Raw genomic sequence first — 57,671 nt, 5'->3', positions numbered from 1 at the left:
TTTGCATGTTAGTCTGAAAGCTGTATCAAAGCCTCCGCTTAAATCAATCGGTCTCGGCTGTGACGATCCAACAGTGTAAAGAAATTTTATATACCCTTTACTGTCCTTGAGTCTTTCCGGTAGTTCCGGGTCCATGTTTTCAGTCACATGCGTGTACAGTCTGCCCTCGGACCAAGCATCGCCCTCTTCGAGTTCATCCGCGAGAAAATAGCAATCCGCTGGTTTCCCCCGGTTTACCAGTATATGTTTTGTTTCATATGCTTCTAGGTAAACCTCTGTTTCGTTGCTAATACTGCCCCCATTGCCGCCGCCTCTAAATGAACTGCGGAATGATCTAATCCCGGATTTGACTTTAACCTTGACCGGCCATCCATTCGGATTGCGGATTTCATTTACAACTAACCAGTAATCCGGATCGGCACCCGGTATTAAAAAGCCTTTTGTTGTCCCGGGCCAGGTCGCAGAACCATAGGTTGACTGAACTAATTCACCCGTCTGTTCGCGATAGTCAAAACTGTAGTCAGTGTATTTTACATCCGTAAACACATTGGGAGCTGCCATTTTTATTGTCACCGGGTTGATTTTCTTTACAGTATTAAAGTCCTCACCATACTTGATGTTATAACCCACTATAACGTCCCTCTTGCCCACTTCGAAACCAGGAACATAAGCATCACCGGTTTCTTCTCCGGTACTTGGGTCGCAGACCACAAACACTTGATCTGTGTCGTCTGCATTTAAGTAATAACCGAATACCTGTGTAGCTACCTCATTACCGCTGGCATCTACACTTGTCGTTATAGTAATCCACTCTTTTTGCTGTTCAGCGGATACCACGCTCAACATGGATAAAATCAAAACCATACAGACAATAAGCACTCGCATAAATCTTCGCAAGCGAAATCCACCTCCATTTTAATAATGCATTTCATAACCATTCTTCTTACAACCCAAATGCTGTCATGGTTTGCGTCGTTGAATTTCCTGCTTCGTCTTTTACGTTTACAGTGATCGTGTGTGCTCCGCTTGTAAGCGTTACAAGAATAGCATTAGGGAGATTTACCCAACTCCCATATGAACCATTATCAACTTTAGCCTGGGCCTGGAGTATTCCCGTAGAATTATCAGAAGCAGACACAACAACATAAAACGTACCGCTTGTAGTGCAGGTAGCCCCATTTAAACCTGAAAGGCTTGTTATCATCGGTGCGGTACTGTCGTTGCTGATGTTGTTTACAATGGTTTCAAGGTTGCTGATATTGGTGTTTATGTTTGGTATTAGTGTATCTGCGATATAACTGGATTCTTGAGAAGCAAGGTAAGCCAGGTATGCCGCAGTGTTTCCACTGTAAGAAGTATTATCCGCTGCCTGTAAAGCCCTGGTTGCTGCCGTGTTTGCTATGTCATAGGTTTTATATAAACCCTTAGTTGAGTTGTTGAGTATATTGTAATTATTCAAAGCCCTGGATGCCGCTGTATTAGCCGCAGTCACGGCTGTTTGAAGTGAACTTTCTTGAGCGGTTATTAATTCAAAAGTATAAGTAAAGTCGACATCCACTTCATAGCTGTAAATTCTATGGTAAACTTTAAAATTGGTATATCCATAACCTGCAGGAATTGATACTGTTTCGGCTTGTCCGTAGTTTGAGTAGCTCCATGCGCCATTGTCTACGCTTAGACTTAGGGGCCGAGGCGTATATGAATTAAAACGTGAGTTGACTGGAAATGTTATTTGTTTAAGCCTTTGCCCAGCAGGGATAATTACTTCGTAAGTATCACCATTGTCCATAAAAGCATTTACAGTATAACTTGCCTCTATTACTGCCGCTTCTGATTGAAAAGGGAAAAATGTAAAAACTATTGTCAGCAGGAAAAGTAAACATAGGGTATTCTTAATACCCTTTTGCCGATTTTGAATAGGGATCTTAAAACTCATAACCACCAGACCTTTCAAAAATATCTTATAAATAAAAGGGGTGCGTAATTTACGCATCCCTTTTATTCGGGTATTACCAAGCGCACTTTAACAATGTATTCGGTATCATCCTTGATGTATATAGCTTTCTTCCAGCCTATGACGGGCTGCTGCTCGATGATGGGCTCCTCGATGTATTTTACAGGGTGATAGTACAGGGGATACCCATAGTTTTCGGTTGAGGGTGGTTCTTTTATTGTCTCTGTACCTGTGGCTCCCCTTTGGCAGACGTTGTTCTCGTAGGTTATCTCTTCCTCGGTGCCGTTGAATTTTTCGTCCTCCCAGGCCGAACCTGCCCAACGTCGGTCAATGGATGACATTATGACTACTTCTTCCGTGGTGCCGTTCCAATCCCATGTCCTTTGGAAAGTGCTTTCTGCTTCAATAAACACATTTTCAGTTTCCCTTATATCCATCCAGCCGGCCTCTCGCTTGATGTAGAACCTCACCTTAGCGTAGCCAGAGGTCTTGAATGTTGAACTGAATGTAGCCCTTACCTTGTACTTCTTATTTACTTCTACGCTTCCCGAAACGGGATTCCCGTTAGAGTCCAGTATCTCCAGGTTGGTTGCGATAAGGTCGTTCGCACCGGTGCCTCCAGGCGGGGTAATAGGCCCTACGACTGCTGTAACTATCAATACCGCAGAACCAGACAGGTCATAGCCATCCTTGGTGTATTTTGCGGTAACTCCTGTCTGTCCTACGTTTTTACCAAGCGCCCTTCCTCGGCTTCTGTCAATAGTGCCGATGTTTGTATCCGCTGTACTCCAAACGCAGTCAGTGGTTACTTCCGGATCGAACTGATCTCGCCCGTCACCGGCATAATCGAGGTAGGCTTTATAGTCTGTGGTTTCTCCAACAGCCACGGTTGCGGTGGGCGGTTCTACGATTAATCTTGCGTTTAATCCTATATCTTCAGGGAATTGTACTTGGTGCGTCTCATAGCAGGGATATCCGTCATACCAGTGCCACTCCCGTATACTGCCCTCTAAAACCCCGCTGCTGGTTGGCCAAAACTGTATTGACCAATACATATCTACTGCGCTGTAATCTGTCATATGTGGAGGATAACCGAGCTCCTCAAGCTGTGTTTTTACATCATTCCATTGGTATTCTGACGGCTTCCATGTATTTCGCGGGCATCCTATTGACGGATTATTCCATGGTTTTTCCACGTAATCTCGAACCATCCGGTCTACACTATCGGCTATGTCATTGGGGTAATTCTTATTACTGAAAGGAAATCCGCTTTCGGTAAAACCATAATAGCGCCATTCACCTGTGGCGCTATCGTAGCTCTGAGCCGGTTCCGCATCGTAATCATATACGTCCTGGGGGGTGCCGTACACTAATAAACCCTGATCGATATCGGTAAATTGCACGTCTAAATATAGCTGTCTTACTTCACCGTTCTTCATAATTACATAAATAAAAGGATTATAGGCTAATGCGTTTAATGGAAGTATTGTCACACAGAGTGCCAGTAAAATCACCAGAGAGATAATCTTTTTCAACTTAAACACTTAATCACTCCTCTTAATTAGAATATAAACCGTACCGCCGTAATTACTCCAGGTCCTGATGTATATACTGTTGCCTGTCTCTGATGTGTATCTGTAGGTTTCAGCTCCGTCGGTAAAATCACCCGACTTCACCGCATCGCAACTATCCTTAACCGCTTTGATGGCTTCACTCCTTTCGCTTGAAGGTGAATACCTTTTAACGATCTTTTCGATCTCTTCAAGGTTGTCGAGTTTATTCGGATAGATGTTGATACCAATCACCTTGCCATCAACCCCTACATCCATCGCTTCGTTGCCTGTCAATTCGCCCTCTATTACAGGTTTGTTGAAAATGCCAGAAAGAAACCTGTAGTCGTCTACAGGTTTCTTTGTAAATATCAGCCCCGCTATAATGATAATTCCCACCAGGACTAATATGACTACTATTGTTTTTTTGAACAACAATTACCAATCCCTCCTTCACGTAAAGGTGTATTTTTAAGTGTTATTTAGGATAATTATACTTACTTGTATATCTGGGGGTAGAGTGCCGGAAGGAAATATTATGATCCTGTACCCGTTGCTCGTACTGTCGTATATCGACGTGCCCCACGGATGGCGTGTCTCTTTTTGCCTCTTATTCAAAATTTGTTGCCATTCATTCCACTCGCCAGTTTTTTTGTAGTCATCAAAAACATTTACGCCCAATTGAAGAAGAGAGTTGATTTCGTCTGCTTTATCAGGAACATAAACAGAAACAATTTTTTGAATTAAAGGCATATCCACTTCCTTATGTGTTGTCCCGTCATAGAATGCGGTTATGCGTGTTTCAGTCGAAGAATTTTTAAATTCAACTGGCATGATCGAAGAGTCCTCTCCTGCTGCAACGGTACTCCAAAAGTCTAAACCATCATTATATCTCAATGGAACCCCACCCAAATCCTCCAAGAGCAACACATCCATCGGCTTTGAAGTGTCCAGTGTCTTTGTCGTAACCATGACCGCTTTAGCGTTTTGCACCCAGTAGACTTTATAGCCGAAGGCCTCCGCCACATACCTGGCAGGAAGCATCACCCTTCCGCCGGTTAGCTCCGGAACGGTATCCATCTGCTTTATCTGCCCGTCGGCAACATAGCTGAAACTGTCAACCATAAACTCAAGGGTTTTGCCTCCCTGCTTCAGCGTCGCGGTTTGGCTGCCGCTGTCCCAGGTAATATTGTCATCTGACACACCCAGAGCGTTCCCTAAAAACCTTAAGGGCACCATGGTGCGGTTAGCGGAATTAACATATGGAGCTACATCCACATCGGTCCTGCTGCTCCCCACCTCGTAGTAACTCCTGTCCAGGTAAAACTTTATGCTTTCACCCTCCGCAGCATCTGCATGCAACCAAGGAATACTAATTACCATCATGGCCACTACGAACATAAATAGCATCAACTTCTTAATAATTATCTCCTCCTTTTGGTTATTATTTTATTAATCGGTACTAATCTGTTATTTATTTAACTTCGTCCGGTCTTAAGGCCCGGTGGATCGCTAAGGCTTGATCTTCCTTAACCAGTAAGTCAATGTTTTCGCCTGCTTTGAAATATTTTGTTAAGTCTGTTTTCTGGCCTTTGGCGCTTACCATTGTCATGCCGACCTGGACCGTGGTGTATTGGTTTGTTCTCAGGCTGATTACATCGCTGCCGGTATTGACCTTAATTGTATCAGCAGTTATTTCCTCGGCAATTCCCTGCCTTACCATGCTGTCCAATTCTTTCTGTTGCTCCTGTGCAATCATTTTGGCATTCCGAACCGGGATTACCTCTCTAGCGAGATACAACCCGCAAGCCCCAATTAGAACGCCAACTACAAAAATCAGTATGCTTGTAATAATCGTTTTTTTCATGCTTTACCTCCTATTCAATGGGTTGGTCAATATACGCTTCTGCTGTCCCGTTTGTGTAGACCTCTATCCCGTCATTCCCTATAAATTTAAGGAGGCCAGGAGCAAGCCTCGTTCTGGTTTCGGTGTAATACTCGGTCTCACCTGAAACCTGTCCAGCCCAGCCCGTTTCATTTGAGTCAAGGTACTGGCCATTTTTATGCACCACATATTTACCCATCACTTTTGACCAGAAATCCGATACCCCGCCGTTGGCCTGTTCAGCTTTTCTGGCAGCTTTGTGTGCCTCTTCGGGATTAATCTTTATCTTGGTCTCACCGGGAATTTCCTTTATTACTATTACTCCGTCCTTGGTTTCGGTTTGATACTCGACTGTTCTTTCCACATCTGCAGTCATGGCGCCGGCCAGGGCAGATGAATCATCAATCAACTGCATCTTTGATTGGACCATGTGAGCCCTTCCGATATCCAGCACCAGAGCTGAGCAGGATATTAATATCAGAAATAAAAACGGGTAAGCAAGGGCGATCCCACGGCGGTCATTGATTAACCTTTTAATCACCAGGTACCGCCTCCTTGATAAACCTCGCTGTTGAACTTACGGGCATGTATTTCCCGAGTGTGGTATTAACGCCGATTAACCGCATCATAGCTGGTACGGCTACCGGCACCCTGTAAGTTACTGTTGCTGTTGCAAAGTCCCCATCCTCTGTGAGGACAATATCGGTTTCAGGGTTGAACTGATTTTCGTTAACTGAAAATGTTTTTTCTACTATTGTCCTTGCAGACTCCCTTGCCATATCAGCGTCATGTTTTACAGCGTATGTCCTGGCGGCCTCCCTGGATGCAGTAATCACTGTTGACTTTGCATATTCGCCAATGCCGTAGGTCAGTGTAAAATTCAGAATGAATAGAATAATGGGCAGAATAATTGCCACAAACACCAATACATCGCCCTTCTGGTCTTTTACGAGTCTCACTAATAAAGCCCCCCTTTAAAAAGATATACCAGCACCGCCGGAAGGACATACGCTGCAAACGGGATGGTCTTCTTAAACATCTCCTGTTTGTCAGTCGGTACCTCCATTTTCACCGAGTTAAATGTTCTTATTGAGAATATGCTGTCCCTGATAAAATCCCCGATCTCTCTGTTCAAGAGCTTCCTGACGGCGATAAACACAAGTGCAAGCGCTGAGGAGTATAACAAGACGCAAACGCCTCCTGAGAAGCCAAGAACCGCCCCCAAGCTGGCTATCAGTTTTACATCGCCGCCTCCTATACCTCCCATAATATACAGTGGCACCAACATTACAAAGCATCCAACTAATCCTATAACTGCATTAGAAGGACTCTGGAAGATGCCAACCAGCAGAAATACAACAAGCACCGTGTTGGGTATAATCCTCTCGCTGATGTCCGTATATGCCGCCCAGATAAGCATGGGGATCGTTATAGACCATGCCAGCGGTAATATTTTAAGACTGGTAAATAAGGCCGTTGCCGCAAATACTGAAATAAAGATTAAAATTTCTTTTCTTGTAACTTGTTGTCCGTATAAGATCAAATAAAACACCTCCTAATAAAAAAGCCCCCGCTTTTTTGCGAGGGCTTTCCGATGCTGATTTTCTTTTACTGTTCACCAGAGGTTGTTAAGATTTCCGCCTGTTTGCCGGCGGACTCTTGAAATGCCGGGCGGAGTGTGCTTGTCCATACATAATAGAAACCGCCAAGCAAAAATGCCCAGATTACCGCTTTTTCAAGCGGGCCGCCACGCCTGTCATTCCATAATTTTTTAAGTGCTTCGAACACCTACATCCCCTCCTTTTGGAATTGTTTGGGTTAAAAGTCCTTGGATATCATCATGTCGAGCACACCCATGTTTTCAGCCACGAGAGGCCCGATCATAAGGGTAATAGCTGCAACCATGACCATCGCGGTCATAATCCCTTCCAGCGTTGGTTTAAGTTTAACTACCTGGATTTCAGCGTCCCTTTCCCTTCTATCTCTCATGTCGCGGGCTAACTCAACCAAGACCTGGGCTATATTCAAGCCCTGTATTTCAGCCTGCTTAAGGCTTACCGCGACATCTCTGGCTTCAGGCACACCATAGTCTTCAGCAATTTTATTAAAGACCGCGTATGCCATTTTCCCCATCGAGATTTCTTTATTGGCTGTTTTTAAGATTGCAGCCAGCATCCCTTCGCCTTCGGCAGCCCATTCAAGCACCCTTGTCGGGCTAAGCCCGGCTGATACGCCTAGTTCCATTTTTGAAACCAGTTCTATGACTTCCGTACTCAGTTTCTCTCTGCCTTCATCAGACGAGTTGGTAACAACCAGGTGAGGAAGCATAACTGCAAACAGGGTTACAAGCACAGCCACGAAGGGCGGGACTGCTCCTGTGAAGCATAATACGACGGCAATTATCATAACTACCGCCACCATGATAACCCATGCCCCTATAAACTCCTGGGCAAACAGGTTAAGAGGTCTTTTTGCAAGAAAGAGCTTTTTGTCTATCTGTTCAAAGTCAGTAGACCAGCCAACTTTCTTCAATAGTTTCTCAACAGACTCCCCTACGGCACTGAACACAGCCGGTTTTTCAGCTTTTGAGCTTTTTGATACCGCGGCCATTTTTTCCAGTATTCGATTTCGCGTTCTAAGTTGATAAATTCCGGCGAAAAACGCCGCCATACTGCAGAGGATCATAGCGCCGATTAATACATCGAGCCTGATAATATACCACCTCCTATATTCCGTATATAAACGCCTTGTAAATAACCGCACCCCATACCAGTGACCCGAGTATAATCTTCGGGTCCTGATATGCTGTGACAACATAAAATACCATCGCGAAAGCCTCGCAGATAGTTGAAACAAAGACTCCGTTTTTCTTTCCCATGAAAGAGAACAGCCAAGCCCTGAATGTAAACCTGGCTGTCAGCACGCACAGTACCGTAAAAACCAGGCCAACTAAGAAATAATCAGTAATTTGCTGATAGGCTTCCATCTGCCTGGAGGCTTCACCGATACTACTAAGAAAGGCGCTCTCCATGGGATCACCTTCTTACATATAGCTTTTATTCTTAAAATCTTGGATTTTCTTCAACGAGAAATACCAGCCGGCGCCTATTGCTGCGAAACCAACCATAACAATCCCTACGTGGTTTTTAACGCTGTCCCAGCCTTCTGTGCCGGGGCCAGAGGTTATAATGAAATAACCGACCACGATAGCCGTCGCCAGGCCAATCTCCTTAACGATTCCGCCTACAGCAGCGTCAACCTTACCACGGAACCTTTCAAGGAACCGTATGTGGTCGGCCGCTGAATTTAATACCTCTGCCGATCTTTCACCGCCGCCCAGCTCTTCGATAATACGGACAGCGTCGCTTAGTTTATCAAGGCCCGGGTATTGATATTGCTTATGGGCTTCCATTACTGCTGTGTGAAGTTTTGAGCCGTTTTCCACTGCTTCAGCGATATATCCAAAAACCTCAGATACAGGCGGGCGGTGTTCTTTTGCCACTACCTTAAATCCATCCAGCATGGTCTGGGTTCTTGCAACTGCCGCTACTTCCGCTATAGCATGAGGGAAGCTCTTAAAAAAGGAACGCTTCCTCGTGTTTTCCTCAAGAGTGTTTACCGCTCTGGGGGCTATAACAAAAGCTATGACCGCGAATATTAACGAAGCCTGTGGAGCAAACATAAGCCCTGCAATAAACGCTACAGCAGAAGCTATCAGCCCCTGCTGTAATGATTTGCTTCTCATTTGAGGTTTTATGTCCCACAGGGAGTCAAGAAAATACACTTTTATTTCTGGTTTATCTTCACGATTATCTCTGTTGAGCAATTCAACCAGTGGAGAACTCTTTGATTTTTTTATAATGCCAATAGCAAGCAGCATTACGAACCCGAATAACGAAAGGGCGAATACAATTAGCATATTATCAGCTCCTAACTGGAAGGAGTTCGCACCAAACAGTCTGGGTTGTTGCTCTGGCCTGTGCTATTCTCTCTGCCTCAGCCGGAGTAAGGGCTAACAGCACCGCTGTCACACCTGTTTCTTTGTTGGGTACATCAAGCACCTCTGCCTTGGGTGACAGAGTTTCCTTTGCACCCGCACGGGAAGCACTCTTGACAGTTACCTTGTCCCCTCGTTTCAAAGAGCCTCCAACGCTGGTGTCTGTTGATTCAGGGACAGCCACGGCTACTAGATTGCCGTCGAGGGTTCCCAATCTTGCCGCGACACCTGCTCCGGCGTTAGCCATGAACATAGACTTACGCAGAGGTGTGCCGGCCGGAATATATCCTTTTGCAACCATTCCTTTTAAATCGCTCATATTCCGTATGGAATCCTCCTTGAGCGAACCGGCGGGTTCTTTGCCAATGGTTATATTCTTATCACTTGCTATTTCGTCTGCCATGATGTCTTTCGATGCAACTGCGACTGTTGCCATCTTAGCGACTGTATTATAGCCGTACACCCCAACCAGGGCCGCCATCACAGCGCAGAAGACGGCAGCAATAAAAAATGTTTTGTAGTTTTTCAAACCCTATTGCCCTCCTTTTAAATTGTAGTGAACTTTTTTCTTATTCATTTTCTTCAGTATTCTTTCGGGAACATATCCCGTTGGTACCATTTCCCTGTTCCGCCTAACAAAGATATCTTTTACCTGAACAGCATCCCCCTGAGAGTGCTGGACTTCAGATATATGGGTGCATACCCTGATCTCTTTGCCGTTCTCGTCGCATTCCTTTGCCATTTGAACCACCAGGTCAATGGCAGAGCTGATAATCAGGTTCCTTGTTGCCTGATCCATAGCTGACGCCTCGGGAGCCTGCCCCATCAGCATTGGTATCTGTACCCGAACCGCATCCTGGGGTGACTCAGCGTGGAGTGTCCCCATTCCTGACTGGCCGGTAGCCATAGCCCGGAGCATATAAAATATCGCCCCGTCCCTGACCTCCGCCACCAGTATCCTATTGCCGCGTGTCTGAAGGGCGTGTTTCAGGATGTAATCAAATTTGATTTCTCCTTTGCCCTCAATGTTCGGCGGCCTTGCGACATATTTACGAAGGTTCTGGTGATCCAGCGGGCATTCCTCAACTTCTTCTACCAGAAGGGGTAGGTCCATAGGGGCAAACTCATGCCCAAGGACGGCAATCATGGTAGTCTTGCCGGTTCCCATTGAGCCAACAAAGACCATGTTTACCATGGCCCTTGTAGCAGCCTTCAAGAACTCTGCCCCTTCCTTAGAAAATGTCACTGGTACCATGCCGTCTATTGACCCGCAGTAAATGAATTTCCTTATTGCCAGGTAACTGCCGCCAGATAAAGGCGGAATTGATATTGCCACCCTGTATCCTTCGGGGAGTTTGAGTGAAATAGTCGGACTTGACTCGTCCACTTTTCTTTTACCGCGGTGGCACAGCCTTTCAATAAATAACCGCAGGTGTGATTCACTCCAGAACCCTGCGGTTGCAAGTTTTATTTCTCCGTTTTGCTCGTAGACGATTCTGTCCGGCTTAATGACGACAATGTCGGTTATCGTATTGTCGTCCATGAGATCCTGAACGGGGCCGTAGCCCTTGATGTCGTCTTTAATGATTTTTACAGCTTCATTTTTCTCAGCAAAACTCAACTCCGGGTATTTCCTCTGAAGAAACGAGTTTAACTCGCTATCAAGGACATCGTCTACATCCTGTCCCTTTTGAAAGAGGGACAGGACATGCTTCCGGCATGTATCTACGATTTGCTCCATCTGGTTGAAGATTCTCGTGTTACTGTTTTTCCGTCTCGCTTGCAGGATCTCGGAAGTTCCTGATAATCCTTTGATACTCAGTGCCGTTCACCCCCTAAGCCGAAGCTTTCCTGAACTTCTTCAGGAATCCACTAAGGAAGTTCCGCTTGGGTTCGGGCGCGTTGGTTAAGTTGGCCATTGGAAACAGACTGCTTAGTAGTCTTTGTATTCCCCTGGTATACGGGATGTCGTTGGCTCCAATGTAAGGAACATAGCTGTTATTTACCATCTTCCTTAACTCTTCATCTCTGGGAAGTATACCTTGAACAACGAAACCTGTTATTTTATTAATGTCCGACGGGACACTGCTGTCTAAATCATCCAGTTCGTTGACGATAATACCAGTAGTGGGCGAACCTTCAATCCGATTTATGGTACTGAATACAAAGTCTGAAAGACTATCGATGATTGTCATGCTCGCCGTAGTCATCAACAGCAGATTGTCGCTCATTTCAATTGCGCCAATAGTGGCGTCTGTCAAGGTATTACTTCCATCAACAAGAACCACCTGGAAGTGTCTCTTTAACACATCGATGGTTTTCTGTACCAACTCAATGGTGATATTTTTTTCATCCATCATTGACCTCATTGGAGGCAGGTAGTACAGATTGTTGCTGAATTTCACCAAGGATTCCTCAACTACTTCCCGGTTGTGGCGAAGTTCCCATGGGAAGCGACTCCAGCCAAGTAATGTCTTTTCACTTGGCAGAGCCAGACCCTTAAATCGTTCAGCCGGCTTAAGATCAACTGTTTTGTCTTTTTCGCCGCCCACAACCCCGAAGTAACGCATGACATCTCCGTAATCCCTGTTAAACTCCAGGTCAAGTATCGCAACCCGGAGGTTTGCCAATGCAACTAGGCTCTTTGCCATCGAAATAACAGTGACGGATTTGCCGATCCCTCCTTTGGGACCGTAAACCACTATCACTTTCTTCTCAAATACACTATGGCTACCTACGCCTTTATTCTTGACCATCTCGATCCTGGTTGCGCTGTCGTCCTGTTCTTCCTGGTCATATACGACTTGAGGAGATGTCTTATTTCTTATGAGCTCAGGGCGTTCTTTAAAGAACTCAAGGATGGAATCGATCTCCCTGTTTCTTTTTGCGGCCTTAATCTTGTATTTTGCCCACTTCAAAAAGACTTTGGAAGGATCATCGGTGGAAACAAAGATGACCGATTTCATCTTGTTCCGAATCGCCACATCAGCGAGAAGTTCTATCTCCCTGTCATCGTAACCCAACAAGAACACATCTGCGTTCAACTTCGGGTTTTCGATGCTTTCCATTGTGTACACTGGCTCGTTGGTGACATTTATCAGCGTGATTTCTTTTGCTTCCCGCTGCAGTCGCCTTTGCAGGTATTCCGTAAAATCCTGCGGACCTGCTATAGCTAGTTTGATCATATTATCCCCCCTACCCGATTCTGGCAGCCAGTTGGCCGATACCCTGAGCTACTGCTTCGCTGTAAACATAGGCCGGCTTGTTATCGGAAAGAGCCGCGTTGCATCCTTCGATATCCATTTTTATGACAATCGGCTCGATGTCTCCCAGGATGCTGGCCGCTAACAACTGGGATACTTCCGGTACGGCCTTGTTGTAGACGAATATGCCGCCTTGCACAGCAGCCGCAGGCTTTGCTGACAAGATCATGTCGTAGTCGAACACCACCACCAGGCAGTCAAGATTTATAGCTTCCATATGCTGATGCCTTGGCTCCGGCGGCAGGTCGATAATTACACGCCTGTATTGTAGATTCAATTCTGACACGATCTTCTGAAGGTTATCAGATGGATAATCCCAGACGCCCGTCTCGGGGACATATATGTCCACATCGCCTTTTAGGACTACCATCCCATCCCTTGTTTCATCCGCGGCCTCAATCCCAAAGTGCATATTGACCACGGGCGGAGAGCCGAGATCGATTACGGCTACCTTTTCACCTATTCCTTTAAAGTAATCCGCCAGCGAAGCGGCCACGGTGCTCCTTCCGACTCCTCCGCGTAACCCAGCCACTGCGATTGTTTTTGCCCTAGTTTCATTAACAGTGTCGGTTGACCATGAGATGTCTTCGGTTCCACCATCGGCTTCCATCAGGCGGGAGATCACTTCGACGAGTTCCTTTAATTTGACCGGCATGAAGAATATTTGTTCTTCTCCCAGACCAGCTTTTTCAGCTTCTTCAGCAAAAGCCCAGCCCTCTTCATCGTTTTTTCCGGCGATAACAACTGTTTTCTTGGGGTTGGTTATATACGGCGTTGGGGTTTCGATTCCCCCCTGGCTGCTTTTAACGATGACCGTAAATGCCGGTTCACCGTCTTTTTCAGACTTAACGGGAATATTTAATCTTGCGGCCAGTTTTTCGTTTACCTCAGCGTTGAGCATGCTGTGAATATACAAAAAACCATCTCCTTTCTAAGCTCTTTTCAGCTTTGCGAATAGTTTTGAAAAAATACTTGGGGCTTTACGGTTGACCACAACCTCGCCCGCTGGAATATTAAAAGGCGTGATCGCTGCGGCATATGACCGTATTGCTTCCCCCGCCGGAGTACCGGGTACTTGTACGACAAGTTTTCTCAGTCGCTTTGCGGCGATAACTCCAGCCTCGTCCAAGGGGACGCTGTAATACTTATCGAATCCCATTTTCTTGGCGACTTCTCTTGGCTCGTAATAAGCTGTTGATGTGCGTTTATTGAACACCAACTGCATCTTACTGTTTATGCCGCCCTCCTGATTGAGGAAGTGGGACATTTTAGCGATTGTTTTCGTATCCTGCCCTGCAACAATCATTATGGCATTTGCCATCCTCAGGGCAACTTTTGCCTGGCTTGAGAAGCCGTCAACACCAAGGTCAACCACAACCAGCTCAAAGTTTTCTACGAGCCTTTCGAGTAGGTCTTCAATTTCAGGTTCTGGCAGTGGGCCGCCAGCATACGGATATGAAGGCATTGTATAAAGCCCTGAATTGTGACGTAGGATATTCGCCTTCAGGTTAACCGCAAATTTCCTCCAGTCTGTAACTGTTGCCCATCCGTTCGGTGGGACAAAAGCCTTTTTATCCATTACTTTTAACCTATCTACTTCGTCAACCAGCCCAGCAGCAACTTCAATGTCGCCAAATCCCAAGTCAAGGTCAACCAGGCAGGTACTTACTCCTGTCATGGCGCATAAGGCCCCGAGGTTTGTTGCCATAAATGTTTTCCCTTCCCCGCCGACAGCCGAATAAGAAGGAATAATCAAACCCTTCATCGTGCGGGGCGTTAAGATTTCTTTGCGGTATGATTTTTTCTGAGTAGGGCGCTCAGCCGGTTCCTCCTTAATAGACTCTCTCTGAACTGCTTCAACCCTTGGCTCTTTTTTCATAGGGAACCTTGTGACCACTTGGGGGATTTCGGCTTTCTTTACTTCTGCATTGGGGAGCTGCTTAACCCCTTGAGCGATTTCAGGCTTCCTTACCTCCGCCCGCACCGGTTCCCTTACGGGCAATCTCCTTACGGGTTCTCGCGCTGCCTGGGGTTCCTTAATGGGTTGTTCAGGCTCACGCACAACCTCAGGTTTTCTTGCGGACCGCTCGGGCTTTCTCTGTTCTAAAGGCGCAACAGGTTTTTCTGGTTCAGAATCGATAATGATGTCATCATCGTCATCAATAAAATCTTCTGATACCTTCTCTGTGGTTTTCAAGATTTTTTTAACTTCCTCAGAGACTTCCTTATCGCTGACCTGTTTCAAGCCCCTCACGGCCTTTGCATCACCAAAGGACATCATCCCGCTTACCACTATCAGGACAGGCAGTCCAGCCGGCAGCGATTCAATCTCCTTCGCGTTACCCGGCATCTTGATTACAGCACACCGGGCGTTTTCAGGTTTATCAGTCAACTCTAAATCGCTGAGTTTTGCTGTCAGCCACTCCGGGCCAACTACATAGATCATACTTAACTCGCCTCCTCAATTTTTTGTTTTAATGCTTTGATTATTTTTGTGTCAGTGCAATAAAGCATGACTCTCATATCCTGGGCGACTGAAGCATCTATTATATCCTTCATAGCCCTGATGTCTCTTTCGTCAATATCCTGCTCTGGCATGATGCTGAAAAGAGATACCTTTTTACCGATCTTGAATGGCTTTGCCAGCAGCCCGATCCGCCAATCGCTTTCCCAGGTATTCGGATCTAGTCCGTAGTAACTTGACAGGCTGGCTTCAAGCGGGTCAGCGTCTATTAGAACGCAAGCCTGCTTCAGGCTCTTTATCTCCTGTTCTATATAGGCAACATCACCTGTGGATGTAACTCCTTTATAGAATTCAGCCTGCCCGGTACGCACATGTGGTACGTTTTTAATGGCCGGCTTTTTATTTTCCTTAACTACTGGTTTATCACTTTTCTTTGCAAACCTCTGCAAGAAGCCGTTCTTTTTTTTGGCGCCAGATTGTTCTTTTTCGTCGAAGGCCTTATCAATCTGATTCCTCATGTTTTTGTCTGAAGTTGCTTTTTTTATGCCATCGACGATACTCCCGGGGGTTCCGGGATTATAAATCCTTTCAATGATTTTCTTTGCTGTTACCAAATCGTAGACATAGCAGTAAACACCAAGATCATAGAGTTTTTTCACCCATTCTCTTGTATCCGGCATGTCTACCGCACCAGGTAGAAACACAATTCTTGTCCCAACCTTCCACAGCGGTATGATCACTGTTTGAAACAAGTCCCCGTCACCGTCCAGGTTGGGACCGAGGACAATCACTTCCGCGTCTCTCTTTTCCGCCACCTCCAACACAGTAGTGCGGTGGTAGCATCGCCAGCAGTTGTGTCCCCTCTTCTTGAGTTCAACTTCAGTTTCTTTCTCTGTCTGACTGAGCCCTGTGGCAAGAAGTATGTTGTTCGCCGGTTTGTTCAATAGGTTTTCACCACCTTAGTTTTAAAATATTAAGGTGGTTAACGTCTGTTAACCACCCTGTCTTTAATATGCAATACCATTCTTTTTATCTACCTAATATCAACAGCGGGTCAATCGCTTCAGAGCTGTCAAGAGGATAAACACTAAAGTGCAGGTGACACCCTTTTGATGCCCCCGTGTCTCCCACCTTCCCAACTTCCTGACCTGGTACTACCTGCTGCCCACTTACAACTGTCTGCTCAGAAAGGTGTAAGTACCAATATTCATATGTGCCGTCTTTGACGACAACGTAGTTCCCGCTCCCACTACTGTTACCTGTGTATGCCATTCCACCTGAGATTGAAACAACTGGTTCACCGCAGTCGGCAGGAATATCAATTCCTTCATGGAACTTATACTCCCCGGTTATAGGGTGGCTTCTCCAGCCGAATGGACTTGAAATTTCTGTGCAGGTTGGAGCTGGCCATCCAACCTTTGCGTTTTTGAATTGATCGGCATATGCCCATATAACCGAAGCATATTTATCTCTGCATTCTTCCTTGGCGCCTTTTCCCCTGAACCCTCCATAGAAAGTAAGCACATCCAAAGTTTGCTCTTTCCATTTGGGCGAATCCCAATCCACACCCTTTAAACCCTGCTCGTAAAGCATGAAAGCCCCTACCATAATCTGTGCCTCAGGGTTATCTTTGTCTGCTACGACATCGTAACCTAATTCTGGCGCATATTTTTTCCAGTTATCCGGTGACACCTGCATTAGACCATAGCAGCCAGTTGTAGTATTTTCAGCAGTTACATTAAACGAAGATTCCATTAAGGCTATAGCCTCTAAGAACCAAACAGGTATGCCGTATTTATCAGCCGCCTTTTCAAAGAATGGTACAAGTTCGGCGGGAACCATCGCTCCTGATATCCATGAGTAGGTATAACCCCCTGAACTACTTAACCAATCCATCCATTCTTTTTTGTTATAAAAACCCTGTGCTGCTTCCCATACACCTGTTCTAGCCAGTGCAATATCTTCTACATTGTCTGTGACTTTATATTCCTTGACCATCCAGTCCTCAAGCCGCTGCCATTTATTCGGAAGGATTTGTTTGGTGCTAACCAATTCTTCGAATGTTGTACTTTCCCCTTCGTTGCCATATTTTGTAGTCCATTGGTAGTGATACTGAAAATGGCCTTCTATCGTATACGCTTCAACCAGCAAATAAACCTCGCTGGTTTCACACCCTTCCTTCCCACAAGCCACAACTACAGACTTTTTATAGTAATAGTATGGGTGGAGGTCTTTAGCAGTTTTATCCATTACTTTAGGTTCAATTTTAACTTCACCTAATGAGTATGCCCTATATAAATCCGCTGCGTGAACTTGTGACCAGAGAAGTTTTAATTTTTGGTCACTACCATACCTGTCAGCAAATCTATTAAGGTTAACTACTCCCGTTCCGGGATAAAACGGACTAACTAAACTGCTTTCTTCACACCCATCGCATCCGGGGGTGTTAGCCAATTCGTTAACAACCCAGGTGTCTTCAACGTTGTATTTATTAACCAACTCTTTATATTCCTTATACATTTCCTCGTCCTGGGATGAAATATTGGCATCTGCGAGTATACCTACCTGCCGATTAGAACCTTCTGTATTGGGCAGAGCCGAATACACAGCTCCTATAAGCCCAACTATGAGCAATATAACAAAAAGCACAAAACCAATAACCGGCAGATAGGGTGCTAAAATCTTAAGGAGATATTTACCTCCTTTTTTTGCTAAAGCAGCGCCTAATCTTTTGAATTTCTCCATTAAATCATTTTCGTTCATCAAATCACCTCATAAAAAAACCCCCTATAAAGGGAGTTCAACTTAGGGATTTACGAAAACAAGTAAATTTTTGACCGACTCTCTTCAAGCGGAGGCAACAAGTAAAGACCACACTGAAGGATAAAACCCTTGGTATGGTCTTTGGTTTGTCAACATATAAGCATTGTACCCAACTATTGGATATGATACAATATTTTATTAAACAATAGGAACATTTCTGTATGGAAGGGAGCCGTGGTCGTGTGCCGCTAATCAATCAACCTTTTAACGGGCAGCTTGGCGAAATACTGATTACGAAGCTGCAAGAGAATTATAACCGCTTGACAATCTTGGCCGCGTTTGCAAAAAACAGTGGTGTTTTGCGTATGAAACCCGCGCTTGAACGCTTTAAGGCAAGGGGCGGAAATATTCAAATATTCGTCGGCGTGGATATCCAAGGGACAACCTATGAGGCACTGCAGAACCTGTTGCCGCTTTGCGACGCCTTGTATGTAGTTCATTCAGAGGACAGCGCGACGACGTTCCACCCAAAAGTTTACTTATTGGAGAATGACACGGACATCTGGATGGCGGTCGGGTCAAACAACCTCACCGGCGGCGGGCTGTGGACGAACTTTGAAAGTTGCCAATGCAAAGACTGTACCGTCGGAACTCCCGAGTATGACGAACTGCATACGCCCTTTGCCGCTCTGCTTGTGAACTATACGAACCCCGATAATGAATGCTCACGCCGAATAGAGAACGAGGGCGACATCATCGAGCTTGAACGCGCAGGATATGTAATTCGTGAGGTCAGGCAGCGCATCGAACAGAATGAGGAAAGGGCAAGACGCGCTCAGGCGGGACGGGATACTTTGTTCGGTCGTCAAAGGAGAGCGGGTCTGCCCAGAATACAGGGCGGCGAACCCGCGCCGTGTCCCGCAGGCAGACGGGTACAGGTCAGAAGGGGCGAAACCGTCCAAGCCGCTCACGTTATTGAGGCTACAAACGCAAGTGAACGTATATGGTTTGAAACGAGAAGACTGACGGGTGGCTCCCGAAACATTCTCGACCTTTCAAAGTTAGGAAACATCGTCAGCGGGAGCGGCGTCGGCAGCCGTTATGAAACGGACAACCCAAACATTATCCTTGGCGGAGTAGCCTTTTTTGATATCCAACCGGAAGATACGACGGTCGTCAAAGACATTACCGTAAACTATTACGGCATCGATTACTTGACGTGTACAATAAAGTTCGCTACCAATAACGGCTCCTGGCGCATTCAGCTTAAAGGCGAAAGCGCGGGTGGGGTTAAAATCCACTCGATTAACGGAATCGGCTGGCTCGTCAGCAAAATCCTTATCTTTGAGAAAATACGCACCGACTATTACAGCCTCTCTGTTCTTGAACCCGAAGACCTCCCGACCTGCCGAGCCGCAAGCTACGTTGTAGCCCATAACGGTTCGGGGCGCGATTCCAAGGAATACGGATTGCTGTAAAGGCATCGTCTACTTTTTGAAGGCGTTTTGTATTTCCCTGCTTTCAGGAGCCGAAAAGCCGTAGGCAATGAAAAACAAGTCATCCAACTCTTTTTCAAGGGTTGGTTTTGGCTTTTTTTGTACATTCTCGGACGGCGGCTCTGCGCCCTTAAGCATTGATGACAACATCGGCTCACGGGACAGGATTGCCGTTACACGTTCAAGGATATGCCGCTCAAGTGGAAGTTCAACATTTGAAAACTGAATGAGCCGCCGATAGGTGTCCCTGCTTGGCACAGGAATTTGCCTGACAACGCTTTGCGTCAAATCTATTCCGGGCATTTTCAGCCTCACAAGAAAGTCAAAGGGCTTTGAATTAAGAAGAGCGAGCATCATCATCAAATCCGTAACGCTGTCCGTTTGCAGGAACTGTATTGATTGGCAGGTCGGCATTGTCGGCAAAAGCATAGCGAGCGTGGTTCTCGCGTTTGTCGGGGACGTAAGGCTTCGCCAACAAAGCATATACTGCTCGGCGTAGTTTACGCTGAGTTTTTCCCAGAATTCCTTTTGGATAAAATACCGGCATTCGGACAGAGGTTTTTCCCCGTCCGCCGATACGTTCTTTTTAGCGTGTGCTTTCGCCGAGTATTTCTGAGCGTCAGGCATATCGGCAAAGGTGGCAAACCTCGCGTCATACCGTTCTATGAACTTGCCCTCGTAAATAGGCACATTGTTGTCTGTCGATACGGTGTCGATATAATGCGCGTGGGACGTGAGATGAACAAGTCGCCCGTAGTGGCACTCGGGATAAACGGCATCGAACAGCGGCAGCCTCTTGTGCGCGGTCAGCAGGATCTGAACGTCGGCGTTCTTAGATATGTTCGGGAGCATCTGAGTGTACGGATTGATAACGCTCATATCTTTTGCGGTCAAAGAAAGCCGTTCCGCGGAATGAAGTTCCTCTACTTTAGTTGCTCCGGCAATAAGCTCAAATGACGGGTTGGCTTTCTGGGCGCAGGTGATTACGCAAAACCGCTCCCTTGAATCAATATCGAAAATGCGGAGCGAATTATTGAAAAGGCAGATAGACGCAAGGTTCTTCTGCTTGGTTATTTGTGTGAAAAACGGTTTGTTTGCCGGTGAGGTTGCTATCGCGCTCTTTACAAGCAAGGTCAAGACGCCGTTCTCGTCGATGATATTAAGTGACAGTTCGGTGAACAGAACGTAGGTGTTGAGTTCCCCGTTTAGAGACCTGCTTATAGACGGGTGTTTTTTTGCCTCGTTTCTGAAATTGGTGTAGTCGTCGGACACCTGCCTATACCACTCATAGCAGAGGGGAGCCTCAACTTTCAATTTCTCAATAGCGGAGTGCCGTTTGTTTTTCTGTGAAATAGCCGAAATCTCCGGCAGTATCGGCTTAAAGAATTTACGCTCCTCTAACCTGACTTTTTCCCAAGGCGGGTTACCGACCACTATGTCAATACAGGCGTCGGCAAACAGGTGTTTAATGTTAATGCCCATATCGGAATTGTAGAAACGTCCGGTCGCAAACAGGCGGGTCTTTAAGGCATAATCCTTTTCTTCGTGTTGGTCTATCAGTGGATTGCCTAATACAAAATGGCTTATAATCTCACGCCAATTGTCTTGAGGCGCGAGCTCCAATAAATCGCATATCGTAATCTGCAAAGCGATAGGGTCGATATCTATTCCATAAAGATTAAGGCAGACCCTTTCGAGTTTTATATTATACCGTTCAAGCAACTCTGTCCTAACGGCTTTTATAAACTCTCCGCAGCCGCATGACAGGTCAGCGAATTTAGTCTTTGCCAATAACCGAGCCACGTCCGTTTCATTGCGGGTGCCGTTTGTGTTTAGGTATTTCTTAATAGCCTCGCGCACGACTTCAAGCGCAAGACCGCCCGGCGTGTAATATGAGCCCGTATTATCACGCGAGACCTTGTCCGCCGAAAACCAGACGTTCTTTTCTGAGATGTTCAATTCGCGGCTTAATAGCCCCTCGTGAATAAGGTGAGCGTTTCTCCAATCGGAGACCGCGTCAAATTGCAGTTCGCTTTCAATGAGCTTTCTGTGTTCGTTATAAAAGAGCGGAATGTCAGCTGACAGTAATCCGAGTTCAGCCATCTTATTAAGAACCGTCAAGCAATCACTTTCCAGCAGCCTCAGCCGTTTGGCGTTAAGGAGCGATATAAGTACGCTCTCCGTATAGTGGCAGTAAAGCCGAACCTTCGGGACATCCGTATAGTCTCCGTTGAAAATGCCTTTTAGTGTGTTTGTAATAAAGCTGACCGCATTGTCTGTTTGCCCCATACCTGTCCCCTTGGTAATTCCACGGCGTTATGCTCCGCGGAGTAATAAATTAGCGGTGTGTTAAGAAACGCCGCTTTATGAAATGCCGTGAGGCTGCTTTGAACCCATTCAGTAATTACGTCAAGCTCGCTTGTCAGGTTCGGAAACCTTAGCGAGATTTCCTCCAACAACTTACTCTCAGGAAGTTCCCTCGGGAGCGCTTCAGTGGAGTACCCCAAAGCGGAAAGCACCACGCTGTGTATGTACGCGTCTTTGTACTTTGCAAGTGTTTTTTTAAAGCCCAAAACATTCTTTGATACCGTTCGGTAAATCTTGTTTGGAGAAACAGAGTTTTTATGAGCAAGGAACTCCAACACTCCGTCACAGCCGAGATGGTTTTTATCCGACCGTGTCCTGTTCAACATACAATTGGCGGACAGCAGGTCGCTGATGGCTCCGTCAAGCTCATTAATAGACAGCGATTTGCTGCCGCCGATGTCGAGCGCGTGGCATCCTACCTGAGCGTTGAGGTTCTCTCTGTCGGTATCGGTAAGATCAAAGGCATCAAGTATAAGTCTGTCAATTTCCTTTTCAGCGCGTAGTTGCAGCCATTCGTCCTCTATATCTTTAAGGAACCAACGCCGAGCCTGTTTATCCAACGTGGTTGGTTCGCCGATGTCGGTAAGCGGTTTGTACTCAAGGTAAATCGGTCGTTTGGACAGCCTGTCCCTTTTCAGTTCAATGCAGGTTCTTGCGAACTCGGCTAATGTTCCTGATGAAAGCAATTCATCAAGGACGGGTATCTTTGCGATGTACCCTGCGGCGATTGTTAGTTTCGGCGAAAGCAGACGGATAAAGTATGAGGCGAAACGGGAGTTCAGGAAAGCGATGTGCGACAAATAGTCGCCCTGCGCAACCCGTATACCGGGGCCTGACGCTATAAAGATCTGCCCTTCTCTTAAGAGTCTGACGTTTAAACCCGCCGTTCCCGTGTCGCTGAATACCAATTGTGTCTCATTAAAGTATTTGGCGTTTCTGATTGCGGAGCCTTGCGTTTCCTTTATGAACTCGCCGTCCTTGCCCCACTTAACGGAGTAGCTGTTAAGACCGAGCCATCGTGAATAGCCGCCGCCCTTGCTGACAGGACGCCAATCAGCGTCCCCGATATGTTCCCAAAAGTAGCCGACAAGGGTTTTCGAGTCGCCCGTTGACGTTCCCTGCATAGGAATCGCATACTCGCCATAAGCGGGACAGCTGCTTTGCAAAAACTGAGTTCGGCTTGTACCTAACATTCCGAACCGGGCGCCGGGTTGTTTCAGTACCTCGAGTTGGCAAAGGAAAACCCTGTGGCCGCCCACTCCGTTACCCGAGGACAGCAGACGCTCCGTCTCGGCTTGGGCGAGGTGCTTTAATGAATAGGTCGCAATGGACGTTTCAGAATTCGGGCGTGTATTTTGAGCTATAAGCAAAGCGACATTGGCCTTTTCGCCGCTGAGGTCATAAAAGGCATTTGAGCCAAGCTCTATAATGGACTTCATTGAGTACCGCTTTAGCAACGATACGCGCAACTGCTCAAAGCTGTCAAGGTACATCCAACTGTTCTGCGTAACCATTCCGCATATGCCGTCGTCCGCCAAGGCGCTGAGAACGAACTCAATAAAGGCGTTGCACATATCGCATTTCGCGTTGGGGAAATTGTCCTTTAAGAACGCCTTTTGCTTTCCATCCATTCCTTTAACGGTTTGGAACGGAGGATTGGTGAATATGTATTCAGCTGAGCTCAAGACGGATGCTAAAGTGTCTGTTTGCTCCGTACCCGCTTTTTTAACAAGGTGAGAGCTTGGCTCGATATCAAGAGCGCCCTCGATATTGTCCTTTACGGAACAGTAAATGTCGGGGATTTTTGAAAAAAACTCCTCAGCGGTAACGGCATAGCCGTGTTCTTTTATAATCGACAGAGCCTTGACGCGTAAATTCACGCTTGCGATAAACGCCAAGGTCGGGTCGAGTTCATATCCGTAAAGCCGTTTTATTTGTGTATGGACGTAGTCGGGCAAAGCGGTCTCCGTCGGCAGCCTTGAACTGTCGCAAAGGTAGTCCAAAGCGTACAGCAGGAAGTTCCCGCCGCCACAGGCAGGGTCAAGTATTTTGCCTGTGCCGTTCTCAATATGGCATCGGTCTACCAAGGCGGTTATCATATACTTTTCGGTAAAGAACTGCGTGGCTTCCAAGCCCATGTCTTTACTGAGTTTATTTAAATACTGATATGCCCACGACAATGCGTCGTCAAAACAGAAAGGATGCTCGTGAAGAAAATTGCTGAACAGCTTTCTGACATTTGCCGAGACCGGCGGCGGTAACTGTGCGTTAACCCCGAAAAGGGCGTGTATTCTCTCTACCATATTTTCTGACGGCGTTTCCAAAACGTGTTCAATCAGTTCAGACGCAAACAAAGCCATAACAGCTTTTTTCGCATCGGACGGAGGCGTTCCGTCCATCCGTGCTGCCCGGTAAGCCGTTGAGGAAATAGCCCGCAGTGCTTTTCGGGCCTTCTTTATAGGACTAGTGGGTTTTCGCGTAGTCGCCGAAACCTTAATCCTGGCGTCAGCGGGTTTCTGGGCGTTCTCGGGGATAACCCACATATTACCAATACGAACCGCGTCGGGTATTCTTTGACCAGCACATAAAATTTGTACACGTCTTTTTGAAATACCCCACTTGTCCGCAGCTTGCTGTGCTGATATGAAATTCACAAATAAATCACCCTTTCTTCTATTATATTCCTGATCGGGAATAAAATCAAGATTTTTTCTCATCTCATCAGGATAATTTTAGGGGCGGTCAAATCTCTGGCACCTTTCTCGAAAGAAAAACAATCCGATTTGTCACAGGATTAGACTTCAACCGCATTTTAAAATTCATAATCGCTTCGATGAGTTTATCTTCGTACAGCGTGTCAAAATCGTTTGGAACTGCATTGGTGAGTTTGACCCACCGGTTTCTAAATCCACTTCATAACAAGAAAAATCGACATAGCCGGTAATACATACCAAACTATGCCGATATTTTTCCGGGATTAAAAATCCCTAAGACGCACCCTCTAAAAGGGGGTTAGTTTCTGAGCTTATTAACTAGATCATTTGCTTTCTTCACGCCTTTACCTGCTGTATTTCCTACCCATTGGCTGGTTGGGCTACCAAGCGAGGAGCCAAGTATTGAACCTATAATTCGGGCGTTGGCTTCGCTTACGCTGCCTGCGCCTGTGAGGTTTTTAACTGAGTTCCCCATGGCACTTGTGAGACCTTCTCCTTGCCTCATGGCCTGCCTAGTATTTGTGTACAAATTCTTTGCTATATGACCAGCCGCTAATGTCGGACCTGCGGCCATTTTACCTGTGGCACCCAACATAGCAGCTACGGCCGGACCAGCTACTGGTGCAAGGGCGCCGGCAAACGCTGCTCCTTTTGCCACTTTCGTGCTTTGATCGCCCGCCCTTTCGGTAAGACTGCTTAACTGCGGCTGGATTTGAGGGGGTTCGCTTTCTGCTCCTTCTCTCTGTTTTAATGGCGGGATCGGGGTCATTCTGTATCCGTCTTCGTAGTCTCCGTATGGGCTTCCACTTGAGGCACCACTTGCTTCTGATCCGTACATACCGCCAGAGATATATTCCTCTCCGCCGCTTTCACCCATACTAGATAGGCCAAGCCCAGGACTTCCAGCATCAGAATCGGCAATTCCCGCTCCGCTAACTCCCGCTCCGCCAACTCCCAAACCGCCAAGTCCTGTATCTGGTTCCGGGGCGTCTGTGCCCAATGCGTCACTTACTATCCTCGCGGTTTCTCTATCGCCGCCTTCGTAGCCACCCATATCAGCAGCAAATGCGCCTACACCGCTGGAGCCAGCCATACCAGCACCCATTCCGGCGGTTGTTCCAGCTAAACCAATACCGGCTCTTCCTAAGCCACCTCCGCTGCCTCCGCCGCCCTGGTTTCCCGTGACACCGTTTGCGACATTGGATGCGGCTTTATTTATCTTATTACTGCTTCCGCGGGCAGTTCCATATAATGCTCCACCAATGGCGGCAAGAGATGCCATGCCGCCAAAAGCAAGCCTTTCCTCGTCTACCGTTCCGGCGCGAGCCACCAGGCTCATAAACACAGAAGACATGGCTTTTGAGACAGGAGGTATGACCATAAACATAAAGAATACGTTCCATGCTGAAAGTGTAGCCATTCTCTGTCCCCCTTTCTAATACCACTTACCACTGGTAAGTTGAAAAATATAACCGGCTATCAACATCGCCGATCCCAGTATGCCGAGTCCAACCATTGCTTTACCGAAACCACTCTTGGCCTCAGCGATATCATTATCGCCCGTGGCTGTCACAATCTTGAACCCCAGCTTGACCATTATGAGGGTGCAAATAGCTCCCCCCAAACCGGCTACCCACATGGCTACATGTATCAAGCCCTGGTTTATCTGGGTAGCATCTACAATAGCGGTTTCTCTTCCAAATAACACCATGATAAACACTCCCATTGTAAGGGCATGGGCTGACTGTACAAATATGGTCTGGATTATTTCCGCTAGAGGAATTTCATAAATACGCTTGTTTCCCGAAAATCCCCACAGTCCTGCAAATATTGGAATCGCAACAAAAAACGCTATAACAACGTACTTTCTAATTGTATATAGGGCGTTAAAATAAACCATGAACCCGACCATCGCAAGGTTTAATATAGAGTCAGTAAATACGTTGCCGGTTTGAAAATTCGTGGTAGACTTCAGGAGTTCAACCTGCCCATTGAAGATAAGCGTGTCTACAGAGTTAAGTCCAAGAACATATTTAAAAAGGTTAGTGATGCCCTGGAATATTAACGCAATAATCTTTTCAAACATACCGGCAGGGGATAAACTGCTTTTATTTTCTAAAACCGCTTCTGCCGTAGATGCGTTAACAATATGGGCAAAGAAACTTACAAAACTGTCGTTTACTCCGATTAATATTTTTATAAACAATGGAGCCAGCGCAATTATTGTCATGGCGATAACACATCTTTGAAGGTCTTCACTGAATGACGCTTTTATTCCGGGATTCGCAGAGGCTGCCATATACCGATAGCCTGATATAACTATCGTTATAACCAACAGGCCAGCAACAACTCCCGATATGCTGTTGTAAATAAACATCATAAGGGGCCATCTTTCTTCAGGGAAAATCGTGTAGTAATCCTTTTCCCTTTCGACTGGCTCCATTTGCTGCTGGTTCTCTGCCTGCCCCGCTGCGCATGCAACCCCAGAACCTGAATGAACAATATCCGCCGCCAGTGGAGCCGTGTAAAGCATTGCTAAAAACAGCAGCAAGAAGATAGCATATTTTCTTTTCATATCTTCTTAACGCACCAGGACCGCTTCGGGGTTTGAGTTCAAGAAGTGTTCTTCAAATTCAAACCCTCTGAAGTTGACTACTGCGCTCTCCTTTCCGCTTTGCAGAAGGCCCTGCCCTCTCGTAAACTTTGATACCTGATCAACCACGTTTTGCGGAAGACCAAAAAGCCTACCAAGGGCATCGGCTTCTTCTTTTTTTAATCTTAAGATAAACTTTGTATCGCACTGATTTAGCAATACACGGCCTTCGTCGCTGGCAAATTCCGAAAAGGATTGCGATGCGACCAAAAGCGATGTGTTATATTTAGCACCCCGGCGTGCCATATTTGACAAGAATTCAGCGGTCTCCCTGTTCCGCATAAACCTCCACGCTTCGTCAATCATAACACTTTTTCTTGTTTGGCGGTTTTTCTTTACAAATTTCTCCCATATCCATGAAACCATAACATAAGAGGCATACAGTTTGGCGAATGTTGACTCCAGGGCTGAGATATCGAACACTACAAGCGGTGAGTCGTAAAATTTCTCTTTTGTCTGACCGTCAAAATATCCTTGTGGCCCGCCCTTTTGGAAAGGAACGAGTATCCTTGCAAGTTTAGCAGCGTCCATAGTGTGGAGCCTTTCAGCCAGGCTTGTAATAGTGGGCATTTCTTTATGATATTTACCCACCTTAGCTCCTTCTTCGGTTTCGACCCCGCCCATTTCGTAAATACTGTCGGGATCGCTGGTTACGCCTCTCGCCTTGTATTCTTCGCTTACTGCGTGCATAAGGACAGCCCTGTCCTCCGCTGAGAGCTTTCCATCGCCTTGTATTTCAACCATGGCGGAGATAAGCGAGGCAATTTCATCCTGCTTGTTGGCCAGGTCATTATAATGTTTTTTCAACTGCGAGTCATAGTCAGGCTCCACATCAAAGATGTTAAACATGCACTCCATGCCAGGATGGAACCTGATATATGTCCCGTCAAGAGCTTCCGCCAGTGATTTATACTCTCCTTCAGGGTCTAATACAACCGTCCGTATACCGTGTACCATCGTCCTTGAGATAATACCCTTGCAAGTGTAACTTTTCCCTGAACGGGTCATACCCACAACAAACATATGCGGGCCAAACAATCTGGGCTGCCCGATAAATGTGTCCAAGAAGACAGGTGAGCCTGTACGGTTGCTTCCAAAGAATATTCCTGAGGGGTGGCTGAAATTTTCGCTAATAAGCGGCGAAAGGCAGGCAGCATTGGCGATGGTAGCATCATGGTATTCAGGTAGAATACCTCTTGCCATCGGCAGGATTGATTTAAGCCCGTCTATCTGCCTTTTATACAGCGTAATAGCTTTAGTGCCGCCGAGGATGTCCACCACCCTGCGGTACCTGTAGTGCATCTCCTTATAACTTTCTCCAGTGATCATTATCGTTACAATCACTGCGGATATATTGCTTCTATGAAGACTGATTGAAGTCAGCAGCTGCTGGAAGAATTGATATTTTTCACTGAGAACACCAAGGCGCCTCGTGCTTCCTTTTTTCTGCTCCGTTAACAACTCGGCCCCGACCATAGTCATTTGTTTACCCACTCTTCTGGAGGCTTCCTCGTAAGAGTAAGGGTTAATATAGACTGAGAGGGCTACACCCGGGATGTTTGTGATTCTGCCGAACCAGTTGAATACTATCTGCTCCGGCATAACCTCAACGACCATCATCCTGCAATAGGAATCGTTAATCCTTATATGATCTTCCATCTCTTTTATGCGATCCGGGAGATAGGCTGTAGCTATATTGCCACAAGGATTGACCTCAGTTTTTTGCTCCTGTTTCTTCTTAAACTTTTTCAGCATATTTACCCACCTCCGAGGCGGTTTTATATTCTGATACCGGATCTGTAACAAAAACAGGCATATCACCCAAGGCTCTTTGGCTGGCAAAGCTCGTACCGTGACGTATCATGCCTTTCTTAGGCAGCATATTCTGTTTTAGTCCTTTGGTTTTCAATATATTGACATACCTCTCTTTCTGAAAGATGAATGGGCTGTATACCTTGCAGGTATTTAGATGACTTGACAAGGCTTTTGTTATCCAGGATTTGCCCAAAAACATCCATAGCTTCTTCGGTGGACTGCAGTGGGGTGAACACAATACCTGCGTTTAACTGCAACGCAGAACCTATGGCATTGACCTTTTCTTTTAACCTTAATACCGGTTCGCCGTCAGAGCCATCATCGGTTAAAACTAGCCATGAGCTTTGACTGGTGATCTTTCTTGTTTTGTGCATATCGTCAAGAGCAGCCGCATAAAGCACTGAATAGCATCGCAAATTACCTTCCGGCATTTTCTGGGCTTCTTTGGCGATCTCCTGAGCCGCCCGGCCTGTGTTTGGGACAACGCTGGTAGTAACGAACTGGACAGGGAAATCGATCTCATTCAAGATATCTATAAAGATGGACTCCCTGATGTCCTGGTCATGATCAGACATAACTGAAAAGTTGGTCCCCTCGATCTTTCCCATCGCGCAGTAGAGGCCGCCCACTGAATATATACCGTCTTCAATGAATTCTATCGGAAGCAAATCTTCTATATGTGCGGTCTTTCCGCTCTCTTCTTCCTTCACTTCTACAGATTTATCTTCCTGTTTTGCCACCCTGTCGAATTTTTTTGGTTTACTTAAAATCGATAGCGTTACGCCTCCTGCTATAAGCAGAAGCATAAAAAACAATGCAAAACCTAATATCAAATCATAACACCTCCTATTTCCTATACATGATATAGTTACGAACCCTGTGTTTGAATTTAAAATTGTTTATTACGCTTTCGTCGTACTTTGCGTAATTATCAAATTGCTTTACATTTTTAAAGGCCACAATCGCACTTGCTGCAAGGGGCGGAATTCCCAGTGGGATAAAATATAAAATTCTTGGCATTGTGACCCCAAAGAGCGTTGGGATACTAATTGCCACTACAGCAAGGATGCACCCAAGCCCAAGGCACATACATTCTCTTAAGCCGAGGTTAAAAACCAATCTTTCTTCTCCCTTTGTGGAGAAAGGAACTTTATAAGCCTGCAACAAATATCACCTCCTAAAAATAGAAAAAGCCGGGAAACCCGGCTTAAGTTGATCCTGCGCCTGAAATTGTCTGGCATATAAATCCCACTAAGGTCACGGCCAGGCCAGCAACCGCTACGCCTATAATGACCTGTATAAAGTGCCCTTTTGCTTCTGCTTTTGCTTGCTCGGTAGTCGCTGTCGCCAGCCTGAAGCCTGAATATACAAGCATCCCAACCGCCACGGCTCCGATTAATGCACCAAAGCCTGTGGCGATGCCGACAATTTTGGAGCCAAGGGCTTCACTGTCAACTGTTTCCAAGCCTGCGTTGATACCATTTTCAGCGGCAAAGGCCATCACCGGGAATATCAGAGTGAAATACAGCGTGGTCAGAAGACTTACGAAATTCTTTTTCATTTGACATTCTCCTTTCTTAAGAATTTGTAATACTGATTACAAAGCCCACAATCGTCGGCGCCCATAAGACAACAATCAATCCTAATAGAGCAAACCCAACCATTACTCGGGCTCCCTTAAAGAAAATGCCGGCGATGACGCCGATCACCAAAGCAATAACAGTTACCGCGGCTATGGCACTTCTGGCAGTGCCGTAAAGCGCATCCGACATTCTATTGATTTTACCAGAGAACTCTTCTGGAGTAACTTCAGGGACTCCTGACGATATGGTCGCGCCATCTGAAGTGGTTGTCGTAGTAGTTGTGCTGGTTGTGTTGGTTGTGTCTGTTTCCGCAAAGGCCAGCGGACTGAATACCGAGACTAATATTGTCATCATTATTAAGATTTTAAATAAACGCATTTTTAACCCCCCTTTCTAAAATCAATCCGGTTTCCCGTGCGAGAATAGATAATCATTCTCACCCCCTTAAATAAATTTAAAATTCTTCGACGGCTTTCCAGCCGCGTTTTATATACGACTTTTCCAACTCGCCGCTTGCTTTCGTTCCGGCGATTATCCATACTACAATCATGCCGTACCCAAGAGTCAGGACGCCCACTATGAAAGAAATAAACGTCCAATATAACCCTCTCAGGTAGAGTCCATTAAAAAGATACCAGAATGGCCCCAGCCAGATTACAAAAATATTAAAACCCTTTCTAATAGTCTTCTTTTTACCATTGGCGGGGTTTTCATAGGTCATAAATCGAGCCAAAACGCACCTCCTTTTATTGCTGGTTTACTTCGCCCTGGTACACGCCCTTCTTTACGCTGTTAAGCCATGCCATCAATACGGGCCTGGCTGTCAGCGGTAGGGCGTATGTATTATCACCGCTGGACACAGCCCTCTGTATTGAGGCGGTAAACTGTGACTGTACATCGAGTCTGTTTGGCAATATTACCGTCAACCTGTCTCCTTCTTTAACACCAACATCTATGCCGGGGAACACCCCCTTGGGGAAAGTGTTGCTGTAGGGGCTGCCTGTCAATCTTGACCTTTTCAGCAGTTCATAATAAGCTGACCAGCTACCAAACTCTCCCAGTAACTTAAACAGGTTTTCGAGTGCCAGTTTCATAAGGCTGTCCCGAGGGACTCTCTCCTTCAAGATGTATCTGGAGAGGTCAAGGTTGTTTATGGAGATAGCGAGTTTCAGTCCAGAGATATTTTTCAGAACATACTTGACCAGGTGCGCCGCAGTAATACAGGCCAAGCACTCAGCCATTCTTGACGATACATGTCCGTAGCTGATCTGAAACTCTTTATACGTGGTTCCTTTAATTAACACATGGGCTGAACCTGAATTACCCGAGTATACCCTGATTCTTACCAGGTTCTTTTCGTTGTCCTGACCCGTTCTCTTAAAGTCAAATTTGACCTCACCGCCGGCAATCATCAGTGCAGCACTAAATGTTTTCTGTTTCCTCTTTGAAACAAATCCATCCAGAACCTTTGTCCGTCTATTGGTTACCAGTTCGTGGACAATTTCAGGGGTTATCTTTTTCCCGAGAAGTTCCTTTGGGATTACGACACAGTCGCATGAATACGACTTGTCGGACATCGTTACATTCCTTCCGCATGTCGGGCATCTCACATAAAACACTCCTTACCTAAATAATGAGATTGTCTCGTAGGCTGCCGGCCCATACCAAGATAAGAACCGCCATAAAACGAAATCTATCAAGCCTTTTCTCAGGCCTGTAAATCCTACTATTTCGCTTACCAGGGCATCTGGCGACTCGTAACCGAGATAATCGGTCAGCCTTACAAGGTGGACATCTGGTTTTACCACATCCATTCCGCAATTTCTAGCAAGATGATATTTCGTAACCGAACCAATAAAGGGATATGTCTCCAAGTATGAAAGGACTTCATTTTCACTCAAAGAAGCAAGTCTCTCACCAATGGGGCGATCATTTATTATTTTGCCTGCTGAAGCAATTACTGCTTTTGCCTTGCCCTTGTGGTTAATTACCATCAGGGCGTTTTGTAGAACATTCGGATCGCTGGCTACAGCATCTGGATCGAATTCGTGGTAAGCAGCTTTCAGGTAAGGCCACTTGGAGCGGATCACTCTTTCTGACATCCCTCCGTTATAAACGCACCATGCAAGTTCAGAATAAAAATCTGTGTCTGATGTTTCCCCGGGACCAGGGAGGTCTCGCCAGTAATCAATGCTTACATTGTTGGCGCCATCGTTGCTGACACACTTGTAAATAAACGCCCACATCTTTTGAAGGTCCATATTTCCTCCTGAAAATCTAAACATTCTTGGTTATAAAGTCAGAATTTCCTCCCTTGCCCGGAATTGATACTCTCTAAGGCGGTTTGATGCCACCTTATCACTACGGTTCTCCTTTCAGCCCGGCGATGGCGATCTGGCAGGCGATGTGTTCCGGCGGCCATTCAAGGTTATATCCTGCATTAGCTAGTGTAAGTGTTACATTTACCCCCAGTGCCTCCGGGCAAGCTGTAATATGAAATCCGCGATGTTCTCTGTGGAAATCGCGGATTTTAGTGAGTAGTTGTTTTCTCGCTGTCGGCTGCCAGTAAAGAAGGTTCCTTAGCTGTCGCTGTGTCCAGCCGGGGTGCTTTAACCTCATTTCCAGCACATGTTTTCTCAAGTTATACCGGTTTATTATGGCGTAAAAAAAGCCGTCCATATTAAATATCTCCTCAAACTTAGGGGCCTTCGGCGGGCAGCCTTCTTTCTTGTTATAGTTTGGACAACCGTATTTATGGCCTGGGTAAGGAGTTGTACAGAGTGTCCTTACATTATAGTCGATTACCGGTGTTACCTTCAGTATCATAGATTCACCGCCTGCCTCTCTGGAGTGAATAATGCGAGGACTTCTCTTGCCATTCCTCTATTACCGCAACTGATATATCTTCTTACATCAAAAGTTTGAATATCAGCACCGCGGTACAAGTTTAAAACGAATTCGGTAGCATGATTACTTATCAACACCGGCATGCCTTTTTCTGCAAGCTGTCTTGCAAGCCGAACCAAGTCTACCTGATCTTTTTTACTGAAACCGCCTACGGCGTAATTCGTGAAGTTTGCCGTTGATGATATAGGATCATATGGCGGATCAGCGTAAATTACGCATCCTTCTCCTGCCCTGCTCATTACATCCCTGAAGTCGGCACTTTCAAACCTGGCGCTTCCGGACTTCCTGTAGAAGTTTCTCATTTCCTCCTCGGGGAAATACGGCTTTAGCCTCCCAAACGGAGAGTTGAATATTCCCTTCGAGTTATACCGGCACAGTCCGTTATAACAGTAACGGTTTAAATAAAGAAACAAGGCTGCTTTCATACGCATGTCTGAAGTAGTATTAAATTCTTTCCTTAGCTGGTTAAAACGCTCCCTATTCTTATTTTCCTCGATAAAATATGTCTTGCAGTATTGAATGAAAGGCTCTCCCTCTGCCTGTAGTGTCTGGTAGAGGTTAATTAAATCTTTGTTTATGTCAGACAAAAAATATCGTCTATAATTAGTGCCGAGAAATACCGCACAAGAGCCAGCAAACGGCTCTATCAGTGTATGGCCGGCAGGGAGAGCTGCTTTAATTCGCTCTATAATATGCTGTTTACTTCCAGCCCACTTTAAAAATGGTTTCATATATGCCTCCTTTGAAATAAAAAACTGGCTTTTTACAGCCAGCTCCTTAAATAATTTTTACGGATTAGTAATCGTTGGGGTCCCAGAAATCATTGTTCATATCCGTATGATCTGGGAATGTATCTTGATCTATTTGGTTTTGGAAATCATTGTGCATATCAATATGATCTTGAAACATGTCTTGATCTATTTGATTTTGAAACATTTCGCATTGCCCCTGGAACATATTTACAGAGGTTTGGTGTATTTCTTGGGAAGTATTCATATGTTCCTGTGCTGTATCCACAGCGTATTGAGCGTCTCTCTCGGCCTGCTCATTAAACAACCGATCCTGCTCCATTAATATGGTGTTCATAGTCATAAACAGTTGATCTTGTCTTTGAGTTGAATCTATATAGATATTTTCGCCGCCATAAATATAGTTGTTATATGTATTTCGGGCTAGACCACATAAGCCTGATATTGCATTTATAAACATATCAAAAATCTTCACTTTACTAAATCTCCTTTTATCTTCCGGCAGCCTTAAAGAAACTGCCGAAACCAGAGTTCTGTTCTTTCTTTCTGCGCCGGTAATCTTCATTTCTGGCGATCTGTCCATCTATTATTTTTAGAACATGTTGGACGTCTGCAGCATTCATTACGACTTCTTTCCCGGTTATGTAATCAACGAGCCTGTCTGAATAAGCCCAGTTGAAATCGATGTTCTGAGTGCCTTCCACAGGGAATATCCTGTTTCTATCCTCCCTTGTCACCGCTACTGCCACAATGTCACATATCGGACATTCTTTACCTAAAATACTAAGTAGTACATTTCTGTGCCTGCGAAGCTGGGTTCTGGGATATTCAAGTTTATCTATTGTGCCGTTTAATCTCTCTCTCAGCCAGTTGCCGGCAGAGTCTACTATGATTTTGCCACTGTAGTGTTTTGTTTCAATAGCAAATACTCCGGTTGGCCCTACGACAAGGTGGTCTATCTCAGCAGAATTTTCTCCGTCATATATTCTAATTCCATTTCTAATAACATACTCTCTTTCATCAAGACCTGTCCTTAACTGAAAGGCAACTTCCTCTTCGCCCTTCTTGCCGTAATCAATTGCATCTTGAGAACTGTTTATTTTTGATCTGTCATTGTAATAATTTCTTCTGTAGCTTCTTTTACGAGTGTTATGAGCGTGAACTCCTTTTTCACCCAGAATAGCAAAAATCAGTCCAAATATTAAAAGTGGTAATGCAAAAATTATAAATCCACTATCAATAAACATAGAATTTATTGCGAAAAAAGCAAACGCTACCCCAAAGGCTCTAACTAAAAGCTCCCTAGAAATCCCATGTCCCAATTCTCCTTTATTGGCTATTTTGCGTTTTCAAATATGGCTTTAACACATTCGCCGCATATCGTTTTTTTCTGAAATAACCTAATGTCCTTAGTGCCTCTGCAAAAAATACAGACAGGTCGATACTTTTTAATAACTATATAGTCATCTTTAATAACTACCTCTACGATGTCCTCATAGTTAATATTTAAGCCACGTCTTAACTCAGCGGGCAAAACTATCTTTCCATCTCTATTGAGCTTTCTGACATAGCCCGTTGCTTTCAACTTCACTCCTCCCTTTATAAACTTTATTTAATATGAACATTTTTATTTATAAGATCACGGAGAGCATCGTAGCCTCTGATCTCCCTGAGTACAGATAATACTGTACCGTCAGTGAACCTTATCCGAAGCCCTTTCCTGTGCTCTTTGACGCTTTCAAAATCAGACCAGACATAATTCTTACCGTGGCCATTGAAGGCTACCCTCATGTAATTTGTAAAGATGTCGAGAGAGAAACCCTCATAGCATTTGCCCAGGTGACTCAACAACCCCGACAGCGACAAAGCAAACATACCGATACCCGCCCCAATTAGTGTAACGGGTTTTGTAAAGAAAAGACTTGCGTAAACGATGAAGCAGGCAATCAGGGCAATGATTGTGGCTTCCTTAACGTAAAGGTCCCGGTATTTGTAATCGAATGTCATATTTGCCTCCTATTGTATTTTATCGGTTCATTCAATTTTAAACTGAAGAAATGTCCCTCTATAAAAAGGAAAAACCCGGCTGTGCCGGGTTCCGTGTTAATTAGATTGCCGTTCCAACGGCTGCCTGGACGTTTTTTACGAAATCCTGATAATTTGAAAGGTTTTTAAAAACCGGCACATCCCTGTTTGCAAAGGAAATCATTAGCGTGTTTTTGTCTTCCTGCATCCTGATCATGTCTTTCCAGTTATACGAGCTGACAAGCGGCCCCCTTTTGTTCTGTATAGTTACGGTGAGCTGGTCTCTTGTGACAGCGTAGGTGTACCTCTGGATGCTTTCCGTCATAAACAGCAGAACCAGATAACCGATCAGTGCCATAGCAACAATTGCCAGCCCGGTTGTCATAAGGGACGGCAGTAAGGCTAGTGCCGCGCCGATTCCGCCTACCAGGGCGATGATTAACTTCTCCTTCTTGTAGATGTTTTCGTAACGATACTCCATGTTATTCCTCCTTGTTTTTTATTAATAAACCCATATCGGGTTCATTTTTAGTTTCTAAAAAATACCCTCTATATATATTAGGTTCTTAACATACCCCCATACCAGCGGCCCTGAAAGCCACATAAACAAAAACAACATCGCCGGGAAAGCAATCAGTCTTTCAGCGAAACTGCCGGTGCTAAATAAAGGCACTCTCAAATGAAAGGGCAGGGGATACAATAAGGGGCATCCGCTGTTTGTCAGCGAGTCGATCAGGATGTGGGACACATACCCGACCAGTACCAACGGGAGAAGCACCCAAAAACTTTGGTCATACCATATCCTTATAAGGATCGTCGCCAGCAGCGACATCGCCAGGGCGCCTACCAGTGAGTGCAGCAACCCTCTGTGTCCAACTGTTATTGAAAGCATTCTGGGGATTACAGGCACGAGCCTGCCCAGTTTTGATTGGGGACTGTCGATATCGGGTAGCAGAGCCGCAAGCCCCGCGATACTCGCCGACGCGACTGCGGTTTCAACATTGGTCTGTCCTGCCAGTAAAAGCCCGGCTGAAGCACCGGTCACGATATGTGTTCTCCAGAGCATTTATAGCCCTCCTTATTTTAAAAGGTACCCGTGTTTCCACGGGCTATTAAGGGGTATATTTTTCCGTATCCGCTACAGATTTCACTTAAAGCCTCAACGACCTTTTTCAAGCTACGCCCTCCTCCAGTATTTTCATTAAATACTGAACGTTGACTTTATTCTTTGGAATACGGGGAAGTTCCCCTTCCTTAAACAGCCTGCAGTCCCGCACGCTTGAGACAATGTTTATCAATCCGTTTGACGAAGGGGACAGCCTAGTATCAAACTTCGTGATGAAACTGTCATCGTTTTCCCCGATCCAGGGGCAGAGCAGAGCTGTTGCCCTCGAACATTTTACACATATCGGCGGTTCGAGTCCGCTGCAATCTCGAACCGTTTTTTCCTGTTGAATGACTGATATTTTTATCACCTACTTTTTAAGCCGTCAATTCAGTGATGCCTCTTTTGAGGTATATAACTCTGATGTTGAATTTTTTGGCTTCTTTTTTAACATGGTACATCAGACCGTGGTTAACAAACTGGGTTAACACTATAATCAAACCAACTGAGGCAGGTATGGTTTTGAATTTCTTTTCCCTGCCGGCCCAGTGGGTCAGTGAACGCATACCAAACCTTTTAATGATCGTCTGTTCCTTTGTCCCGATTCGGTCTGCTCCAACAAGCAAACAGTCCAGGTTACCCCTCCTCTCTATTTAACCCTTCTTAGGTGGTTTGTTTTTTTCTTACTCTTGAATTTGCAATCTGTGTTGTCTATGCAAATTTCTATCATATCGTCGTTGAACTCTTCGTAGGGCATAATCATTAAATCGCCTGACAGCTTTGAATAAAGCAGTCGCTCGTTTGCGGCATCTCTTATCAGCCTCGTCACCGCAGGGATATCGTAGAAATTTTCTCTCATGTAAGCCCTGCAGAAATCCATTTCGGTTTTGGGGCCAATCAATAAGACTGGTAACATAGCTATATTAATCGATAACCCTTCCTCTATGGACAGGTCAAATTCAGGGATTACAAAGCGCATTGTATCTCCCTCTTCAAAGTCAAGCAGCACACCCATGTTGGGCTCCACTGCCTCCTTGACATCCAGGGGTACAAGACGGTTATAGGGGCAGACATGAATGCCTTCGCAGCGGTATCTTGATAACTTAGAAAACTTCTTCATTCCGGGGAAGAAATTCACCAATTCACTTGCGATGTTGGTAACCAGATCATCGGAGAATTCCGAGTACAGCGATTTTAACTCACTGTCATCCATTACACTTACAGGGGCTACCCCCAATAAAGTGATCCCGCTGATAAGCTCGCCCAGCGGCGGCTCCGGGACCAGTACATATTCTTTTTTCTTGGATATTTTCACAGCTTTGTCCAAAGCCCACGCAGTCCTTGCCTCGGGTCCTTCTTCCCAGTATTTATTTCTAGCCAGCCACTTACTGTAGTCAGTTTTGCTAAAGGGCACCTTGACGACTCTAACGGGTTCACTTTCAATAAGGCCGTTTATGACCAGGTGCGTTTGCAGTAAGTAATCCTTGTAGCTGGCATTGCCGAATATCTCCTTGAAGTCATCCGGGTGATAGATGATCACTGCAATGAGTGAATCCTTCCTGGCGACTCCGTTGATAAAGTCGAATGAAATCATAGCGTCTCTCCTCTATGCCACTAACTCGTGGAGATTATCTTTGAGCCACTTGGCTGCTGGGCCTCCGGCAGCAATAATTTCCTGGGCTTCTGCGTGAACCTTTTTTGCTTTTTGTAATTCTTTTTTTTCGTCATTATCATCGGCAGCTTTAAGATCATCGCTTTCCTCCAAAATGATTTTTCTGAGTCCCCGGGTGCTTAATTGTTCATCCGCGGCTTTTGCTATGGCCACTGACGGGTCCTTTGATGTTGAAGCAATATAATGGTGCTCGAAACTCAGTTCTGGCACGCGCATGTCTTCATCCCTGAAGGCGTTATATGTCTTAATATACTTCTTTACCAGAGACACGCTGTCGCCGAGGTCTGAGGCTATCTGTGACATCTTGGCACCGGTCTTAACAAGGGCGTCTATAACCTGGGCGTAAACCCACTTGCAGTCAGCCTCCTGCTCTTTTATGCTCAGCCCAGCCTGCACCAGTTGTTCGTATGACGGTTCCTCTTTCTTCTCGGCGGGAGCCGGGAACACATCGGGCAGTGGAATATCTATGGCCTTGCAGACTTCCTCGGGCGTTACTTTCTCTCTCTTGGCAACAATCTGGATCAGATGGTACCTGCTGATTTTGTATTCCTGGGCGTTCCTGTGGCACTCGACACACAGCCTGATTTTGTTCAAGCTGATATCCTTCCCGCCGGCGCCCCTGGTCTTAATGTGGTGTTTTTCGGTGTATCCTGTTTTTCCGCAGTTTTCGCAGAATTTCTCTTCAAAAGGATCTTCCATTAAGGGTAATGCCAATTTATCAAACCTCCTTTAGTTTTTTATGTTCATCTGGACTAAGAAACTTAGTTAGTTTTCCTTTGCCCAGCCTGATAAGGACTGGGCCTTTCTTTTCGAAGTGATTTCTGATGTACTCAACCTGCCTTGATGTGAGTTCCGCCGGCGAACCCTTGAACCGCTTGATTATGTCAGTCATGTCAGACAATGCTGACACCTTCAAGGAAGTTGAGGTAGTCTGTGAATTTCACCTCAACCAAACCGCTCTCCCCAGCCTTGACTGATGCGGGTCCGGTTTTCTTCTTCCATTTAATCCAGCGTTTATCCAACTCGTCAAAGGGGAGAATATAAAACTTATCTATCTCCCAGAAAGCAATCAACACAAAAGAAAAAGCGCCCGTAATGGCACTGTCTTTTAAGTAGTTGTACTGGTGAGGTTCTACTCTTAACAAAGGGAATCTTACGCCGCTGCTTACTTCCTTCACATCGAACGCCAGAGGCAGGGTTCTTTTCTTCAATTTAACATGGCCGAGAAAATCCACAGCAGCCTGTTTCTCAACCTTTGCTGAAACTATTCTGTATTTACCTTTTACGAATCCACGGATAGGCTTCCACTCCGTCGGAACCTTGTGGATTACAGCTTTCTTGTTCGTCCGGTAGGACTCGTTTGCCATTATCACCAGTTCTTCAAGCGCCTCACCGCGGTTTGCCATTGAGATTGCTTTAATTCAACCATCTCCTTTCTTTATCCCGTTCTCAGGGCGAGCCTTGCAGCCCGGTTCCTTGTGGCAATGTTGCGTGTCTTGAACCGTCCGTACCTCTCGAAGTGACGGGACTCGCCACAGACAGCTTTGGCAATTTTAACTGTTTGTGTGTGAACATGTCCTTTTGTTACAGGATTTACAACTGTACAGTAAGGGTCGCCGAATTCACCACAGCATTCAATAATCAGATATCCAAGGTATTTATGCGCCTTGGTTTTTAACGAAGACATTTTCTTACCTCCTTTTTTGAAAAGTAAAAGGGACAGGATTTCCTGCCCCTTACACAGCCGCGTTCTGTGCGGCAATAATGTGCTTGCTTGACACTCCCCGGAATAAATTCCGAGGATTCATAAGAGGTTTGCTATACAAGCCTTACTCTCAAAGGGTTAGCCAAAAGCCCCCTAGCCACTCGCTGGAAATCCAGTCTGTGGTTACTTTTTTTTAAAATATTCGCCGCACCGTTAGTATCAGCGTTGACCAGAAAACCTTCTCTGGACCGGTAGAGCCCGCGCTTGACCCGTTTGCCGCTAAAAGTGTATTCTGTCTTATTCTCCGGGTTGTAAACAGGAATGTTGTCTTTATCCAAGAAACTGGCCTTTGAGGTGTAAGACTCTTCTTGTTCAACTAATTCGATGCCGTATCGCTCACATAGGGCTCTAAGTTTAAGTATTAACGATGAGTGGGGTATTTGCACAAAGTTCTGGTTATTGCGACTGCCCAGGTTTATTTCCTGTTTCCACTCCGGGTTGTGGCCAACGACAATTTTCCCTATACCATGGAGAACACAGTAGTTGATGATGTACCGGGCGGTCTTATTCAGGCAGTCCCGGACCCTGTTATTCCTTCTGTTGAGAAGACGCGCCTGCAGATTGGTTATGCCTTTAATACCTTGTTTGTCTTTTATAGACTGCAGCCTGGCGTTCTCTTTGTTGTACCAGCGGTTGATTGATTTCAGGTGTTTGCCGTCGATTAAAAACGACGCCCCGCCGGTGGCGATGAAGGATGCCAGGTTGTTCAATCCCAGGTCAACGGAAAGCGCTTTGTTAGGATCTACGGGGTGTAATTCGTAAGGTTGTTCATAGATATACTCTATCTCAAAAAACCTTGCTTCGTGTTTAGGAATGATGCGGATTTCTTTAATGGTTCTGCCGGTCAGTCTTTCCGGAAATGGTATACGAAGGTTTTTTAACACCGAGCGTTCTTTCTTAAACCTGCGAGACAGGGGTATTACCACAAACCCTTCTTTGATCTTGATGGCGTTGGTGGACAGAACGAGTGAAAAGTAGCTGTCTTCGGGTAAATATTTGGGTATTTTTACTTTCTCCTTCGGATACTCTCCCTGTTTGGCCAACTCCAGCAGCGAAAAGAAGGATTTAAAGTTGCGTTCGACTACGCGCATGACCTGTTGGGATACCCCAGCCTGCAGCAGCTTATAGTTGTCGTTGTTTTTGCAGTGGTGGTAGTTGGAGTTATACGACAGGAATTTCTTTTCGGCGAAGAAGTGCTGCCGGATGCTGTAAAGCGTAACGTTGTACAGGTTTTTGGAGATGTGGCAGAGTTCCCGCAGGACCGTATACTCTTGTTTAGACAGGCCCCGTATTTGATTCTTTTGGGTGGAATACAGTGAGTTTTACCTCCTATCGACTTATATACCTATTTTATTTATTTGTCTTCCCACCTCTCATCCCCGGAATAAATTCCGGGGTTTTCTCGGTGTTGCTTGCATAAAATAGGTGGCATCTCTTTCCGAAGGTTTATTTGCATAACACACTGGTAGTTTCCAATATATATAGTTGTCGTATCGCCGGCATACCCGTTTGTCAAAAGCCATCCGAGAGCCGCGGCAACCGCGTTGTAGTTGCCGGCGCCAGGCGTCGAGTAGACAACCCCGGAGGCACTGTATATCTTCTCGTGTCCCCGACTGATAACCAGGCCGTAAGTTTCCATGTCTTTTTCCACACTGCTCGCGCAGAAAACATCAACTGTCTTGGACAATCAGTTACCTCCTTAACTACTCAAAATACATTTGACTTGACCAGAAGCCTCCGGGTAGTCAAACTCCAAAAATGACACATTCGCTATTCTTTCTGCCAACCTGCTGTTGCGCTTTGCCTGTTTATCATTCCTAATCGCTATGCCAAAGGCTTTTTTCGTACCCACGAGGACGACTCTATCCTTTGCCCGGGTGATGCCAGTATATACAAGGTTTCTTGCCAGCATAACATAGTGGCTGGTTGTAACCGGCATAATCACTACACGGACTTCTGAGCCCTGGCTCTTATGGGTTGTTATCGCATACGCCAACTCTAGGTCTTGCAGTTCGTCACGCGCGTAACTTATCTCTCTGTCGTCGTATTTGACCACAAGGCCGGTAATATCATCTTCTTCCCAAGTCATGCGCGTGACCGTCCCTGTTTCTCCATTGAAAACATCCTTGTCATAATTATTCTTTGTGCAGATTACTTTATCTCCAACCCTGAAGGATGTCATCCCTCTTTTAATTTCACTGCTTCCAAAGGACGGGTTTATTTCTTCCTGGAGTTTTTTGTTGAGCTCCAGGGTTCCCACTATACCGTTTTTCATCGGGCTTAATACCTGAATATCATCCATGGCGTTCCCAAGGCTTTGAAGCCGCTTAACGCACCGCAGTATCGTATCCTGTATATCTTCGGGTTTCTCTTTTTCAATAAAGAAAAAGTCATCCTTGATGTGATCAGGTGTATACATCTTCCCCGAGTTGATAGCGTGGGCGCCTACTACGATTTGGCTTTCCGCAGCCTGCCTGAATATCTTTTCCAACCTTACACTTGGCGTGCCTGCACGTAAGATATCATTCAGTACATTTCCCGGTTCAACCGGCGGGAGTTGGTCAACATCTCCTACCAGCAGCACTTTCGTATCCGGCGCTATCGCGTCGAACAGGTACTTCGCCAGCTTAATCCCCAGCATCGACACTTCATCGACGATCAGTAAATCACATCTCAGCCGGTTGTCCTTATTAAACTCGGGAAGCAGTGAGTCTGCCTTGAAACCAAGTAAACGGTGTATAGTGCTTGCTTCCATGCCGGTGACTTCGCTCAGTCTCCTGCTGGCTTTGCCTGTTGGGGAGGCTAACATTATTTCGGCTTCCGGTTTTACCATCGAGAACACATCAATTATCGCCTTTACGGTTGTGGTCTTCCCGACACCAGGCCCGCCTGTAAGGACCAGCAGGTTGTTTTCAAGTATTGCCGCAACAGCCTGTTTTTGCTCCTGCTCCAACCTGATTCCCTGTAATACTTCATATCGCTTTATTAAGCCCTCGATTCTTGAATCAGTCACGCGCGTGACGATTTTCTTTGTGAGGCTTTTAATGCTCTCGGCGAGAGCTGCTTCCATATTATATATAGCTGTTAAATACACAACCCCTGCTTCAACAGTTACTTCTTTTGTTTCGCACATCCTGCTGATGCCTGTGTTGAGCTGACTGCGTTTAACGCAGTTTTCTTTCGAGTTCAAAAGTTTCAAGGCTTCATCTACAAGCCTCTCCATCGTCATATAGCAGTGTCCGCCGTTCCATGTGTACTCTTCAAGTGTGTACTTTATGGCCCCGCAAATCCTGCCAAGGCTGTCAAGGGCTATTCCGAACTTCCTTGCTATCTCGTCGGCCTTGATAAAACCAATCGAATCCACATCCATAAGGCAGTATGGGTTTTCCCTGATAAGCTCAACCGTTCGTCCGCCGAACTTCTTGTGGGCTTTTATCGCTGTCTTAGCTGTAAGCCCAAAAGGAAGTAGCTGTGCCATTACTCTCTGTATCTCAAAGGTTTCCATTATACATTGGTAGGCTTCCTTGGCTTTCTTTTTAAAACCCTTAATGCTCTCCAGCACGCCCGGCCCTTTTTCAAGGATTATCTCCACTGCATTTGGCCCGAGCGCCTGAACAATCTTTCTCGCTGTGACAGGCCCCACTCCTTTGATAAGCCCCGAGGCCAAAAACGCTACCGCCTGTTCTGCGGTGGATGGCACACGCCGTTCCCAGTGAGATACTTTCACCTGACGGCCAAACTTTGGGTGTTCAACCCATGTACCAAACACAGTGACCTTTTCTTTTATCGGAACTCCATACAGGTTGCCGGCTACTGTTATTATTTCAGGACCAGATAAAAATGAAGCCACTGAAAAATTTTCACTTGAGAATATGAACCTTCTTATGGTTCCTTCAAATCTTTCATTTTCCGTCAGGCTAAAGCCTCCTTTCTGAGAAAAAATTAGGCCGTCCGTGGGGACAGCCTTTAAAATTGGAGTTGGGTCAAAATAACTCTAATAAATTAAGACTCTGTTAAAAAACCTGTTGATCATATCGCATACAACAGGCCTTTTTGGTTCTTTAATCATTAATTTAACAATTGTCGTTTCAAGCAAATTTGGTATAACCCAAGGAAAGAGGAGAGTGGTATTGGATGTGGGCAAATGGTTTCTTGTGCTCTGCTTTGGCAGAAGTGGTATTCTTGTTGCCTTAGCACTCCTGTACCTAGCAATATGCTAGGACTAAACGACCACAACACAATTTTTCAACAAAGCCTAAAAACAAAAACGGCAGATTCTCTGCCGTTTACATGCTTTGGTACGCTTGGGCAACTTTCATGTTTTGGCGGCCTCCAAGTTTACCCTGCTTGCCGCCCAGGTACATCCTGTCACCGTTTTCACTGCGAATATAAAGGCCTGCTAAAATCATTAAATCTCTTGCCTTATAACGGTTGCCGCTGATCTCTGTCATATGCTTTGCCAGTGATCGCACGCCGTCACGCTTTTCCCTGTTGTAAACGAATCGTATCAATTCTTTCTTTTGTCCACCCATTAGGATTTTTCTTGCTACCCTGCGGATGTCATTTTGAGTCATAAAATCCCTCCTTATATATTGTAGATTTAAAACAAAAAACCATGTCCCAATATTTATCCTATTAAGAACACATGGTTTTTGGGTTATGTATTGCCGTACCCATTTTGGGTACGGAGAAAAATCTTATGTATTATCGCGCCCCAGCGTTAACCAGGGCGCGGAGATTAACATTGTGATTTTTGTCGGAGTAAGGTTTTCTTTCGCACATTCCCGCTTTTATGATTACCCACTCCGGGTCGCCGCGTATCGCTACGCTAGGAAGGCAGGGCGCATGTTCGCCAACCCTTTGCCACTGGTGGAGGCGCTTTTGGGCGCTGCCAGTTTGTTGCCTTCAGAACGACAACCAGAAAAGCGTTTGTCGGAATATGAGGAGCATCTCTCTTTTCCCCCGGATTCCAGAACTTGAGCTCCCACTGTGGTTCTGGCCGAAGTCTCCCGTCTCACCATGCCCACGGCGCGGGTACTCTCCTGATTCTATATCACTGGTACGAATAGGCTGAGAAATTGGGCATTTGCTGCGATTAACGGTGGGCGCCTACCATTTTAATACACCGAACTTATGGTGATCGTCCGGGCAGCTTAGTGATAGTTCACTGTGAAGTTTACTGGGAGTGATTGTGTGCCACGCCCCCGGCCTGGCTTTTGCACAATCGTGCTGCGAAGTGTTATATGATGCGAGGGTAGCGCTGCTCATAGCGTTGGCTGTCCTACCCTACAATTTCATTATATCATCCAATTGCATTAAAAGTCAACTACTATTTTTAAAAATTATTTTTTTAATTGCGCTTACTTACTGGTATTATTGCTACTTAACACCGTCTCACAAGACGGTATTAAACTATTTGTAATTGTATATAATTATAATATTATCTTACCCATAGTTAAACAAATCATTAATTTTTATTTTATTTTTTAATTTTTTGTGTTATTATTCCATTAGTAATTATCTAAAAAACATCATGCGCGTGACCGTATCTAAAGGAGATTCTCACATGGATAAATCACTACCTACCCTTTTCGGAAAAAGAATTAGGCTGCTTCGGGAGTCGCTGGGGTATACTCAGGCGAAGATCGGAGACGCAATCGGGAAGACCAATTTTGCAATTAATCGCATTGAGATGGGCAACAGGGGTTCTATGGCTAGGACTGAAACCATTCAGCAGTTTGTGGAGCTGCTAGGTGTCCCTCTCGATTGGCTTATGTCGGAGGAAGACAACCTTGATAGCGAGGAAACAAAAACTATCGTTCAGGGCGCAGGAATCAGAGCCAATATATACATGGCACTTTTGAGTGCCGGTATAAATAGGCGTACACTCCCTACCCTAGCCGCCGATCTCCAGAAGTTAATAGAGACCATACGGGACAGTCAGGCCGTATAAAACAAAAATCCCCCATTACGGGGGGTGACCGTAATAGTTTTGCAACCTGGCAATCTTAGCTCTCGCTTTAGACCCATGGCTTTGCGTCCCTGGCTTTCGCACAGGTTTGCCCCGGAAAACTACCCGATATTCAATTCAGTTGTACTAAATTATAATCAGGACCGTCCCGTCATTCAATAGGACCACAGTCCTATTTTTACAAAATTTGAGCAATTTTTTATATATTACTAATTTCTACATGGTGAAGCCCCGCTGAGTTAGAGTTCGATATGGACATAATACTCTTTAATTTTCCTATCAACATATCAATATAATATGAATAATGCGAAGTTCCCTTGAGGCACTGAGTTTGCAACTCAACAATTTACCGATCTTAATTTATTTCAAACCTATTACCATATTTTAAACAATCATATGTATGAGTGTGCTCTGTAACTGTTCCATCTTTTCTAATGTATGTCTGATACTGCGAATCAGCGCTCTACAATTTGTTGTCAGCGGTACCCATAGGTAGTTTTGCATTGGATTAGCTTCTCCCTAAAATAGTAGTTCTTCATCATCGACTTCTGAATCAGTGTTGGCATTACTCATTTCTCGTTGGTTTTTTGTTCGTGGCAAAGATAATCGCCGTAGTCAGAATCGTCTTTCTCTTGTTGTTCTGCGTCAACTTCATCAAGCTCTTGGCCTTCGTCAACATCCGGCTCTTTCTCTTGCCAATTATCTGCGACAGCACCCCAATTAACTGTACGAGCGTTTTCGCCCGTGTCTGTCCATATCCTCCAATATTCCGGGTCATCAGATTTGGGTCTCTGGGCTTCTTCAAGGTAGTTCATCTGCACCAGCACGGGCAATTCGGAAGCCCACCCTAACAGGATCGCCTTTTGCGATGGTAAAGAGGGCAGTTCCCGGAGCAACCCTCTCAAGTTGTCCGGCACCAGCTTATTTACTAAGTCTTGATCCCGGTCATTGCTGATTCGATGAAGAAGAAAAGTATTGCATTGCGACAAAACGGTTTGCGATAGCTCACTTGGACGTTGGGATGAGAGAACAAGCCCTAATCCAAATTTTCGTCCCTCACGGGCAATCTTCTCAAATACCTGTGTACACATTGAATAAGCGACGGTTTCTTCTGCGTCACTTGCATACTTACGGATGAAAGTATGGGCTTCTTCCATAACAAGCGTTGTGGGCAAAGTTTTACCGCCATTTAAGTGCCTGTATCTTTGTAAGGCTTCAAGCGTCATACGGGCAATAACTGCCGTAACAATGTGGATCACTTCTGCTGGCACTAAGGATAAATCAATAACTGTAATAGAGCCATCCACTGAATTTGTCGGGCAGATATATGTTTCGAGCCACTTTTGAAGCGTTAAATCCGGTGAGCAGTTTGTTATGATCTTCATACGAGAATCTGAAAGCAATGTGCGTATTCTCGTTAGCATAGTTTCAACGTATTCCGTTGATTTCAGCAGTTCCGCATTGGCTTGAATACTTCTAAGAAATAAGTCACCTGTAAATGGTCGGGGGATATCCGCATCAATCGGAAGCACATCCCTGTCAGAGCCACCAAAAGCTGAATGTGCCTTTGAGGTAAGCTCCATTAGCTCAGTTATGGTAGTTTTGTCAAAGAGATAACTGGGCCATTGATTTTGCTGCGTCTTCACATGCGCTGAAATCATCATTTCTAATTTTGTATTAAGCACACTCAATGCGTCCTTTTCTTTTTGAGAGAAAGAAGCATCATCAGTAGCATCACGTTTCCAAATAATTAGGCCGTCATAAAAACCTTTTCTTTTCCCATAATTTTTCTGACCCGCCGCCCACGGTTCACCACTCACAAGCTCGATTCTAATAATATCAACCAAGGTACGTAAATATCTTCGCATATCAGCACTTGGCGTTAAGGCTGCATCCAATGTTCCATCACGAACTGTTCTCAATGCTTGAATTAGAACAGGCCGTTGTGCTCGACTGCTTGCCTGAGTAAAAGCACACCATTCTGAGCTGTTCCATAACCAAAGCGGCACTTGTAGTTGCTCTACTTCATTTCCTTTGTCCGCTTCAACAGCAAACACACGCACGTTGTCCATATCCCAAAATGCTTGTGAGTATTCACCATTTGGGTCAAGAATAATAAAGCGTGAATTTATTTTCCTCGGTTGTCCGCATTCGGGACAGGCAATTTCCCGTTTTGCTGCGTCAATCGACCAACGAATAACCCCTGCGACAGAGCAAGATTTGCCGCTGCCTGTATTGCCTAAGATAGCTAAATGCCGCCCAAAAAGTCTGTCAGGGTCTACGGAAACTACCGCATTGCCTGCAAGTGGGCTAACACCAATTTTCACCCTGCGATTATCTCCGGACTCAACGATACACTTTAGTTCAGTTTGTGATGGCAATAAAACCGGGTCGCCAACGGTTGGGAACACCTCGATGCCACGCGAAAATGAGTACGGAGGTTTGGCTGGTTCCCCCACATTTTCACGCAGAACACCAAGGGGGTTGAGGCTCATCTTTCGCAATGGGAACGGTAAGTCAATTACGCCAAAGTCCTGTAGTCCTTTACGCTTCGGATATTGTGACCGCTCAATTTTAATCCATTCAATCTGCGCGACAAGAAACCCACTATCACTTGGTATAAGGACGTAGCTGTTGATGCGCGGGAATGGTCTTGGCACTCCAGCGTTCAGAGCAACATCGTTTGGTGCTTCAATATCCAGAAGCACATTGATTTCGTCAGGGGAAACAGAATCTACACTTCCTATGCGTTGCGCGTCTGCTATCGCAAGAGGCGTCATCATGTTTCAGCACCTCCCATTGTCGCCAGGAAATTCTCCTCTGGAGACTCTCCTTTTGGAATAGAAGAATAGCGTTGTTTAAGCAACTCACTCATCCTGATTGAAGCCTTGTCAATGGATGGTTTCGGCATGAAATAATCAACCAACGTTTTTAGTTCAGCCAAGTCTTCGCCGATGATCAAGGTGATTTGCGAATGTCTGCCCATCTCCTCATACTTCTTCAATATGCGTCCGCCTGCATCGTTATAGGAAATTACCACGAGGTGCGTTGATGGGATTGTGAGCATATCTTTGATGACTCGATTGATATGCTCATCGCCAAAGCCATACCCATATGTAACAATGGTACTATTAGGACGGCACAGAGCCGCAGCAAAGTCGCGGAACAACTCGACATATGGATACTCTGCAGTTTCGCGATCTTTTGCAGAATTGGGATAAATCATCACCTTGCGGCTGTCAACATCGCATAGTCCCGGAGCATTTAGAAAACTCCTTATGTCTGCTGACCCAAATGGAAGCCCAGTGCGTCGAATATCTGCACCTGTATCTATCCAGTCAATCGAGCCGTGTAGTTTTGTGAATCTGGCAACACCTTCGAGATACCGAGGCTCGCCTCTGATCCCTGGAGGATTGTAGTGCATATCAACATCAAGCCTCGACGAACGGAAAATCGGCGCAAGCGTCCCAGTAAATCTGTCGAGCAAATGTAAGCCTGCCAATTCCGCCCCAGCTTCTATCACTCGGTCGTAGTTGGTGGTAAATATATTCAGTCGATCTCGCGTCCCTGAACGGCTTGCGAAACTCATAAGGAAGTTCACAAGATAACTAAAAGCTTCTTCGCGTTTTGATGGTTCGGCAGTGGCGATACTCCTTTCAATGTAACTTATGCTTGTTGTGAAGTCAAAAATAATCTGTTCGAGGTTGTTCTTCAACTCAGTATATGCAACTCGCTCTGGCGTTGGCTCGCCTTCAGTTTTACTGTGGCCGAGGATTTCAAGTCCACGTAGCAACTCGTTTATTACCCGGATAGTATCCTCGATATTTGCGTTGCCACGACGGCCTTTTTCAGCAATGTCCTTCACCGAAGATAGAATATTTTCCCTATATTTCTCAGAAGTGAGCGCGGGTATGTCCATTGATGTTTTTTTACTATCAGTTGATGTTGGCTCGCCTGTTTCTATAATTGTAGTGGTCGCTTTAGTATCTGTATCACTTGTGGTTGCCACTTTACTCAACGAATACGAGAGTCCCGTTCCAACGAGAAGCGAAAGATGCTCTGACTGAAAGAGTGATGTTAGCCACGGCTCAATGCCGCTTCTCAGAGAAGAGAGAACTATCTTACTTGGCGACTTACCAGAAGCGAGCCAAGAAAGCGATTTGCCCTCTCTTATTTCAAATCCATCGCCCGAACTGTTAAGTACTACGCATTCATCGTCACGGATTTTTAAGATGTTCTCAGCCATTGGATTAACCTCCTTACTTCTGGTTTACATCTACATTCAAGGTCTTTGTTCCGCATTATTTCTATAACTACTGCTTGCACGAACTGCGTGTTATTAGCCTAACTGGTATATGAATAATGTGCAGCTTATAAAATTAATTCAACTGTCCAGTATGCTCAAAATGAACTTTTAGCTTTTCCTTTAAAATCCATCAGACACCGCAACATAAATGCAAAAATTCTTATTTAGTTCGCTTAAAGGCATTAAAACTCGAAATTAGACAGAGAAGAAAAAGCAGACCTAATCTAAACCAATCCATACAGAGCCAAAACCATCCGCCACATACAAGAACAGGAGAAGAACCGTATTCATCAGCGTATAAAGCCATATTATAAAATAATTTTAGCGAAATAATCAACGCTATTAAGCTTACTCCGAATATAATCCAGTTCACTACTTTACTTTTCGTATTACCTGTTTCTTTGCTTGTCCTTGCCTTATAAACAACAATACCAAATACAACAATTAAAGCGGCAACAATAAATATAAACAACGGCATATGATACTTCCCCTTTCAACCAACGTCAAAAATAAAATCTATTTAAACTACATTATATAAATAATGAAAATCTCTTTTGGTTTCGCTTTATTAGCCTAACGGGTAGATGGATAAAAGGAAGTTAACAAATATAAAAAGAATTAATATAAGGCGCTTATTATAATGAACCCATAAAACAAGACAGACAAGAAGGGCAAAATAAGTTAGAGTAGAGACATGGAAAAGAGAAGAAAATTTACCCCGCAAGAAAAATCGAAAATAGTGCTGGAAGTCCTACGGGAGGAAAAAACACTGAGCCAGATCGCGTCGGAATACCAAGTTCATCCTAATGTTATAAGCCGCTGGAAAGCGGAATTTATAGCCAATGCGGACAAGGTATTCAGCAAAGAAGCCGACGAAGTGGGAAAAATCAAACAAGCCTACGAGCAAGAAAAGGATGACCTCTTAAGACAAATCGGACAACTCTCCTATGAAGTGAGTTGGCTCAAAAAAAAATCTGGTAGAAACTAAATCCCGCAAAGAACGTATGGCAATGGTCGAAAAAGGCGATAAAAAGCTCAGCATAGCCCGGCAGGCCGAACTATTGGACATCAACAGGACAAGTCTTTACTACAGGCCTGTCCCGATTAGCCGGGAAGAATTGGATATCAAGCTGCTTATTGATGAGATTTACACCAAGCATCCTGAGTACGGCTATCGCAAGATGACCAAAGTTTTAAGGAACAAACACAACATCATTATCAATTGTAAAAGAACGCGCCGGTATATGCGGGAAATGGGGATTCATGGATTCTGTCCGGGCCCCAACCTAAGTAAACGGCTGTACAAAAAATATCTTTACCCCTATTTATTAAGAGGCCTGAATATCGACCATGCCAATCAAGTGTGGTCGGTAGATATCACCTATTGCCGGATGAAGCATGGATTCATGTACCTGGTAGCCATTATCGACTGGTATTCCCGGTACATCGTAGGATTTGGGCTATCCAATACATTGGAGAAGATATTTGTTATTGAAACGATAAAGAAAGCAATAAAAACACACGGTACCCCTGAAATCATCAACAGCGATCAAGGCTCACAATTTACATGCCGGGAATACGTCGGTCTTTTAAAAGAAAACGGCGTCAAAATATCCATGGATGGTAAGGGCAGAGCGCTGGACAATCAAAGGATAGAAAGATTCTTCAGGTCTTACAAATGGGAAAAATTGTACTTGGAAGAATGTGAAACAGGTCATGAGCTTCGCCGGCTTACCAAAGAGTATATTGAGGAATACAACAACGAAAGACCGCATCAATCCTTAAATTACCAAACACCAGCAGCATATTATTATGGCAGGAATTTGGAGCTAAAAGCAGGTTAAGGTCTTGGGGACGCTGTCCCCAAACCCCTGTCCTCGCCGGAAGGCAGCCGGTCATATCTGACCGGAAGACAAAAGGATAATGGGCTGCCCAGATGTCAAGGGTCTCCGGCTGTGCCTCCGATGAACGAGCTTCGCTCGCCCTTGACATCTCCCGAAGTAGAATATCTATAAAACAACAGGAAAGGAGAACCTAACTTAAGTCAGCCAAAAATTTGTCTTGACAATGGGGGGCACCATATATTTCCAATATTTATCCAATAAAATTTGTTTTCGATTGAATATAGTAAATTCTTTCGGCTTCCATATTAGTAGTTAGCCCTTACCCTTATTTCTAATCAAGATCATGTCATCACGAACCTTTTGCCCTTTAATTGTTAAGCCCCAAAATAAAGTTGACTTTTCATTACTCCAAGTTGAATAGACTAAGCCAAGAGCCTTAAACTGGTTCATTATTCGTTTTAAAAACTGATGATCAGTAAAATAAAAGTCGCTACCTTTAAATATCTGATTTTTTATTGCAGTAGAAATTCCACTCTCTGTTATTAATACATCCATCATTTCTGTAGCAATAACAGAGAAAATTTGGGGAAGAGTAGTTGATTTACTGCGGTTTTGCATAAAGTTTCTATCATAGTAGTAATAATCTATTCGAATTTCACAATCATCAAATGCAACATTATTTTGTGTTGTTAGTGATGCAATCACATTGTTTGCATTGAGGAGTTTTGATTCCAGATCATTTTTTTGGGTTTGCAAATCCATTACCTCTCGACGTAACGATGCTTCATCATAATCTACCGCTCGTTGCCAGCCTGGACGACTTATTTCGGATTTTGCCCGCATGATGGCAATAGCCAGTTGTCCTGTGAGTTCATCGTTAGTTTTCCAAATGCTGGCCAAACGGTTGGTCAAAGCTTTCTCCCTAAATAATCCAAGTTTTTCAATTTTGCCAGTATCTTGATCGACTTTTTCCTCAGGCAATACAGCAGAATCATCTATAGCAAATACGAGTACGGGGATACCTTTTTCTCTCGCATACTCGTATTCCATCTCAGTATAACTAAAACCAGTCTTTGGATTAACCGATCCATACCTTTTACCAATTATGAGGATATAATAGTCACAGAGATCAATAACTCTCTTAATGACTTCAAATTGCTCATCATCTGTAGCAACAAACGCCTCCATTCCCGAGGGAATACAGTCGGCCATTAGAAGAATGTTCAATATTTTTCGCCGTTCTTCAATAAGATCAGAGTAAGTTGAACTAATAAACACTTGATATTTCTTCTCAGCCATCGTTCTTTCTCCTATAATCAAGAATAAATTTCCTTATTGAGGCAAGTAAAAATTACGAATTTTGTGGGTAAGCAGTCTGCATTTGCTCTTAATTAAAATTCTGATTATAGACACTAGTTAAAGCAAAACTGCTTTAACAGATTCTTCGTTTAGAATGTCAAATAATCTATCCCCAGATAGATTGTGAGCTTTGGCAAACCTCTTTTTTGCTATATAGGTACCCCTTCATAATCTCCTGGCAATATTAACCTCAAATGGTATTCGACATAATTTTATGATCTTCCTTTCCAGTTGACAATCTAATTTATAAATCCTATAGGGTAGCTGCAACAGCTGGGCAATTCATCCAGCCTTAGGCATCCTATTCTCTAGTAAAAATTTTGTAAAGAGCAGAAACGATGGCAGTATAGACAGCTGATCCAATGCCAGACGAGATTGCAACTATCTATTTGTCGTAACCCTACTAATTTTCCCAACCGCACCATATAACCCGAGGCCTAATATAGCCCCAGCGCTATCAATAAAAACATCACCAATCTGCGCACTTCTGCCAGGGACGAATAACTGGTGTATTTCGTCACTCACAGCATATAAAGTACAGATGCTAAGTGCAATAATTACCATTCTAATCCCACTAAGTCCACTTCTTCTCAAGGCGTTGACCATCAAAATCCCCAGTATGAAATATGCGCTGGCATGAGCAAATTTTCGCACCATGTGATTCAGCTCTTTTGCCAAATCAGCTATTGCACTGCTTTCAATGTTTAATTGGATAACCTGACATACTTTTTGGATAATTACTTCCGTTACCCTTATGCTCAGACGGTCAGACTGAGTTGCTGGTTGAGATGAAAAAACAAATATTATAGTTAGCCAGAAGGCAACCGCAACCCAGGAAAGCAGAAGGAATGGTTTGTTATTTTTATTTGCCATTATCTATAAAAAAACCTCACTAGTAAAAACCTATAATCAAGGTTTGCAACCTCCGCACGGCACATAACCTGCTGCCTGGGCCTCGGCCGCATCTGCAAACCATATTTGATTTTTAGGTAAAATGGTCTTTGCGTACCGGCAGCTTGGGTAGTGATATTTATTAGACTTTATGCTGCCAACATAAGCCCCGGTAGTGGCCGGTGTTTGTGCTGGAGTAACCTGGGTCTTATAATTGTTTGCAGGCGTGTCAGCTGTGCTTGTTTTACTTATGGCAGTGTTATAAGTTTTGCCGTCGGTAGTTATCACAATGTTACCGTTAAGGTCAGTACGGTATACAGTGGCGCCGGCATTTTGCAATCTCTGCAGTGTCTCTAAAGTTGGATGGCCATAAGTATTACCCGTGCCAACACTTATTACAGCAACCTCTGGGCTGACCTTACTTAGAAAAGCCGCCGAAGTAGAAGTTCTACTGCCGTGATGGCCAACCTTTAAAATCTCCGCATCCAGTTCACCCGAGAGAACTGACTCGGCAGGAAATCCCGCGTCACCCATGAAGAGAAACTCAATATCTCCCGTATCAAGTCGGCAGACAACTGAATAATCATTAACATTATCCCAGGAGCCAGGTCCTGTCATTATTTGTAGCACTACGCTACCAAAAGTGAAGGTCTGATAGTTATCAACTTCCCAGTACTTACCTTCGTTTTGAGATAGATACAAATAATTCTCATACATGCTAGTATCTGCGTACATTCCGCTATCAATAGTTTTTATAACATTAAAAGCATAATATATTGGTGGGAGACCGCCGATATGATCTGCGTGTGGGTGGGTGGCAATTACAAGTTCAAGATCTTCGTCCATGCCATTGTTTTTTAGGTAGTTAATTACGGTAGGCCCATCAGAGGGATTGCCGGCGTCAATTAGTATGTCGTTATGGTCCGGAAGTGATATATAAATTGCGTCTGCCTGGCCAACATCAATGAAATGGACCTTAATAGTGCCGGTACCCGATATACTCGTTATAGTGATAGTTTGGGTTGTTCCATCCCAGGCTACCTGGCAGCCAAAAGCTTCCGAAACAAAACGAAGTGGAACCAAGGTCCTGCCTTCTATTATTTTAGCTGGAACAGAAAGTTGTACTTCCTGGCCGTTTTTATAAGCAGCCCCGCCTATCATTAGGCGTATTTCGTTACCTGATTTAGTAGCTGTCACTGTTTGGGTATTGCCATCCCACTGGACATCAGCGCCCAGGGCTTCGAAAATTACCCTAAGGGGTACCAGTGTGCTGCCGTTTTCGATTACCGGCGGTACGTCAAAGGATAGTTGTTGGCCATCAAGAATAACCTGGGGGGCTGCGTAAGCGGCTGTGGCAACAGCAAAGCTCAGAAGTATAGACAATACTAAAGTTCTAAACTTTTTCATATGTGATTCACCCTTTTTCTATTACTTCGGTGGATTGCATCTACCACAAGGGGTATATCCAGCTGCTTTTGCATCGGAAAGGCTCATTGGTATCTTGCTTTTAGATAAAGAACTGCAGCCAGCCGTGTGATATTTTTCACCGGTGTCAGTGACATACACTGTTATTTCTTTCTTCTCTGTCTGTGCCGGTGTCTGTGTCTGTGTCTCGGTCTGGTTCTGTGCAGGGGTCTGTGCCGGTGCCGGTGTCTCTGCTGGTGCTGGTGTTAAAGTTGTTTGTTCAGGTGTAGTCGTTTTATTAGTTTGGGCCTCCGGGGTAGAAGCAGTTTCTTTAGTTTCGGTTTGTTGCTTTTGTTGCTCTGGCTTAGTCTTTTGTTCCTGCTGGGTCTGAGTTGTGGTTTGAGAATTATTGGCTTGCGGTTCGTTCTGATTGCTAGGTTGGTTAGATGAATCTAGCATAGCACCTGTAAAAAACATAACAAGAGCTATACCAGCACCAGCAAGCCATTTTTTCCAGATGATATTTTTCTTAATTCCGAAAATTACAGAACCCACAATAGCAACGATAAATCCTAACAGACCTATAACTCCTATGAACATCCACATTTTACATCCTCCCTTTTATTAGTTCAAAATACTGCTTCCCCTTTAAATAATTTATCACTTGCTTATCGAATACCGTTTAAACAATAACCACCCGTATAAAGGGCGGTCGTTTTCTTTTCCACATTTTACTCATTCGATATAATTCTAGTAATTTCCTTCACAAAATGATAGGAGATTACCATCTTATAGAGAAAAAAACCATTTTGGGAAAATATGTGTTTTGGCTAGAAGTAAATCAAAAGAGGACTAAAAAATGACCCCTTATATAGAGGTCATTCTAGATGGCAAATTTTTAGGAGTTTAGGTCTGCATAAAGGGCGTTTTCATCAGCTTTATATTTAGCAGTGTACTTCCCTGGCTTATTTATACCAAAATGGTTGAAGAAACCCCTGGCAAATACTTTTGTTTTCTTAATCATCTGTCCATCCTCTGATGTTTTGATTCTTAGCATCCCACTTTCCCGGTCATAGGCCAATTCTACTTTCTCAGCCTGTAATTTTTCCCTTGCATGTTTATTTAGTACAATAGAATTCTTAGATAATGTTACTATGGGAAACTTCTCA

Annotated in this window: 63 protein-coding genes and 1 riboswitch (2 of these 64 running past the window's edge); of the genes, 3 read left to right on the top strand and 60 right to left on the bottom strand. The window is 44.9% G+C overall.

Translation table 11 applies throughout. The features are described from left to right. The 20 genes from ACOBQJ_RS03290 to ACOBQJ_RS03195 all read right to left on the bottom strand — a co-directional run. On the bottom strand, positions 1-897 hold the beginning of the coding sequence (locus ACOBQJ_RS03290) for a hypothetical protein (protein WP_421070298.1). Its footprint begins 1,320 nt before the window's first position; only the first 897 of its 2,217 coding nucleotides appear in the window; its start codon is at positions 895-897; its stop codon lies beyond the left edge, outside the window. Between the two features lie 46 nt (positions 898-943). After that, entirely contained in the window at positions 944-1,993 is a 1,050-nt protein-coding gene (locus ACOBQJ_RS03285; protein ID WP_421070297.1) for a hypothetical protein, read from the bottom strand. Positions 1,994-1,998: 5 nt separating this feature from the next. Further along, positions 1,999-3,498, bottom strand: a complete 1,500-nt coding sequence (locus ACOBQJ_RS03280; RefSeq protein ID WP_421070296.1) for an Ig-like domain-containing protein — start codon at positions 3,496-3,498, stop codon at positions 1,999-2,001. Continuing rightward, positions 3,499-3,942, bottom strand: a complete 444-nt coding sequence (locus tag ACOBQJ_RS03275; protein WP_421070295.1) for a hypothetical protein — start codon at positions 3,940-3,942, stop codon at positions 3,499-3,501. A gap of 33 nt (positions 3,943-3,975) precedes the next feature. Then, positions 3,976-4,905, bottom strand: a complete 930-nt coding sequence (locus ACOBQJ_RS03270) for a copper amine oxidase N-terminal domain-containing protein (protein ID WP_421070294.1) — start codon at positions 4,903-4,905, stop codon at positions 3,976-3,978. 73 nt (positions 4,906-4,978) lie between these two features. Then, entirely contained in the window at positions 4,979-5,371 is a 393-nt protein-coding gene (locus ACOBQJ_RS03265; protein WP_421070293.1) for a hypothetical protein, read from the bottom strand. Positions 5,372-5,381: 10 nt separating this feature from the next. Beyond that, a complete protein-coding gene (locus ACOBQJ_RS03260) occupies positions 5,382-5,930 on the bottom strand; it encodes a hypothetical protein (protein ID WP_421070292.1) in 549 nt (182 codons plus the stop codon). Then, positions 5,923-6,348, bottom strand: coding sequence for a TadE/TadG family type IV pilus assembly protein (locus ACOBQJ_RS03255; protein WP_421070291.1), 426 nt, complete (start codon positions 6,346-6,348; stop codon positions 5,923-5,925). Before ACOBQJ_RS03255 ends, ACOBQJ_RS03260 begins: the two co-directional genes overlap by 8 nt. Then, positions 6,348-6,932 (bottom strand): A24 family peptidase, encoded by a 585-nt coding sequence (locus ACOBQJ_RS03250; protein WP_421070290.1) that lies wholly within the window; start codon positions 6,930-6,932, stop codon positions 6,348-6,350. The genes ACOBQJ_RS03255 and ACOBQJ_RS03250 overlap by 1 nt, the downstream gene beginning before the upstream one ends. A gap of 65 nt (positions 6,933-6,997) precedes the next feature. Beyond that, a complete protein-coding gene (locus ACOBQJ_RS03245) occupies positions 6,998-7,177 on the bottom strand; it encodes a hypothetical protein (protein WP_421070289.1) in 180 nt (59 codons plus the stop codon). 30 nt (positions 7,178-7,207) lie between these two features. Further along, positions 7,208-8,074, bottom strand: a complete 867-nt coding sequence (locus ACOBQJ_RS03240; protein ID WP_421070288.1) for a type II secretion system F family protein — start codon at positions 8,072-8,074, stop codon at positions 7,208-7,210. A 40-nt stretch (positions 8,075-8,114) separates the two neighbouring features. Further along, a complete protein-coding gene (locus ACOBQJ_RS03235) occupies positions 8,115-8,420 on the bottom strand; it encodes a hypothetical protein (protein WP_421070287.1) in 306 nt (101 codons plus the stop codon). A 12-nt stretch (positions 8,421-8,432) separates the two neighbouring features. After that, positions 8,433-9,308: a type II secretion system F family protein gene (locus ACOBQJ_RS03230; protein ID WP_421070286.1), complete on the bottom strand. Its 876-nt coding sequence runs from the start codon at positions 9,306-9,308 to the stop codon at positions 8,433-8,435. A 4-nt stretch (positions 9,309-9,312) separates the two neighbouring features. Then, entirely contained in the window at positions 9,313-9,915 is a 603-nt protein-coding gene (locus tag ACOBQJ_RS03225; protein ID WP_421070285.1) for an SAF domain-containing protein, read from the bottom strand. Between the two features lie 3 nt (positions 9,916-9,918). Then, positions 9,919-11,127: a CpaF family protein gene (locus ACOBQJ_RS03220; protein WP_421070284.1), complete on the bottom strand. Its 1,209-nt coding sequence runs from the start codon at positions 11,125-11,127 to the stop codon at positions 9,919-9,921. 94 nt (positions 11,128-11,221) lie between these two features. Beyond that, on the bottom strand, positions 11,222-12,571 hold the full coding sequence (locus tag ACOBQJ_RS03215) for an AAA family ATPase (protein WP_421070283.1): 1,350 nt from the start codon (positions 12,569-12,571) through the stop codon (positions 11,222-11,224). Positions 12,572-12,581: 10 nt separating this feature from the next. Then, positions 12,582-13,565 (bottom strand): cellulose synthase operon protein YhjQ/BcsQ, encoded by a 984-nt coding sequence (locus tag ACOBQJ_RS03210; protein WP_421070282.1) that lies wholly within the window; start codon positions 13,563-13,565, stop codon positions 12,582-12,584. 15 nt (positions 13,566-13,580) lie between these two features. Then, complete coding sequence (locus ACOBQJ_RS03205) at positions 13,581-15,095, bottom strand: AAA family ATPase (RefSeq protein ID WP_421070281.1); 1,515 nt, start codon at positions 15,093-15,095, stop codon at positions 13,581-13,583. Between the two features lie 2 nt (positions 15,096-15,097). Continuing rightward, positions 15,098-16,057 carry a hypothetical protein gene (locus tag ACOBQJ_RS03200; RefSeq protein WP_421070280.1) on the bottom strand — a complete coding sequence of 320 codons (960 nt, stop codon included), beginning with the start codon at positions 16,055-16,057 and terminating at the stop codon, positions 15,098-15,100. A gap of 85 nt (positions 16,058-16,142) precedes the next feature. Next, complete coding sequence (locus tag ACOBQJ_RS03195) at positions 16,143-17,876, bottom strand: M23 family metallopeptidase (protein WP_421070279.1); 1,734 nt, start codon at positions 17,874-17,876, stop codon at positions 16,143-16,145. 242 nt (positions 17,877-18,118) lie between these two features. On the opposite strand from ACOBQJ_RS03195, the gene ACOBQJ_RS03190 reads away from it, so the two are divergent. Beyond that, on the top strand, positions 18,119-19,354 hold the full coding sequence (locus ACOBQJ_RS03190; RefSeq protein ID WP_421070278.1) for a hypothetical protein: 1,236 nt from the start codon (positions 18,119-18,121) through the stop codon (positions 19,352-19,354). A gap of 9 nt (positions 19,355-19,363) precedes the next feature. On the opposite strand, the gene ACOBQJ_RS03185 is transcribed toward ACOBQJ_RS03190, so the two are convergent. From ACOBQJ_RS03185 to ACOBQJ_RS03030, 32 genes are all read right to left on the bottom strand, one after another. Then, positions 19,364-21,661 carry an Eco57I restriction-modification methylase domain-containing protein gene (locus tag ACOBQJ_RS03185; RefSeq protein ID WP_421070277.1) on the bottom strand — a complete coding sequence of 766 codons (2,298 nt, stop codon included), beginning with the start codon at positions 21,659-21,661 and terminating at the stop codon, positions 19,364-19,366. Beyond that, on the bottom strand, positions 21,616-24,282 hold the full coding sequence (locus ACOBQJ_RS03180; protein WP_421070276.1) for an HsdM family class I SAM-dependent methyltransferase: 2,667 nt from the start codon (positions 24,280-24,282) through the stop codon (positions 21,616-21,618). The genes ACOBQJ_RS03185 and ACOBQJ_RS03180 overlap by 46 nt, the downstream gene beginning before the upstream one ends. 469 nt (positions 24,283-24,751) lie before the next feature. Continuing rightward, complete coding sequence (locus ACOBQJ_RS03175) at positions 24,752-25,873, bottom strand: hypothetical protein (protein WP_421070275.1); 1,122 nt, start codon at positions 25,871-25,873, stop codon at positions 24,752-24,754. 15 nt (positions 25,874-25,888) lie between these two features. Further along, entirely contained in the window at positions 25,889-27,028 is a 1,140-nt protein-coding gene (locus ACOBQJ_RS03170; RefSeq protein ID WP_421070274.1) for a pilin, read from the bottom strand. Between the two features lie 6 nt (positions 27,029-27,034). Continuing rightward, complete coding sequence (locus tag ACOBQJ_RS03165; protein WP_421070273.1) at positions 27,035-28,861, bottom strand: VirB4 family type IV secretion system protein; 1,827 nt, start codon at positions 28,859-28,861, stop codon at positions 27,035-27,037. Further along, on the bottom strand, positions 28,845-28,988 hold the full coding sequence (locus tag ACOBQJ_RS03160) for a hypothetical protein (RefSeq protein ID WP_421070272.1): 144 nt from the start codon (positions 28,986-28,988) through the stop codon (positions 28,845-28,847). Before ACOBQJ_RS03160 ends, ACOBQJ_RS03165 begins: the two co-directional genes overlap by 17 nt. Further along, complete coding sequence (locus ACOBQJ_RS03155; protein WP_421070271.1) at positions 28,978-29,754, bottom strand: hypothetical protein; 777 nt, start codon at positions 29,752-29,754, stop codon at positions 28,978-28,980. The genes ACOBQJ_RS03160 and ACOBQJ_RS03155 overlap by 11 nt, the downstream gene beginning before the upstream one ends. A gap of 13 nt (positions 29,755-29,767) precedes the next feature. Then, positions 29,768-30,088, bottom strand: a complete 321-nt coding sequence (locus ACOBQJ_RS03150) for a PrgI family mobile element protein (protein ID WP_421070270.1) — start codon at positions 30,086-30,088, stop codon at positions 29,768-29,770. 40 nt (positions 30,089-30,128) lie between these two features. Further along, entirely contained in the window at positions 30,129-30,482 is a 354-nt protein-coding gene (locus ACOBQJ_RS03145; RefSeq protein ID WP_421070269.1) for a hypothetical protein, read from the bottom strand. A 16-nt stretch (positions 30,483-30,498) separates the two neighbouring features. Then, positions 30,499-30,882, bottom strand: a complete 384-nt coding sequence (locus ACOBQJ_RS03140; RefSeq protein WP_421070268.1) for a hypothetical protein — start codon at positions 30,880-30,882, stop codon at positions 30,499-30,501. Between the two features lie 76 nt (positions 30,883-30,958). Beyond that, positions 30,959-31,237 carry a hypothetical protein gene (locus ACOBQJ_RS03135; protein WP_421070267.1) on the bottom strand — a complete coding sequence of 93 codons (279 nt, stop codon included), beginning with the start codon at positions 31,235-31,237 and terminating at the stop codon, positions 30,959-30,961. Positions 31,238-31,250: 13 nt separating this feature from the next. Then, on the bottom strand, positions 31,251-32,114 hold the full coding sequence (locus ACOBQJ_RS03130) for a topoisomerase C-terminal repeat-containing protein (protein ID WP_421070266.1): 864 nt from the start codon (positions 32,112-32,114) through the stop codon (positions 31,251-31,253). Between the two features lie 12 nt (positions 32,115-32,126). Next, positions 32,127-32,789 (bottom strand): hypothetical protein, encoded by a 663-nt coding sequence (locus ACOBQJ_RS03125; RefSeq protein ID WP_421070265.1) that lies wholly within the window; start codon positions 32,787-32,789, stop codon positions 32,127-32,129. Between the two features lie 76 nt (positions 32,790-32,865). Next, a complete protein-coding gene (locus ACOBQJ_RS03120) occupies positions 32,866-33,330 on the bottom strand; it encodes a hypothetical protein (protein ID WP_421070264.1) in 465 nt (154 codons plus the stop codon). Next, positions 33,327-34,142: a Dam family site-specific DNA-(adenine-N6)-methyltransferase gene (locus tag ACOBQJ_RS03115; protein ID WP_421070263.1), complete on the bottom strand. Its 816-nt coding sequence runs from the start codon at positions 34,140-34,142 to the stop codon at positions 33,327-33,329. Before ACOBQJ_RS03115 ends, ACOBQJ_RS03120 begins: the two co-directional genes overlap by 4 nt. Before the next feature lie 64 nt (positions 34,143-34,206). Next, a complete protein-coding gene (locus tag ACOBQJ_RS03110) occupies positions 34,207-34,635 on the bottom strand; it encodes a hypothetical protein (RefSeq protein ID WP_421070262.1) in 429 nt (142 codons plus the stop codon). A 16-nt stretch (positions 34,636-34,651) separates the two neighbouring features. Further along, positions 34,652-35,482, bottom strand: coding sequence for a nuclease-related domain-containing protein (locus tag ACOBQJ_RS03105; protein WP_421070261.1), 831 nt, complete (start codon positions 35,480-35,482; stop codon positions 34,652-34,654). A gap of 14 nt (positions 35,483-35,496) precedes the next feature. Further along, positions 35,497-35,745 carry an AbrB/MazE/SpoVT family DNA-binding domain-containing protein gene (locus tag ACOBQJ_RS03100; protein ID WP_421070260.1) on the bottom strand — a complete coding sequence of 83 codons (249 nt, stop codon included), beginning with the start codon at positions 35,743-35,745 and terminating at the stop codon, positions 35,497-35,499. A 23-nt stretch (positions 35,746-35,768) separates the two neighbouring features. Next, positions 35,769-36,167, bottom strand: a complete 399-nt coding sequence (locus ACOBQJ_RS03095; protein WP_421070259.1) for a hypothetical protein — start codon at positions 36,165-36,167, stop codon at positions 35,769-35,771. Positions 36,168-36,267: 100 nt separating this feature from the next. Further along, positions 36,268-36,666: a DUF5336 domain-containing protein gene (locus ACOBQJ_RS03090; RefSeq protein ID WP_421070258.1), complete on the bottom strand. Its 399-nt coding sequence runs from the start codon at positions 36,664-36,666 to the stop codon at positions 36,268-36,270. A gap of 54 nt (positions 36,667-36,720) precedes the next feature. Beyond that, the gene (locus tag ACOBQJ_RS03085) at positions 36,721-37,251 is read right to left on the bottom strand and encodes a metal-dependent hydrolase (protein ID WP_421070257.1); all 531 of its coding nucleotides are present in this window, start codon (positions 37,249-37,251) and stop codon (positions 36,721-36,723) included. A 106-nt stretch (positions 37,252-37,357) separates the two neighbouring features. After that, complete coding sequence (locus tag ACOBQJ_RS03080) at positions 37,358-37,660, bottom strand: hypothetical protein (RefSeq protein WP_421070256.1); 303 nt, start codon at positions 37,658-37,660, stop codon at positions 37,358-37,360. Between the two features lie 7 nt (positions 37,661-37,667). Next, positions 37,668-37,916, bottom strand: a complete 249-nt coding sequence (locus ACOBQJ_RS03075; protein ID WP_421070255.1) for a DUF2325 domain-containing protein — start codon at positions 37,914-37,916, stop codon at positions 37,668-37,670. Between the two features lie 23 nt (positions 37,917-37,939). Next, on the bottom strand, positions 37,940-38,884 hold the full coding sequence (locus ACOBQJ_RS03070) for a hypothetical protein (RefSeq protein ID WP_421070254.1): 945 nt from the start codon (positions 38,882-38,884) through the stop codon (positions 37,940-37,942). A gap of 12 nt (positions 38,885-38,896) precedes the next feature. Beyond that, positions 38,897-39,676 carry an HNH endonuclease signature motif containing protein gene (locus ACOBQJ_RS03065; RefSeq protein ID WP_421070253.1) on the bottom strand — a complete coding sequence of 260 codons (780 nt, stop codon included), beginning with the start codon at positions 39,674-39,676 and terminating at the stop codon, positions 38,897-38,899. Positions 39,677-39,680: 4 nt separating this feature from the next. Beyond that, complete coding sequence (locus tag ACOBQJ_RS03060) at positions 39,681-39,854, bottom strand: hypothetical protein (protein WP_421070252.1); 174 nt, start codon at positions 39,852-39,854, stop codon at positions 39,681-39,683. 1 nt (position 39,855) lies between these two features. Then, a complete protein-coding gene (locus ACOBQJ_RS03055; RefSeq protein WP_421070251.1) occupies positions 39,856-40,368 on the bottom strand; it encodes a Holliday junction resolvase RecU in 513 nt (170 codons plus the stop codon). Positions 40,369-40,400: 32 nt separating this feature from the next. Further along, entirely contained in the window at positions 40,401-40,649 is a 249-nt protein-coding gene (locus ACOBQJ_RS03050) for a hypothetical protein (protein ID WP_421070250.1), read from the bottom strand. Between the two features lie 131 nt (positions 40,650-40,780). Further along, positions 40,781-41,986, bottom strand: a complete 1,206-nt coding sequence (locus tag ACOBQJ_RS03045; RefSeq protein WP_421070412.1) for an RNA-guided endonuclease InsQ/TnpB family protein — start codon at positions 41,984-41,986, stop codon at positions 40,781-40,783. A gap of 95 nt (positions 41,987-42,081) precedes the next feature. Beyond that, a complete protein-coding gene (locus tag ACOBQJ_RS03040) occupies positions 42,082-42,414 on the bottom strand; it encodes a hypothetical protein (protein WP_421070249.1) in 333 nt (110 codons plus the stop codon). A 12-nt stretch (positions 42,415-42,426) separates the two neighbouring features. Then, on the bottom strand, positions 42,427-44,643 hold the full coding sequence (locus ACOBQJ_RS03035) for an ATP-dependent RecD-like DNA helicase (protein WP_421070411.1): 2,217 nt from the start codon (positions 44,641-44,643) through the stop codon (positions 42,427-42,429). Positions 44,644-45,013: 370 nt separating this feature from the next. Next, the gene (locus ACOBQJ_RS03030; RefSeq protein ID WP_421070248.1) at positions 45,014-45,301 is read right to left on the bottom strand and encodes a hypothetical protein; all 288 of its coding nucleotides are present in this window, start codon (positions 45,299-45,301) and stop codon (positions 45,014-45,016) included. Positions 45,302-46,293: 992 nt separating this feature from the next. Here ACOBQJ_RS03030 and ACOBQJ_RS03025 point away from each other — a divergent pair. Beyond that, positions 46,294-46,680, top strand: a complete 387-nt coding sequence (locus ACOBQJ_RS03025) for a helix-turn-helix domain-containing protein (protein WP_421070247.1) — start codon at positions 46,294-46,296, stop codon at positions 46,678-46,680. 37 nt (positions 46,681-46,717) lie between these two features. Continuing rightward, a riboswitch (cyclic di-GMP riboswitch) is annotated at positions 46,718-46,801 on the bottom strand. A 466-nt stretch (positions 46,802-47,267) separates the two neighbouring features. Here ACOBQJ_RS03025 and ACOBQJ_RS03020 read toward each other — a convergent pair. From ACOBQJ_RS03020 to ACOBQJ_RS03010, 3 genes are all read right to left on the bottom strand, one after another. Further along, complete coding sequence (locus ACOBQJ_RS03020; protein WP_421070246.1) at positions 47,268-49,481, bottom strand: ATP-binding protein; 2,214 nt, start codon at positions 49,479-49,481, stop codon at positions 47,268-47,270. Continuing rightward, positions 49,478-50,944: an SIR2 family protein gene (locus tag ACOBQJ_RS03015; RefSeq protein WP_421070245.1), complete on the bottom strand. Its 1,467-nt coding sequence runs from the start codon at positions 50,942-50,944 to the stop codon at positions 49,478-49,480. The genes ACOBQJ_RS03020 and ACOBQJ_RS03015 overlap by 4 nt, the downstream gene beginning before the upstream one ends. A gap of 220 nt (positions 50,945-51,164) precedes the next feature. Next, positions 51,165-51,482 carry a hypothetical protein gene (locus tag ACOBQJ_RS03010; protein WP_421070244.1) on the bottom strand — a complete coding sequence of 106 codons (318 nt, stop codon included), beginning with the start codon at positions 51,480-51,482 and terminating at the stop codon, positions 51,165-51,167. Positions 51,483-51,698: 216 nt separating this feature from the next. On the opposite strand from ACOBQJ_RS03010, the gene ACOBQJ_RS03005 reads away from it, so the two are divergent. Continuing rightward, a protein-coding gene (locus ACOBQJ_RS03005; RefSeq protein ID WP_421070243.1) for an IS3 family transposase occupies positions 51,699-52,848 on the top strand; the annotation gives its coding sequence in 2 pieces (ribosomal slippage) (positions 51,699-51,970 and positions 51,969-52,848; 1,152 coding nt in all). A gap of 312 nt (positions 52,849-53,160) precedes the next feature. Here the strand turns inward: ACOBQJ_RS03005 and ACOBQJ_RS03000 are convergent. The 5 genes from ACOBQJ_RS03000 to ACOBQJ_RS02980 all read right to left on the bottom strand — a co-directional run. Beyond that, on the bottom strand, positions 53,161-54,147 hold the full coding sequence (locus ACOBQJ_RS03000; RefSeq protein WP_421070242.1) for a DUF4062 domain-containing protein: 987 nt from the start codon (positions 54,145-54,147) through the stop codon (positions 53,161-53,163). Positions 54,148-54,588: 441 nt separating this feature from the next. Next, positions 54,589-55,080, bottom strand: coding sequence for a VanZ family protein (locus ACOBQJ_RS02995; RefSeq protein WP_421070241.1), 492 nt, complete (start codon positions 55,078-55,080; stop codon positions 54,589-54,591). 36 nt (positions 55,081-55,116) lie between these two features. After that, positions 55,117-56,505, bottom strand: coding sequence for a stalk domain-containing protein (locus tag ACOBQJ_RS02990; RefSeq protein WP_421070240.1), 1,389 nt, complete (start codon positions 56,503-56,505; stop codon positions 55,117-55,119). A gap of 21 nt (positions 56,506-56,526) precedes the next feature. Further along, complete coding sequence (locus ACOBQJ_RS02985) at positions 56,527-57,108, bottom strand: hypothetical protein (RefSeq protein ID WP_421070239.1); 582 nt, start codon at positions 57,106-57,108, stop codon at positions 56,527-56,529. Positions 57,109-57,400: 292 nt separating this feature from the next. Beyond that, positions 57,401-57,671, bottom strand: partial view of a hypothetical protein gene (locus ACOBQJ_RS02980; protein WP_421070238.1) — the 3' portion only. 104 nt of this gene lie beyond the right edge of the window; the window shows 271 of its 375 coding nt (coding positions 105-375); its start codon lies beyond the right edge, outside the window; the stop codon is at positions 57,401-57,403.

This window comes from Pelotomaculum propionicicum (assembly GCF_048984525.1).
GTDB classification, from domain to species: Bacteria; Bacillota; Desulfotomaculia; order Desulfotomaculales; family Pelotomaculaceae; genus Syntrophopropionicum; species Syntrophopropionicum propionicicum_A.
The sequence above is the reverse complement of the archived record's forward strand: the minus strand, read 5'-3'. Positions and strand labels throughout refer to the sequence as shown.

Coding starts and splice junctions, on each gene's coding strand:
- ACOBQJ_RS03070 (WP_421070254.1), bottom strand. CDS start 38,884: ATGATTTCATTCGACTTTATCAACGGAGTCGCCAGGAAGGATTCACTC.
- ACOBQJ_RS03265 (WP_421070293.1), bottom strand. CDS start 5,371: ATGAAAAAAACGATTATTACAAGCATACTGATTTTTGTAGTTGGCGTT.
- ACOBQJ_RS03285 (WP_421070297.1), bottom strand. CDS start 1,993: ATGCGTAAATTACGCACCCCTTTTATTTATAAGATATTTTTGAAAGGT.
- ACOBQJ_RS03020 (WP_421070246.1), bottom strand. CDS start 49,481: ATGATGACGCCTCTTGCGATAGCAGACGCGCAACGCATAGGAAGTGTA.
- ACOBQJ_RS03090 (WP_421070258.1), bottom strand. CDS start 36,666: ATGGAGTATCGTTACGAAAACATCTACAAGAAGGAGAAGTTAATCATC.
- ACOBQJ_RS03145 (WP_421070269.1), bottom strand. CDS start 30,482: ATGAAAAAGAATTTCGTAAGTCTTCTGACCACGCTGTATTTCACTCTG.
- ACOBQJ_RS03060 (WP_421070252.1), bottom strand. CDS start 39,854: ATGACTGACATAATCAAGCGGTTCAAGGGTTCGCCGGCGGAACTCACA.
- ACOBQJ_RS03235 (WP_421070287.1), bottom strand. CDS start 8,420: ATGGAGAGCGCCTTTCTTAGTAGTATCGGTGAAGCCTCCAGGCAGATG.
- ACOBQJ_RS03220 (WP_421070284.1), bottom strand. CDS start 11,127: ATGGAGCAAATCGTAGATACATGCCGGAAGCATGTCCTGTCCCTCTTT.
- ACOBQJ_RS03125 (WP_421070265.1), bottom strand. CDS start 32,789: ATGTTTAGATTTTCAGGAGGAAATATGGACCTTCAAAAGATGTGGGCG.
- ACOBQJ_RS03050 (WP_421070250.1), bottom strand. CDS start 40,649: ATGTCTTCGTTAAAAACCAAGGCGCATAAATACCTTGGATATCTGATT.
- ACOBQJ_RS03085 (WP_421070257.1), bottom strand. CDS start 37,251: ATGCTCTGGAGAACACATATCGTGACCGGTGCTTCAGCCGGGCTTTTA.
- ACOBQJ_RS03270 (WP_421070294.1), bottom strand. CDS start 4,905: ATGTTCGTAGTGGCCATGATGGTAATTAGTATTCCTTGGTTGCATGCA.
- ACOBQJ_RS03180 (WP_421070276.1), bottom strand. CDS start 24,282: ATGTGGGTTATCCCCGAGAACGCCCAGAAACCCGCTGACGCCAGGATT.
- ACOBQJ_RS03030 (WP_421070248.1), bottom strand. CDS start 45,301: ATGACTCAAAATGACATCCGCAGGGTAGCAAGAAAAATCCTAATGGGT.
- ACOBQJ_RS03160 (WP_421070272.1), bottom strand. CDS start 28,988: ATGCTGCCTAAGAAAGGCATGATACGTCACGGTACGAGCTTTGCCAGC.
- ACOBQJ_RS03015 (WP_421070245.1), bottom strand. CDS start 50,944: ATGGCTGAGAACATCTTAAAAATCCGTGACGATGAATGCGTAGTACTT.
- ACOBQJ_RS02985 (WP_421070239.1), bottom strand. CDS start 57,108: ATGTGGATGTTCATAGGAGTTATAGGTCTGTTAGGATTTATCGTTGCT.
- ACOBQJ_RS03175 (WP_421070275.1), bottom strand. CDS start 25,873: ATGGCTACACTTTCAGCATGGAACGTATTCTTTATGTTTATGGTCATA.
- ACOBQJ_RS03000 (WP_421070242.1), bottom strand. CDS start 54,147: ATGGCTGAGAAGAAATATCAAGTGTTTATTAGTTCAACTTACTCTGAT.
- ACOBQJ_RS03165 (WP_421070273.1), bottom strand. CDS start 28,861: ATGCTGAAAAAGTTTAAGAAGAAACAGGAGCAAAAAACTGAGGTCAAT.
- ACOBQJ_RS02990 (WP_421070240.1), bottom strand. CDS start 56,505: ATGAAAAAGTTTAGAACTTTAGTATTGTCTATACTTCTGAGCTTTGCT.
- ACOBQJ_RS03170 (WP_421070274.1), bottom strand. CDS start 27,028: ATGAAAAGAAAATATGCTATCTTCTTGCTGCTGTTTTTAGCAATGCTT.
- ACOBQJ_RS03120 (WP_421070264.1), bottom strand. CDS start 33,330: ATGATACTGAAGGTAACACCGGTAATCGACTATAATGTAAGGACACTC.
- ACOBQJ_RS03095 (WP_421070259.1), bottom strand. CDS start 36,167: ATGACATTCGATTACAAATACCGGGACCTTTACGTTAAGGAAGCCACA.
- ACOBQJ_RS03185 (WP_421070277.1), bottom strand. CDS start 21,661: ATGGGGCAAACAGACAATGCGGTCAGCTTTATTACAAACACACTAAAA.
- ACOBQJ_RS03115 (WP_421070263.1), bottom strand. CDS start 34,142: ATGAAACCATTTTTAAAGTGGGCTGGAAGTAAACAGCATATTATAGAG.
- ACOBQJ_RS03140 (WP_421070268.1), bottom strand. CDS start 30,882: ATGCGTTTATTTAAAATCTTAATAATGATGACAATATTAGTCTCGGTA.
- ACOBQJ_RS03195 (WP_421070279.1), bottom strand. CDS start 17,876: ATGAACGAAAATGATTTAATGGAGAAATTCAAAAGATTAGGCGCTGCT.
- ACOBQJ_RS03215 (WP_421070283.1), bottom strand. CDS start 12,571: ATGATCAAACTAGCTATAGCAGGTCCGCAGGATTTTACGGAATACCTG.
- ACOBQJ_RS02995 (WP_421070241.1), bottom strand. CDS start 55,080: ATGGCAAATAAAAATAACAAACCATTCCTTCTGCTTTCCTGGGTTGCG.
- ACOBQJ_RS03010 (WP_421070244.1), bottom strand. CDS start 51,482: ATGCCGTTGTTTATATTTATTGTTGCCGCTTTAATTGTTGTATTTGGT.
- ACOBQJ_RS03055 (WP_421070251.1), bottom strand. CDS start 40,368: ATGGCAAACCGCGGTGAGGCGCTTGAAGAACTGGTGATAATGGCAAAC.
- ACOBQJ_RS03205 (WP_421070281.1), bottom strand. CDS start 15,095: ATGATCTATGTAGTTGGCCCGGAGTGGCTGACAGCAAAACTCAGCGAT.
- ACOBQJ_RS03230 (WP_421070286.1), bottom strand. CDS start 9,308: ATGCTAATTGTATTCGCCCTTTCGTTATTCGGGTTCGTAATGCTGCTT.
- ACOBQJ_RS03025 (WP_421070247.1), top strand. CDS start 46,294: ATGGATAAATCACTACCTACCCTTTTCGGAAAAAGAATTAGGCTGCTT.
- ACOBQJ_RS03240 (WP_421070288.1), bottom strand. CDS start 8,074: ATGATCCTCTGCAGTATGGCGGCGTTTTTCGCCGGAATTTATCAACTT.